This window comes from Martinezella miluonensis, assembly GCF_900094545.1.
Lineage (GTDB): Bacteria > Pseudomonadota > Alphaproteobacteria > Rhizobiales > Rhizobiaceae > Rhizobium > Rhizobium miluonense.
Genome location: NZ_FMAH01000009.1, coordinates 1 through 56,289 on the forward strand (window position 1 = coordinate 1; position 56,289 = coordinate 56,289).

Below are 56,289 nucleotides of genomic sequence, written 5' to 3' on the forward strand. Positions count from 1 at the left end.
GTGACAGTCGCATTGGCATTGAGCAGCAATTGCGCCATCGGCTTGCCGAACAGGTTGGAGCGGCCGATGACGGCGGCGTTGAGGCCCGACAGGTCGTCGCCATGAATGCGCCGCACCAGCAGCATGGCGCCGGCCGGCGTGCAGGAAATCAGCCCGGTTTCAAGATCGCCGGTCGCCAGCTTGCCGGCATTGACCACATGTAGGCCATCGACATCCTTGTCCGGCCGGATCGACTGGATGATCGCATCCGAATTGAGATGCTTCGGCAGCGGCAGCTGCACCAGAATGCCGTGGATGGACGGATCTTCGTTCAGTGACTGCACCAAACTAGCAAGCGCTTCCTGCGTCGTCTCGGCCGGCAGCGTGTGCTGCACCGACTTGAAGCCGCATTCCTTGGCCATCTTGCTCTTGGAGTTCACATAGGCGTGGCTGGCCGGATCGTCGCCGACGATGACGACCGCAAGTCCGGTCTTCACGCCGGTCTCCGTCTCAAGCCCTGCCGCCGCCACCTTCACAGCCTCGATCACCGAAGCCGCTGCAACCTTGCCATCGATCACTGTCGCGACAGCCATGGCTCAGCCCATCCGCTCGGATGCGTAGCTTCCGGGGCTTGCCGGGAAGACGACGGTGCGGTTGCCGTTGAGGAAGGTGCGGAAATGGATATGCGCATGGATGGCGCGGGCCAGCACCTGGCTCTCGACATCGCGCCCGATCGAGACGTAATCGTCGGCCGACTGCGCATGCGTGATGCGCGCCGTGTCCTGCTCGATGATCGGACCCTCGTCGAGATCGGCGGTGACATAATGCGCCGTCGCGCCAATCAGCTTCACCCCGCGCTCATAGGCCTGCTTGTAAGGGTTGGCACCCTTGAAGCTCGGCAGGAAGGAATGGTGGATGTTGATGATGCGGCCCGACATCTTCTGGCACATGGAGTCCGACAGGATCTGCATGTAGCGGGCGAGCACGATCAACTCGGTGCCGGTCTGCTCGACCACATCCATGATCCGTGCCTCCGCCTGCGGCTTGTTGGCCTTGGTCACCGGAATATGGTGGAAGGGGATATCGTGGTTGACCACAACTTTCTGGTAATCGAAATGGTTGGAGACGACGCCGACGATGTCGATCGGCAGCGCCCCGATCTTCCAGCGGTAGAGCAGGTCGTTGAGACAATGGCCGAAGCGCGAGACCATCAACAGCACCTTCATGCGCTTCTTGCCATCGTGGATCTCGGCCTCCATTTCGAACTTCGCGGCGATCGGCTTGAAGCCTTCGACCAGCGCCTCCGGACCCACTCCCTGCTCGGAGATGAAGGAGACGCGCATGAAGAACTTGCCGGTGTCGAGATCGTCGAACTGGCTGGAATCGACGATGTTGCAGCCCTGGTCGGCCAGATAATTGGCGATCGCCGCAACAATCCCGCGCGTCGACTGGCAGGAAACGGTTAGTACATAATTTTTCATGCTATGCTGTCCAATTGAAATTCACGAAACGCCATAAAGTGCCGCTCAGCGGCGCTATAGACCGCCCTCGGCAAGCTGCCGCAGAAAGGCCTGCAGTTCCCCTTCATCGATGGCGACGAGATGTCCCTTTGCAGGATACGCACCCGAGCGAACGTCCTCGGCAAACTCTTTGAATGCGGCGGTGCGCTCATTCTGCAGCCGATCATACTCGGCCGCAAAATCGCGGTAAACCCTGGCATGACGCGGCCGGTGCCCGCGATTGCTGCCGAGCACATCGTCGGCAAAGAGATATTGGGCATCACAGCCGCTTCCGGCCCCCATGGAGATCATGAGCATCGAGGTTTTCGCGCTGATCGCGCCGGCGACGTCGCCAGGCACGACTTCGATCTCCGCAGCGAAGGCCCCAGCCTCTTCTAGCGCCTTGGTCTGGCGCCAGATTTCGAAGGCACTCGCAGCGGTCTTGCCGACGGCGCGGAAACCGCCGGTCCAAGTTGCCTTGGACGGGATGAGGCCGACATGGCCACAGACCGGAATGCCTTCGTCCCGCATCCGCCGGATCGTTTGCAGTCCGGCGGCACAATAGACAGCATCACCGCCAGCCTTCAGCACCTTAAAGGCCTCCCGCATGTATTCTTCCGCCGAGACGTAGTCGCCATATTCGAGGCCAGGAATGGCAAAAGCGTTCGGGGCAACCTCACGGAATTCGGGCCCAAGCAACGCTGGCGGCACGGACAGCATATCAATACCGGCCTTTTCAGCGGCCTCGGCTTCCTCAAGCGAGGTGACACGCAGCATGGTGAGCTGCCGCTGACCTTTGAGTGCGAGGAGATCGGCGACAGTCGCGCGACTATGTTTCTTCATTGAAAACTCCTTGGTATGGGACCGTTACGCGGCAAGCAGGGATTTCAGCTTGACGCTGCTTGCCTCCAGAGCGTCTGGATCCGGATGCGCGCGGGCGGCGATCAACATCTCGGCAAGGCGGATGTCGCGGGCGACGGCGTTGCCGCGGCCGATGCCGCTGGCGGCGAGAAGTCTGCCGCTTGCGTCGAGATGAAAGAGGATGAACGCCCCGTCGCCGAGATCGCGCCGCACATAGCTGGTGGCTCCTTCGGCGAGGCCGGCGATCTGCAATGTCAGGTCATACTGGTCGGACCAGAACCATGGCACGGCCGAGATTTCCATCCCTTCGCCGAGCATGTTGGCGGCGGCCAGATTTGCCTGGTCCTGGGCATTGCGCCAGGATTCGAGGCGAACGCGCCGTCCGCCATAAAGCGCCAGCGGAAAAGAGCAGCAATCGCCGGCCGCGTAGATATCGGCTGCCGAGGTTTCCAGCCGCCCGTTGACGGCGATGCCGTTGTCGATCGCGAGGCCGGCTGTCTCGGCGAGCGCGATATTCGGCGACGCGCCAATGCCGATCAACACGAGGTCGGCCGAAATCACCTGGCCATCCGCCAGGTGAATGGTGGCCGTTTCCGCTTCCTCTCGCACGGTCTCGATGGCCTTGCCGCAACGAATGTCGACGCCTTCCAGCCGGTGACGTTCGGTGATCACTTCGGCAATCTCCTCCGGCACGCCTCGCTTCAGCACGCGCGGCAGGCCCTCGATGACGGTGGCGTTGGCGCCCAGCTTGCGCGCGGTGGCGGCCAGTTCCAGGCCGATGAAGCCGCCACCGATGATGGCGATGTGTTGGCCGGGATAAAGAGCCGCGCGCAGAGCCAGGGCATCGGCATGGGTGCGGAGCATGCGGATGTGTCCTCTCGCACCATCAACGCCTGGAAAGGCACGCGGCGAGGCTCCAGTCGCAAGCAGCAATTTGTCATAGCCGAGCGTTTCTCCGCTCGCGAGCCTGACCCTCTTCTCGGCGGGTTCGATGGCGGCCACCGTCGAGTCGAGCAGCAAATCGATCGATTGCTCCCGATATCGCTCCGGCGCAGCCACGAATTTCGGTTCGGTGGTCTCGATAAATGTCTGCTTCGACAGCGGCGGGCGTTCGTAGGGAGCGATTGATTCGGCGCCGATCAGGGTGATATCGCCAGCAAATCCCTTTTCCCTGAGGGAGAAGGCGGCGCGCGCACCACATTCTCCGGCGCCGACGATGACGAAATGTGGCATAGCCTCCTCCTCACAGCCCGATGAATACGGTGCCGTCTTCGACCTTGACCGGATAGGTCTGCAAGTTGACGCAGACAGGCGCGCCCTTGGCCTCGCCGGTCCTGTAGTCGAAACGGCCATTGTGCTTGGGACATTCGATGATGTTGTCCATGACGAGGCCGTCGGCGAGATGGACCTTTTCATGGGTGCACAGGCCGTCGGTGGCAAAATAATCGTCCTCGGGACTGCGATAGACGGCGAAGGTTCGTCCGTCATGGTCGAAGCGGATGACATCCTCCTCGTCGATCTTATCGGCGGCGCAGACTTCGATCCAGTTGTTGCTCATGTTTTCCTCCCATTGCATCTTTGGTGATTATTGCGCGGCCTCGGCAGGCATGGCGCCATGAAACTCCTCGCGATAGGGCCGCGCCGTCGGCGGCAGTTCGCGCTTCAGGAAATAGTCCTCGTTGCGCAACTGCCGCAGGAAAGCGGGTATCATCTCGCGATAACCCGACCACATGGACGGATTGGCCGCCGGCAAGTCATGCTTGATCATCGCATGCAGTCTCGGCAGGGCGTGATAGGGCACCATCGGGAACATGTGGTGCTCGACATGGTAATTCATGTTCCAATAGATGAAGCGGCTCACCGGGTTCATCATGACGGAGCGGCTGTTCAGGCGATGATCGATGACATTGTCGGCAAGGCCGCCATGCTGCAGCAGGCCGGTGAGCACATGATGCCAGGCACCGTAGAGCCGGGGCAGGCCGATGAGCACCAGCGGCAGGATCGAGCCCATGGCGATCGCCGTCGCAATGGTGACGACATAGATTGCCAGCCAGATGCGGGCGATGCGAATGGCCTTCGGCTGCTCCATTTCTGGAATGAAGGTCTTTTCCGCGGCGCTGACGACGCCGGCGGCATTGCGCAGCATGTCGATCACCGCATGCCAGGCGTCCAGTATGCCGAAGAAATTGAGGATGACGCGAAAGAGATCCGGCGGCCGCATGACGGCAATCTCCGGGTCGCGGCCGACGATGACCGTATCGGTGTGATGGCGGGCGTGGCTCCAGCGCCAGGTCACCGGATTGCGCATGATCATGAAGCAGGCGATCTGATAGACCGCATCGTTCATCCAGCGGGTCTTGAACGCCGTGCCGTGACCGCATTCGTGCCAGCGGCTATCCGAGGCAGAGCCGTAGAGCACGCCATAAGCGAGGAAAAACGGAATGCAGATCCACGACCCCCAAAAATAGACCCCCAGGCCGGCAAACAGCGCCATGCTGCCAAGCCAGATGATGGTGTCGCGAATGGCCGGCGCATCGGAGCGCTGCATCAGCGCCTTCATGTCCTTGCGCGCGACATCCGTATGATACCACTCGGCGGCGGCAAGCCCGGTTTCTACCGCCATTTTGCCGCTGGCGCCGAGCAGGCCGTAATCCCGTTTGTTTATCTCAGTCATCGCTATCTCCCGCGGCACGCAACAGCGCGCCGCCTTCATGCCGGAAACGATAGATCGACTTTTCTCTTGCCTCAATGCAGGAATGATGGAATCTATCAAATTACCTCACACCCATACTACACCAATGATGTATTACATCAGGAGCAGCCATGCGTCGCCCGACCATTTCAGATCTCGCCAAGGCGTCCGGCGTCAGTGTCGCCACGATCGACCGCGTGCTAAACGGACGTCACCGCGTTCGAGAGGAAACGGCAAGACGGGTCTATGAAGCAGCGCAGGAGATCGGCTATCACGCCATCGGCCTGCTGCGCCAGCGCGTCTTCGAGGACCTGCCGCAGTATCGCCTGGGTTTCGTCTTGCAGAAGCCAATGCAATCCTTCTATCAAGCCTTCGCCCGGGAGATTAGCGTGGCAGCGGCAGCTGCAACCACGGCTAAATTACAGGTTCAGATCGAATATCCACCGGTGTCGACGCCAAGCGCGATAGTCGAGAAAGTAAGAACACTGGTAATGCGAAACCAGGCAATTGCAATAGTGGCACCTGATTATCCGGCCGTGGAGGCAATCGTTGAGGAATTTAAGGAGAAAGGCATTCCAGTATTCTCCATACTCTCAGACTTTGCGGCTGGCGTTCGAGCAGGTTACTTTGGCCTCGACAACAGGAAGGTTGGACGCTCCGCCGCCTGGACGATTGCGCGAATGGCGCGCAAGCCTGGTAAGGTGGTCTGCTTTGTCGGTAGCCACCGCTTTCATGGTCATGAATTGCGCGAGATGGGCTTTCGCTCTTATTTCCGCGAAAATGCGCCCGAGTTCGAGGTGTTGGAGACTATGGTCAACCTCGATACGGTCGATGTTACCCATGAGACAATCTCGACGCTTCTGCAGAAGCATCCCGATCTCGTTGGCATTTACGTCGCTGGTGGTGGAATGGAAGGAGCAATCGCAGCGCTTCGAGAAGAGAAGCGCACAGGTGATATCACGCTCATTGTCAACGAGTTGGTCCCCGAGAGCAAGGCGGCGCTGATGGATGGAACCGTTACCATGGCCATTTGCACTCCACTCCCCGCCCTTTGCCGCGAACTTGTCGCTCAGATGATCAGTTCGATCGAGGGGAATACTCAGGCGACGGCACGCCAGACATTTTTCCCTTTTGAAATTTATATCTCTGAGAACATCTGAAGGGGAGCTACATGAATGCGCAATTGGCCGACCCTGATAAGAGTAGTCCACCAGGGTCGGTGATCTCTATAAGTCCTTAGTCCTCGTTGTTTGATCGATCACTTTGCCTTCAGAGCAGCTTCGATAAAATCAAGGGAGGATTTGATTGCCTCACGCGGTCTGTCGAGACTATGCACCAACGGAGAGAAGCATTCGTAGGAAACCGGTCCGACATATCCTGCTGCCTGCAGAGCTCTGATCTGCCCAATATTGTCCAACCGATCTCTGCTGTCCACGAGCACGCGGTGTTCGTCCTCCATCTGGTCGAGTCGCAAAGCCGGATCGATGACGGCCGATATGTGGACGATCCCGGTATGAGTAGGAAAGACTGATCCGCCATCCGCCAAGGCATGATGAAACGTGTCATGAACGAGCTTGTAGCGATGAGCGGCGCCAAGTGCGTTGATGGCATCCACGAGCTCTGCCTTATAACGCAAGGAAGATCGCTGGAAGCCAAGCGGTTCGACGAGTGCCACCAAATCAGCCTCCTCAAGGAGTGGCAGTATGGCAGTGAGCGACCGGTTGAGATTATCCTTTCGTTCCCGCTCTTCTGTTCCAATTCCCTCGTTTCGTGGGATCAGACTGATAGTTTCCGCCCCAGCATCTTTGGCGATCGCAATTAAATCCTGAACCTTGCTGTTGATATCCTCGGACCAGAAGTTGAATGGATAGACCTGGGACAGGCCAACAATGCGCAGACCGCGGTCGTGCGCCATTGTACCCGCCTCTGAAGGCGAAATGCCGTCAAATAATTGGCGCTGCAGGTCGTTGCGAACTTCAACCCCGCCACAGCCGAGCGCAGCCGAGAGATCCAAAAAGTCAGGGTAGCTGAGATTTGGAGCCGTTATTTGATTGAGTGCCCAGAACATATTTCCTCCCAAAATATTCCGTCCCCGTATCTCGGACGAACGTGTTACATCCCCTATCCAATGCCCAAACCCTCCGTCGTGCGCAATTCTCCAATGTCTGAATAGCGCATCCATGAGGTTGTCGGAATTTCTCCCCTGAGGTGTTTTACCTCATTTCTCAAACGGAAGGAGGCAGGAAGAGCTGCGGCTCGAGAAAGCGCTCTCCGGCTGTCTGGGAATGGTCTTTAATGGAAGCGCCTGCCATAAGATCAACAGCTTCACGGCAAAGCTCCGCCAACGGCGTGCCTATGACCATCATCGCATAGCCGTCCGAAAGGGCAGCACGGCTTACCGAGGTCAGCTCATTCACGACCAGTTTCACCTCTCCTGGCGCGCGTGCCTCACGCAATGCCGCAATGGCGCCCTCCATCCCCCCGCCAGCGACGTAAATTCCCCTGAGGTCTGGGTGCCGTTCAAGCAGGGCAAGTGACGTCTCATGCGTGAGCTTTCGAGTTTCAAGATTGATGATCGGCTCCAACAACTGCAGATCCACGTCTGCTTGGCGCAAATATGAACGAAAGCCAGTCTCCTTCAGTTCGTGCCCTTGCCAGCGATTGCTACCCAGGAAAATTGCCACTTTCCCCCTTTGGCGGGTAGCCGTCGAGATCATCCATGCCGCCAAACGTCCCGCTTTGAGATTGTCAAGACCGATGTAGGCTTCACGCGCGTCTCGCGCAAAGTCATTGAGCAAAGCAAAAACGGGTACCCCTTCCCGTCGCAAAGCTAATGCGGCTTCGTTCACAGCACTATGGTTGACGGCCGTACAGGCGATGACATCCGACTGCATGGCAAGTTCGTGCATAATCACCGCGAAGTCCGCCGGCGACTGAGATGGCGAATATCGAATAACCACCTTACCTCGAAAATCCTTCCGAGCGGCTACCGCTGCATGTAATTCTCGACTAAGTGATTGGTAGAACTCCTGTTTCTCCTTGATAAGGAGAAAGCCGAGCTTGAGCTCAGGAAGCTGTATCGCTAATTGTCGATCAATAAGACCGCTGGCATAGTAGGCTACTCGATGCGCTGCTTCTGCAACCTTTCGCGCGGTATCTTTGCGTACGACGCCTCGATTGTGAATCACGCGATCGACGGTCGCCTTGCTTACCCCCGCCTCTCTTGCGATATCTTCTATTCTGGTGCGCTTCATGCAAATCCTAACGAGCTCTTCCAGATCACTGATAGCACAACGACCGCTCGACAATTGGGCCGCATCAACGAACAGCAACGCCTCAGTCTACGCCAAAAGAACAGTTCCCCCAACAACAGTCCGATAATGCTAATCTCTTTCATGGACGCCTCCTTTAAATGGTGATCAACGTCTCCATTCTGGCGCATCGATGCCGTCGGGGGCGTCCCCCATCAGAGCAGCTGTCGCGAACACTGCGTCGCCCTGCGCGCCAAACTAAAGAAAAAGGCGAGGTAAAACCCCGCCTCAACATCACAGATGATAGTCCGGGCTTTTCAGCGTTTGGCCCGCTTCTTCTGGCGGTAGCCGTCGATGGCGACGGCGGCGACGATGATGACGCCCTTGGCGATTTCCTGGTAATAGGCGTCGACGTTCAGGAAGGTGAAGCCGGAAATCATCACGCCGAGGATGACCGTGCCGATCACCGTGCCGGCGATGCGCCCGACGCCGCCGGTGAGCGAGGTACCACCGATGACGGCAGCCGCGACCGCATCCAACTCATAGCTTACGCCCATGCCCGCCTGTGCCGTCTGGACGCGAGCAGCCGTAATGATGCCAGCAAGCCCGGCCAGAAGCCCCGCAATTGCATAGACCTTGACCAGATGCCCCTCGACATTGATGCCCGACACGCGCGCCGCCTGCACATTGGCGCCGATCGCATAGGTGAACTTGCCGTAGCGGGTGTAGCGGAGCACAACATGGAACGCGACGGCGATGATCAGGAAAACGATGACGGGCCAGATTCCGGAACCGATGAAATTGAACTGATCGGTGAGACCGGAGATCGGTTGCCCCTTGGTATAGAGCTTCGACAGACCGCGCGCCGCGACCATCATGCCGAGCGTCGCGATGAAAGGCGGAATTTTCATCCGGGTGATGAGCTGACCGTTGATATAGCCAGCAAGCAGGCCGATCAAAAGCCCGACGCCGATCGGAACGAAGAAGGGCATGTCGGTCAGCGCCGGATAGACGGCTCGCCCCCAGGTGGAGGACTGGGCAAAACTCGCAGCGATCATGGCGGTCAGGCCGACGACGGAGCCCGACGACAGGTCCATACCGCTGGTTATGATGACCTGCGTCACGCCGACGGAGATGATGCCGATGACGGAGACCTGCAGGATCATGATCTTCAGGCGCTGCACGTTCATCAGGAAGCTCTGCCCGACGAAGATCCAGCCGAGGATTTCGCAGACGAGCGCAATGCCGATCAGCACGAGGAAGATGCCGAGTTCGGGCGGAACGCGGCGACGTCTCGGACGCGTCAATGCCGGTGCTGCCGCCTCTGCAACTTTGCTAACCATGGTTCAATCCTCCCTTGCGATGATTGACGGCGTCACTGCGCCGCCAGCTCCATCACCTTCACTTGAGTTGCGTCCGCTCGATCCAGGAATCCGGTGACCCGTCCCTCATGCATCACCATGATGCGGTCGCTCATGCCGAGTACCTCGGGCATTTCCGACGAGATCATCACGACGGCGACGCCGTCGCGCGCCATTTCGGTGACCAGGCGATGGATTTCCGCCTTGGCGCCGACATCGATGCCGCGCGTTGGCTCGTCCAGGATCAAAATGCGGGGCTTGGTAAGCAGCCACCGGCCGATCAGCGCCTTCTGCTGATTGCCGCCGGAAAGATTTTCGATCCTCTCATCGAGGTTGGGCGTCTTGACGCGCAATTTTTTGGCCATTTCCTCGCAGGCCTGCTCGATCGGCCCTTCCTGCACGAAACCACCGCGCACGAACTTGTCGTGCAGCACCGCGACCTGCATGTTCTCAAGCACGCTGAGAATGAGAAGACAGCCCGTATCCTTGCGGTCTTCTGTCAGGAAGGCCATCCGGTGACGGATGGCGTCCGCCGGCGAAGAAATCGCGGCCGTCTTGCCGAAGAGCTGGATGGTCCCGGACGATGCCGGTGTCACGCCAAAAATGGTTTCGGCGACATTGGAGCGTCCGGAGCCGACCAGCCCGGCGACGCCGAGGATTTCACCGGCCCTGACATCGAAAGAAACATTCGAGAACACGCCGTCGAGGCTCAGATCCTTGACCGAAAGCACGGTGTCGCCGATCGGCACCTCCTCCTTCGGGAACATCTGGGTGATCTCGCGGCCGACCATCATGCGGATGATGTCGTCGCGGGTCACATCGGTGGAGGCATGCGTGCCGATATATTTGCCGTCACGGAACACCGAGAATTCATCGGCGATCTCGAACAGCTCGTTCATCTTGTGGGTGATGTAGACGATGCCGATGCCCTGTTCACGCAGACCTCGGATGATCTCGAACAGATGCGCCACCTCGCGCTCGGTCAGCGCCGAGGTCGGCTCGTCCATGATCAGCACGTCGGAATCATAGGAAACCGCCTTGGCGATCTCGACCATCTGCCGGCTGGCGACCGAAAGCTCGCGCACCTGGATTTCGGGATCGATCGAAATGTTGAGACGGCGGAAGAGCTCTTCGGTCTTGCGGCTCATTTCGGTGTGATCGACGAAGCCGAAGCGGTTCTTCGGCTCGCGCCGGATCCAGATATTCTCGGCAACGGTCATGAACGGCATCAGGTTGAGTTCCTGATGGATCATCGCAATACCGTTTTCCAGCGCATCCAGCGGCGATTTCAGCCGGATCTCGACGCCCTTGAGGCGCACTTCGCCCTGGTCGGGAATATAGATACCGGCAAGGATCTTCATCAGCGTCGATTTGCCGGCGCCGTTTTCGCCCATCAGCGCATGCACGGTGCCGCGCTTCAGACGGAAGGAAACATCGTCGAGGGCCAGCACGCCCGGAAATTCCTTGCGGATGCCTTCTGCGCTGAGCAGATAGGCGGCATTGGGGACAGCGCCGCTGGCGCGTACCGCAGCCATGGTGGATGGGCTGACAGCCATTTTTTCCTCCCGGATACGGCGCCCGGCCGCACCCCTCCTAAATACCGGAGCCCCCGGTTTCGACCGCAGGACCTACAATCAATTCGGCCGTCACTCCCATGGCGGCCACATTGAAAAACGGAACAAACAAACCGTAAAATTCTTTATGCGGAATATTCATTCCATTTTTCAACACAAAGGTCAACACTATTTCTGACTGCATCGCAGCAGGAGGTGTTCGATAGGTAGTGAAGGAATTTTCAGCTGTGGAAGGCTGTAAAAGACGGGGCTCGAACCCACACCAGGGCCACTCAACCCGATGGAGCAGATATTCCATCGACATCGAGTGACCTAAAATGCCGTCGATATCGGGCCGAAATCCCCCGCCGGTCGACAACGGAGAACCAACATGTTCTCGATGTATCGCTTTTCCGCTCCCGTCTTTCAACGCAGCCTTACAAACCTTTCGACCTATCTCGACAAGATCGAGGCGTATGCCGCGGAAAAGGGGCTCTGTTGCAGCCAGTTCCCGGATAAATGAACCATATTCATTTTCGAATTCCGTTCTATCAATTATTAAGCATGTACGAGGGCAGCTATGATCGGGTTCTCAAAATAAAGAGGGAACCTACAATGACTAAACAGATCCGTTTAAGCATCGTCGCCGCGTGTGTCCTTTTCGCCAGTTCGGCCGCTGCGGCAGACGTCAGCGTCGCCAAGGACGTCAAACAGAGCCGAGTTTTCGCCCCGGCGATGTCGCTGAGCTACGTCCCCTTCGGAATGATCGACCCCTCTGGCAAGCCAGCGGGCTTTGACGTCGAACTTGCCCATCAGGTCGCCGATCTCCTCGATGCGGAACTGAAGATTCAGACGGTGACCTTTCCCAACCAGATTCCGGGTCTCGTTTCCGGGCGGCTAAAGGTAGCGTGGAGCACCTTTTCCGTTACGGCGGAGCGCCTGAAGCAGGTCGATTTCGTTGGATATCTCCAGGCTGGCTCGGTTGCGGGGGTGCTACCTGCTAACACCGAAAAATGGAAGAAAAGCCTGTGCGGAGCTACCGTCGCGGTGGCCCAGGGCTCGTCGGGGGACTTCGTAGTCGACAAGCTCAACAAGGACTGCGCAGACGAAGGAAAGCCTGAGATCAAGAAGACAATCTATCCGGACCAACGGCAGGAAATTCAGGCGACGCTGACGGGCCGTGTCGACGCCTGGCTAGACGACTCCACGGTCGTTGGTAACTTTCAGCAACAGAGTAAAAGCCAGCTCGTCGTAACCGGACCCAACTATTACCCGCTGCCTCTCGCCATGGCTGTCGCAAAGGGAGACATGGAAACCGCCGAAATGCTCAGGTCTGCCCTGCAGGCACTTATCGAAAACGGCAAATACGGTGAACTCCTCAAGAACTACAATCTTCAGGATTCCGCCATCGAAAGAGCCGTCATCTACACAAGCGCGGACCAAGTGCCCCAGAAGTAACCGCTGAAGGTGCGACGACGCGCGGCGGGAGCCGTGCGTCCTTTTCGATAGGACAACGACATGCCTGATAACATCACCACCTACAACGTGTCGGACCTGAGGACGATACCGCTTCGTCACCCGTACCGCTGGGCCGCCGCCGCGGTTGTTGTCGTTCTGATGCTCCTCTTAGTACGCGGCGCAGCGAGCAATCCCAAGCTCCAATGGGACTTGGTCGCCCACTATCTTTTCGATCGGCAGATCATGAGCGGCCTGCTCCAGACCTGTCTTCTCACCGTAACGATCATGATCGTCGCGATCCTGGTAGGCGGGGTCGCCGCCCTCATGGTGCTTTCGCCAAGTTCATTACTGTCCATCCCGGCCAAGGGTTTCATCTGGTTTTTCCGGGGAGCGCCAGCCCTCGTGCAACTGATCGTCTGGTATAACCTGTCTTTGTTTGTCGAGCGCATCGAGCTAACCGTACCCGGCCTCGGCACGTTAATCTCGGTTAGCACGAACGATGTCATGACGCCGTACGTCGCCGCCGTGCTCGCTCTCGGCCTCCACGAAGCCGGGTACATGGCCGAGATCATCCGCAACGGCATTCAGTCCGTCGGAAGGGGGCAGACAGAGGCGGCCCTCTGCCTCGGCATGAAGCCCTCGCGGCTTATGTTTCGCATCATCATTCCCCAGGCGATGCGAGTCATTATTCCTCCAACCGGCAATGAGACGATCAATCTCCTCAAAACCACGTCCCTTGTGAGCACCATCGCCGTCGCGGATTTGCTCTACACGGCGCAGGCAATCTACAGCCGAACCTTTGAGACCATTCCGCTCCTGATCGTCGTTACGATCTGGTACCTCGTCGTCGTCACGTTGATGTCGATTGGTCAGTACTACCTCGAGCGGCGCTATTCCCGGGACGAAAACGCCAGGAATGCCAGCCTCTCAGATATCACCGCCGCCTTCTTGTTCCGGTTCCGTAGAGAGGTGCCAGCAAAATGAATATGTCACCGAAACACCATGAGCGGTTCGGAATTTCTTCCGACACGATCGTTCACGCCAGGGGGGTGAGCAAATCTTTCGGCGCTCTCCAAGTACTGAAGAGCGTCGACCTGGATGTACCGTCGGGCAAGGTCGCGTGCATCATCGGCCCCTCGGGGTCGGGCAAGAGTACCTTCCTGCGGTGCATCAACCATCTTGAGAAAATCGACTCCGGGCTTCTCCTCGTCGACGGGGACCTCGTCGGCTACCAGTTGAGGGATGATAAGCTCTACGAACTCCCGCCGTCGGCCATTTGCCGTAAGCGCGCGGAGATCGGGATGGTTTTCCAGCAGTTCAATCTCTTCCCGCACATGACGGTACTGGAGAACATCATCGAGGCTCCGGTCCATGTTCGAAGAGAGCCGGTGAAGGAAGCGACTGAGCGCGCGTTGCAGCTCCTGTCGAAAGTTGGCCTGGCTGAGAAGCGATCTGCCTATCCCCGTCATCTTTCAGGAGGTCAGCAACAACGCGTGGCTATTGCGCGGGCGCTGGCAATGAACCCGAAAGTCATCCTGTTCGACGAGCCGACCTCCGCTCTCGATCCAGAGCTTGTCGGCGACGTTCTCGAAGTGATGAAAACCCTGGCGCGTGACGGGATGACGATGGTTGTCGTCACGCATGAAATGGGTTTTGCGGCCGAGGTCGCAGATCAGGTGATCTTCATGGACGGCGGTGTCGTCGTCGAAGCTGGTAAGCCATCAGAAGTTCTGTCCAATCCGTCGTCGGCGCGAACCAGGGAATTCCTTTCGCGCGTTCTCTGACCTCGAACTTCGATAGAAAAGCGAAAAAGGCTCGCCAGCCATCTGGTTGGGCAAGGAGGATACATTGTCTAAATTACTTGTCGGGGCGGATGCCACGCCCGCTCCTTATGATTTCGATACCGTGCTTGACCGCGGGAATCTTAGCACGCTGAAATGGGAAATGGAGATCGCGCGCGCGAATGATCCCGGCCTGCTATCCTTCGGTACTGCGGACATGGATTTCCGGTCTCCGCCGTCCGTCCTTAAGGCTGTTCAAAGCGTCGCCAAGGAGGGACATTTCGGATATCCGCTGAAGCGACCCGGCTACTACGAGGCAATCGTGGGCTACCTTGATCGGCACTTTGGCTGGAAGGTCGAAAAGGATTGGCTGGAATCGGGAGTCGGGATCTACCAGTCCATGCACCCCGTTATTACCGAGCTGACCGAGCCAGGCGATGAGATTATCTACCAGCCTCCGGTTCATCACGTTTTCGCCGAGATCATCGAGGCAAATGACCGCGTGGCCGTGCCAAACCAGCTCCTCAATCGTCGAGGCGCCTACGAAATGGACTTTGCAGGGCTGGAGGCGGCGATTACCTGCCGGACGAAGCTGCTGCTCCTTTGTAGCCCACACAATCCGGTTGGGCGTGTCTGGACGTTGGGTGAGTTGCGTCTGCTCGCGGCGATATGTGAAAAGCGCAACATCATCGTCGTCTCTGACGAGGTGTATTCGGGCTTGCTCTATCCGGGTTCGACCTTCGTCGCGTTCGCGTCCCTCTCGCAGTGGACGTCTATGAACACCTACACGATGATTTCGCCGAGCAAACCATTCAACCTGACGGGGCTCAAGCACTCGATCGTAATTGCCGCCAATCCGGCGTTCCGCGCCGCTTACCGAAAGGGTATCGCGCGCACAAACCTGCACTATGGAACCAGCATCTTCGGGCTCGCCGGTGCCGAGGCAGGTTACCGTGATAGCGACGACTGGACCAACGCTCTTATGCAATACGTCGCTCGGAACTTCGAATACGTCCGCGCGCAGTTCGGCAAGCACCTTCCAGAGGTCACCCTGACGGTTCCGGAGGCGACGTATTTCTCATGGCTCGATCTCGCTCCGCTCGGTGCCGCGAAAGAACGCTACCAGGCGCTCATCGAGCGCGCGGCGCGACTTGTGGTGACCTATGGGGAGTCGATGGGGCGGGGTGGCGAACAGCATATCAGGCTCAACCTCGCGACCCCGCTTTCAAACCTCGCGGCTGGGGTTGATCGTCTCCTCGCCGTCTTGGTGCCGCTTACCGGCCGCGACTACTCGAAAGGATAATCACGATGCCTACAGTCGAAGAACGCGCCCGCATGCTCGGGATCACTTTTCCGGAGCCGCCGAAGGCGGTGGCAAACTACGTGCCGACCCATCGAGTCGGAAATCTCCTCTTTGTGTCCGGACAGCTCCCGATCGATCCGTCCGGAAACGTCCTTGCGACTGGCGCAGTAGGGAAGAGCGTGGGTATCGAGCTCGGCGTTCAGGCCGCCCGCCTTTGCGCCATCAATGTTCTGGCTCAGGTCCGGGCCGCAGTGGGCAACCTGGAAAGGATCGCCCATGTTGTTCGGCTTGGCGGTTTCATCACGAGCGCCTGCGATTTCACCGATCAGGCCGTCGTCATGAACGGTGCGTCGGACCTGATGGTCGAGCTCTTCGGTGACCGAGGGCGTCATACGCGCTCGACCATCGGGGTTTTCGCACTTCCCAAAGGCGCGAGCGTCGAGGTGGAGGCGACCTTCGAGATCACGACTTAGCGCGGTACCGCTGATGGATGTCGGTGAGCAGAGTGTTCATGCTAAAGTCGAGTTCATCGGACACGCTGACCACGAGATCGCGAAGCCACTTGTGACCTGGATCCGCCTCAGACTGGCGATTGTAGATCATGGAAATAGCGACTCGTGGGAGGGGAATTGGCGGTTCGAGCATGAGCGTTTCGCTGGCTGGATCGAGCGTGAGGAGAACGCGACTTCCAACAATAGACATAAGGTTTGTACCCCGGATTACCCAAGGGGCTGTCTGATAGTGAGGAATCGTCGCCTGCACCTTGCGGCTCCGTCCCATGGCAGCCAGCGCCTTGTCAGCCACTCCCTCGCTCAAGCCGTCGATCGAAACCTGCAGATGAGGTGCCGCGACATAGGTGTCCAAAGTGAGGCCTTTCGATAGGAGGTCGTTTCCCGACCATGCCGCGCAGAGATTCACGTCTTCCGACAGGACCAGCGACCGGAGTTCGAAATGGTCTAGCGTGAAGTTTCCGAGAACTGCACAATCGAGTTCTCTGCTGAGGATCATCGCCTTGGCGCTGGCATTGTGGGTATGAAGAAAGTTGAGCTTCGCCCCCGGCGCCACCTCGACGAAGCGCCGGGTGAACAAAGGCAGGAAGCCAATTGCCGTGTAGTCGCTGATGCCAATTCGGAACGCGCGCGTACTTCTGCCTGGATCAAAGTTGATCTGCTGGTTGAGGGTTGCGAAAATCGCTGTTAGCGAGGGCGTTACTATCGCAGCCAGCTCGCTGGCGACCGCCGTCGGTTCCATCCGGCCTTCGGTCCGCACGAAGAGGTCGTCACCCACCATGGATCGCAGCTTCCCGAGTGCATGGCTGACAGCAGACTGTGTGCGTCCGATTCTTATCGCCGCTCGATTGACATTGCGCTCGGCCATCAGAGCGTCGAAGACACGCAGGAGATTTAGGTCGAGTTGATTGACCAATACCTCGCGTTTATTTCTTCGTGGTCCGTCTGCCATCCGATAGAATCCGTTGCCCTTGGAAGATACTGAAGATCGGCCTACATCCGGTCAGCGACGAGATATTCAGAGCGACACCCTACGGCCGCCAAGCCCATCGTCTTTCGATGAAATGTTGATTATTAGCAAGCAAACCGGCACTTTCATAGCGGCTCCTGACAGGGTCTTTGACGAGGTTCCGAAGCCCGGCACACTTCAATGTCGAGGAGTGTCTTGGGTGGCGTGTGTCTCTGAACGCAATTCGCCGCATTGCTGTCGATCCTATTGAGCGAGTCAACCGAGGTGCGATCTTCCGCAATCGGCGGCCATTTCAGTTGTGGTTCGGTCCCTTTGCTCTTTGTTCAGCTTGTCGCAGGCTGGAACACCTGCTCGAACCAAGAGGCCGGCCCGGGTTCCAGCGGTCGCCCTCTCAGACGTCCAGTATTGCCCAAAAAGGTCGCTCATCCCGTACAGTGACGACCTCGTCGTCCACAAATCGCCCTCCAAAAACTGCGCTCCACCAAGGCCGAATGACCAATCTTCATCCGTGTTTTCTACAAAGGAAATCATGAGGTCAGACGGTGGGACGGCGCATTCGTTGGCGAGTTCGTGGCAGAGATTCTCATAAAAGGCGGCCTTGTCTGATTTTGTTCGAGGCCCAGAGACCACTTCAAGGAGAACAGCATTTTCCATACGCTCAAAACCCAGGCCCGTGTCAAGTGCCCGGAACCGAGTGGAGTGAACCCTTCGGGCTGGACCAGCGATGCGCTTCAAACTAAGCCGCCTGCTGGGCGAGTTGGGTTTCAAATTCTGCTGGTGACCTGTAGCTGAGGGCTGAGTGCACCCGCCTGGCATTGTAGATCATCCTCGAAGAACCTGGGCAAGCAGTCAGCCACGTCCGCGAAGGTCTCGTAGCCAGCGGGGTAGATATCTTCCACTTTCAAAGTCTTCATAAAGCTTTCTGCCTGCGCATTATGATAAGGGTTGCCGACGGCGCTCATGAAACCGTGTAGACCAGCGGCATCAAGCGCCCGTCGATAGGTCTCACTTGCGTATTGGCATCCGCGATCCGTGTGGTAAATGCAGCCAGGAGGAGGCCTTCTGTTCTCGATGGGGGCAGAACAAGATTAGTGCGAAATCGTACGCTAATCAAATTCGTCCATATTTTCCGTAGTTTGTCGCCTGTACTGAATACGAAGTCTTAGGGTGAAATGCTTTTAGGGCCCAGTTTTGGGAACGAATATCGATCTCGAGCATCACTTCCTCAGCTAAACGTACGATTTCGCACTAATCTTGTTCTGACCCCTCGATGGCCGAATACAACACCGCGAGCGCTAGCGGCGTGTCCAGACGTTTTGACAGGCCATAACCGACGACTTTCCGACTGCAGGCATCGAGAATGACAGCCAGATAGCAGAAGCCAGTGGTAATGCGGATGTATGTAAAATCAGCCACCCAGACCATGTCGGGTCGCGCCGGGATCACATTGCGGTAGAGGTTCGGGTAGATCGGGTGACAAGGAAATCCGCCTGACTATGCCAAGGCGGAGAGCCTACTGGAGGCAGCAAATCGGGATGAAGCTAGTTGTACGTAATTTTGTCAGCTGTTCGCGGCCGATTGAAAAAGTAGCGGTCGAAGCTGTAGCCGCTCGTGCCGGTAAAGCTGCCAAGCAGATTTGATAGCGGCGTTGTAAACTTGTACTGCACTCGGGTCAGGACGACCTGCACGCCATCTTCCTGTATCTTCGCAGGCACATCAATCGGGCTTGCTGCGCCCGCAGCAAGCGAAGAGGTGTTAAATGCGGCCGACCAGTTTACTGTCGCAGCCCCGTTTGTCGGCACATCCTCGACCGCGACCGTAATGGTCAGTCCCGTCGTATCATAGGGCTGCAGGATGAAGCTCATTCCCGAGAGCAGTCCGGCAACATTGGATTTTGTCCATGTGCCTTGCTGCGAAATCACATCTCCGGTGGTGGAGGCAATTTCGTCAATCTTGCGGCTGACGGTCAAGGCATGGCCAAGATCAACGGTCGCCGCCAGAAGGAGGACCAGGATCGGCAAAACGAGCGCAAACTCCACGCCTGATGTGCCGGCACGATCCTTTGCCAAGCGCCGAAGACAGAGGGCGGGAAACCGGCGCTTTGGCTGATTGTGTTTGATTGTCATGTCACGACGGCTCGTTACGAAGCAGAACGGTTGCACCAAGGAGATAACGACCATCCGCCAGCTTTGCGCTGGAATAGGTGAAGTAGTTGACGACGGAAGCCCAAGGCAGAAACGCCTGCACCAGCATGTAATCGCTGGCCTTGCCGGTGGCAAAAGTCTCGGTGACGGCAAGATTGCCTGTGCTGTCAATTGGCGTGGCGCTGGTGATAGACGACAGGTTGGAGATAACATCGACCTTGATCAGGAGATTGTCCGAACAGCTGAAGGTAAGAGCCATATCCGCACAGATTTTTGCCTTGAAGTCGGTCAGCGTCATACTGGCCGATGCGGCCTCGCCGGTGCGGATCATACGGGACATCTTCTGCACTGACGCATCAAGGCTTGAGGCTGCGAAGAACATCACGGAGACCTCGATGATGGCGAAGATCATCAGGGACAGCGGAAATATCAGCAGCGCGAATTCGACCGCAGCCGCTCCCTTGCGATCGGCAAGCAGGCGATGCAGAGGTTTCGATAGTCCGAACCGCATCATTGGGTTAGCCGCACGGATGCAAGATATTGCGTGAAGAGCGCCGAGAGGCCGGCGACGATATCCGTTGACGACGAGGCCGAAATGAATAGGCTCTTGGATGAAGCGCAATCAGCAAGCGCGTAGGGAATGTAGTCGCGCCGCGTGATGCTGGCGGATACACCGCTATCCATGATGCCGCCCCAGGTGCTGCGCCAATTGGCGCTCGACATCGTCGAGCCGACCGTGTTGTTGTAGCCCCAGTCGGTGGTGATGGGCAGATATTCTGTGTAAAGAACCGCCATGGTGTTCGACTGGTTCTTCAAATATGCGCACCAGTCAGGATTGATGGGGGCGACCTTATTCCAGGATGGTCCGGCGGTCTTGATTTTTGAACCGGACCACGTCACGCCATCTGTCACCCACTCGCGCTTCGACTGAACGCCGTCCGTCAACAGCAGGACCAATTTGAGTGGCTTGGCGAGGGAACTGCCATCTCCGCCGGTACCGACCTTCTGCTGCAGAGCCGGCAGGGCGACGTCGAAGAAAGTGTAGGTGGTGGATGTCGCGCTGGTCAGCCCATAGCTGTCATCCGAGAGGCGCTTGCGCGCGGTGGGCGTGTCCAGCGTAGGAGCGAGAACTTCCGTGGAGGTATCCCCGAGGCTATAAAGCCCAACCTTGATGCGCTCGTGATTGCTGTCGGCATCATCGATCAGATCGATGACCTCGTTGACGGCATCCACTGCAACATCCGCTCGCAGCTTTATGCCCTTGGCACGCGCGTAAGCATAGTTGTCGACATAGCTCACGCCTCCAGTCTTGTGTGCATCTCCGGTATGGCAGGCGAACTGACAGCCAATCCCATTATACATCGTCTGCTGACCGGCGCTCGTCGCAGCCAGCAGCATGGAAGGGGATTTGTCGATAACGATATAGACGTTCAGATAGGATGTCGCCGGGCCTTTGACCGAGCTCACGACTCTAACCGGGACATTATCGATATCGGCAATCTTCATGAGCGTCGTCGAAACGACGCCGCTCGCAGTCGCTGTTATCTTCTGGTTGCTCGTGTCTATCTCAATGTCGCCGATGGAGTAGCTGCTTTCCGCCTGAGCGCTGAACCAATCCTCGACTTTCTGTTTGAGAGCATCAGTGTCAGCGGTATTGATCTGCTTCACCGCCGCGATCAACGCCGCGTCGAGGTCGCTCTGCATGCGCTGCCTGACATTGTAAGCCCGGATATAGTCGAGGCTTGCACCGACTGCGAGGATCATCGGAACCAAGGACAGGGCCATAACGATCGCGACATTGCCGCTTCGGCTTTTAAACAATGTCCGTAAGACACCAATGAGATGATCGCGGAAGATAGAGTGTCTTGGCTTCAAAGTCGGCACCAACATTTATCATACTAATGCACAACTCAGGCCGATTTGCGGTTAATCAGTTCTTTACATAGCCGCACGACCCGCTGAATTCCCGGCGACCGGCTCAGATTTCTGCGCAATTCGGCTAAGATGCGCGTTTTGGATGTCGCGTGAGGATAGCTCGGGCGATTCGACATCCTGTCTCGACAGACTGTTCAAAGCCCCGCGAGATTTCAGAAAGGCTCAACACGCCGTGACGACAGCTTTGCGACACGCCCGCTTCGCTACTACGCTTTGAATCCAACGATCACGCTGCGAAATATTGAGTAAAGTTTGAGAGGCAACAATGGCAAAGGACTTCCTGTCGCTCCTTGAAGAGCATATGCTGGCGGATCAGATTACCCCTTCGTCACTCCTCCCGCGGACGTGGGCAACTGTCATGCGCCGTCAGCAACTGGCACGATCGAGATCGCCGATATCGAGGAGATCGTGCGTGTGGCAAAGCTGGCTAAACAGCATCACGGAGCGGCGCAACTCCATCCATTCTCCACCGGGCGAAACTGCAGCCTGCATCGCCTAAAAACCCGAGACCCTCGGGGCCTTCTCAGGCAGAGGCACTTACCGTGACAACACGGACGATCGACTTCTTCATCTGTGCGGCCCTTCAGCAGATGAAATTTCAAGGGCGGCAAGATCGGTCTCCTTGTTTCGACGGGAAATCTCAAGATCGCCCGGGCGGCAACTTGAATGGCGGGGACATCATTTCCGAGTCGAGGATAAGCCGCCCGTCCAGTTGCCCATTCAAACGCTCGACGAAGCCGGACGCTTCGTCCATGTGCGCGCGCATGAGGTGACGGACTCTTTCAGCGTCCCTCTGTCGGGCCGCCTCGAGTAGGTTCGTGTGGCATTTGGCGTTGGCGCATCCGAATTCGGCATGCTCTTCGGGTGGCGTGTGGGTGCTGAAGACAACCAGGCGTCGGAGCATTTCATTGATCATCTGACAGAGGAAGCGCAGAAACGGATCCGGATTAGCGGAAGCAAGGATGTCGTGGAAGTCGAGATCTGCCTGCCTTTGATATACGAGCCGCGTTTCGTCACGAGAGGTAGGCTGGCAATTCTCAATGTTTTCTTCCAAAGCACGGAAATGCTTTTCGGTGAGATAAGGGACAGCGCCTGCGGCGAGTTCAGGCTCCAGCAAACGCCTGGCGGCGTAAATGTCTTTCATCGTCACATCTTGGAAGAACAAGTAGTTCTGCAAAAAAAGCAGTGTGCGCTCCAAGGGGACCTCGATGATGGTGGCGCCGCCGGTCGGACCGGTGCTGATTGTTATCAATCCTTGCACCTCGAGTGACTTTAGCGCCTCGCGAATGGTGCTCTTGCTCACTCCGAACAGTTTTTGCAGTTCCTTCTCCATCGGAAGTTTGTCGCCTGGCCTCAGCTCGTGCTGAGTGACAAGCCGCTTGATGTCCTCAGCGACGAAGTCGCCTCGCTTTAGGCCGATTTGTTTACGAGGTTGACGTTGCAACCGCGGACAAACAGACCATCGGCCGACATATGGCCCGCGCAGCCTGACGATCTTGCGACAGGATCCGATGGGAGCACAGATACAGTGCCGATCAAAGCGGCCGCTAGCTGACCGCGCCAGTGACAGCCCTCCCCTTGCAGACGCCACTCGATCTCCCATCTCCTCCCTTTTGAAAAGATTAAGCCGCCGAGCACCTCGGTTGCGTTCGGCATTATTCAAAATTCCGACCTTTGATTTTCACGGTATTGATATGGAGATCCTGTACTTATCTGAGGAGGAAACTATGCCGATCAAGATTCCTAAGCCTCGGGATTTGCATAGGACCCACTGAATTGCTCAATATTAGTCGATCGCTAGATGGGGATCGACATATGTCCAGGAGACTCCGGTCGCTCTTGGCCCCTGCCTTTATCCATGTTGCTTATAAGGAGGATATGGCTATGAGGGCAAACTTCGATTGCTCGCCCCTATTCCGGTCGAACATCGGCTTCGACTGGATGTTGAACGCGCTCGAGGCTGCAAGTAGTGCCGAGGCGAGCGACAACTGGCCGCCTTACGATATCGTCAAAGCCGGCGAGAATGATTACCGCATTGTCATGACAGTGGCGGGCTTCTCACAGGACGAACTGGCGATCACCGAAGAGCAGAACATGCTCATCGTCTCGGGGCAGAAGGCGAACGGCGATGACGTCCAACATCTGCATCGCTGGCCGTTCGTTCCAGCGTCGCTTCGAACTGGCCGACCACGTCAAGGTCGTGGGTCCGGGTCTCGTCAACGGTCTGCTGGCCATCAATCTCAAACGCGAAATCTCTGAAGAAAAGAAGCCGCGCCGAATCGAGATCCGAACCGGTCAGGGAATACCGAAGGCCGAGACCAAGCAGATCGAGGCCAAGAAGCAGGCGGCTTAAGCTTCCCCCGGCAGTGGGCAAACATGGCGCCGGGCATGGTCCGGCGCCGGCAGGAAAGTTTTGCCAACCGAGCCAACTGAAAGCAGAAGAGACATGAGTGTTCGCGAACTGATTCCCCGGGACTGTAACTATGGCAACCAGGTTCCAAGTCTTTTGCGCGATGACGACCGTGATCCCTTCCCAGTCGCACCAACCGCCTGATGCCTTCGCTGATTTGACATTAGAGCGCCTTAGCCTTCCCGCGCTTCAGCAAAACTGCAGGTCTGGGCACTTGATGGGAACGCGAACCAGAATGATGCCTCCGGCTCGGCGATTTGGTCATTTCCGATAGGCGTCGCCCGCGATCAAACGCTGTTCCTCGAAGCGAAGCGTTTGATCCTGATGGCTGCCTTGAACTGAATCGAAGTTTCGCCCCATTAACTCGATCCGGAACTCGATAAAACTAATCTAAAAGGTCCAATGACATGCTGACTGGACGGTGAGTGTATTCGGCACAGTGTCAAATGTTGCCGTCGTGCCGGGGGAGGCGCTGCTGACAAGAGCGATTTAATTTAATCTGAACCACCTCCAGCCGGCAGGCATTGATGCGTCAACCAATCCGCAAAGGCACGCGCCAGCCGCCTCTGGCTACCGGATTTGGGATAGCTCGATCTTACCCATGGCCTCGACTGCACTTCGGACCGCGCGACCGGAATGCTCGGCATTTTCCGCGACCCTCCGCATAGCCGCGTGCAATCTCTCGACGGCTTGGTTGAAGTCGACGCGGAGTTGATCGAGGGAGGGAATAAAGGGCTTGGTGATCTGACGGGTAAGGTCTCCGCCCGCCGAGCCCTGCAGGCCGTTGGCCAATTGGCTGACGGCCGCATTGGTTTGCTCAGCCAAAGCCTCGCGCTGCGCCGCCTCAGTTTCAAGTCTGTTGCGCTCCTGAATAGCTCGCTTTGCCTCGGCATCCGCGTCACGTTCCGCCTTTGCCGAGATGGCATCACGAAGCGCTGCAACTGCGCGGGCAAGCATACCGATTTCGTCACCGCGCTGTTCCAACTTGTGATCGCCCTCCATGTTGCCATCTGCCATCGACTTTAGGGAGGCCTGTAGTTTGGCCAAGGGGCCGACAATCGACCGGGCCGTAAAGGCGGCCACCAAAACGGCAAGCGCGATGGCAATCGCCAGTGAGGTCAGCGCCAGTGAGTTGAAGCCTCCGGCCGTATTGCGAACCTCTGTCCCGATCGATTTGTTCAATGCTTCCTGATAGTCGATGAACTTGTTGATTGCTTTCAGCCAAGCGACGAAATTCGGTCGGGCTTGTTCGAGGAGAATCTTTCGTGCCGCATCGGCATCACCTTTCTCCTACAGAGCAATAATCTCGGTCACAAGCGGATTGGTCTTTGCTTGCACCGCGGCGATTTCGTCGAGAACAGCCCTCTCTTCCGCAGTAGCGCCGTCTGGCGAAGCGACCATTGCTGCCATCTTCTTGTCGTTGTCGGAACAGATCGACGCCAGCGTCTCGATCAACTTCACTATCGTCTGGCGCTCGTCTGCCGATGACACGAGCGTGACGTCGCGGATGGGAATCGCTCTGTCATTAAAGGATCCGCGATAATTGATCGCATAACGCTGCTTTACGCTGTTGACGTCGTTGATTGTGCCAAGATTTCTGTCGATCGTCTCGACTTGGCTGATCGAGTAAAATGTCAAGCCGATCATCAAAATGAGCAAGAAGCTAAAGCCCACCGTCATACGAGCGGTGACGCCGAAAGTTCTGAAATATGCCATAGTATCTCCCAATCAAAATTTTGAACCATCGTGCGGCCTTCGGCAAGGCGGCCGCGCTCCTCACGCCGTATGATCGTTGATCGGCAGGCAGTCGACGGCGACTTTTATGGACGACCCACCGTGAATTTGTGTGCTGATTCTCGTCCGAAGTGCCTCGAGGAAGTTGGCTGCTTTGATCATCTTTTCCAGCTCACGCTCCAGGATCAACTGGATCTCGGCATCTCTGGCCACCGTTGACGGTGCACTCAGCCGATTTTGCGCTGATTGAAGCTGCTCGCGAGATAAGAATTTGACGATATTGGGCATTTTGTACGTCTTTGGCTGATTTTGTCATATGGTGATCGATTTCTCTAAGAAACCGATGATCGAAGCTTGGCCTGGTCGCTAGGCGGCGCTCTGTACCTGTTCGAGAGTGCCGAACATATGGTCGAGATTGAGGAAGCAGACCATGCCCTGTTCAAGTGGAATAATTCCGTAGGAGAAGGCGGGATCGAAGGAGGTACCCAGATCTGGCACGGATTGGACGCGGTCGCTGCTGATCGACAGGATGTCAGAGACACGGTCAACGACAAGGCCAATGATGCCATTGCCGATCTCGGCGACGACGATCGCACTCCGCTCCGTGCTGACGGCGCCCAGCACACCGAGTTTAGCCGCAAGATCGATCACTGGAATAACCGACCCGCGCAGGTTCATGACGCCGAGCACATGTGGCGGCGCATGGGGCAGCGGTGTTGCCGCTGCCCATCCTCTGATCTCTCGGATCGATATCGTCCTGATGCAGAATTGCTGGTCGCCGAGATGAAAGGCGATGATCTCCAGCATCGTGGTTGTGCTCGGGTCCGGACCGCTCATCAGAACTCCTCCCAAGAAGATGCCGCAGCGGTGGTTGCGGTGCGTCCACCGAAAACGCCGGCAAGCTTGCGCCCAAGGGCTCGTGCCGGAGAGGCAACGGGCTTGCTGTCGTGATTGGCTGCGCGCGGCGTCGAAACACTGTCGTCGAGTTTGAAGCGGGCGATCAGCCGTGCCAGATTGGCAGCCTCGTCGGCAAGCCGATTGGTGGCTGCGGTCGATTCTTCCACCATCGCCGCATTCTGTTGCGTCACTTGGTCCATCTGGTTCACGGCCGTGCTAACCTCGTGGAGGCCGGTCGACTGTTCCTTCGCCGCCGTCGCGATCGAATGTACATGTTCGTTGATCTTAACAACGTGGCCATTGATCAAGCCCAGCGCCTCCCCCGTTGCCGTCACCAGTTTTACGCCGGAGTGTACTTCTTCACCGGAACGGGAAATTAGCCCTTTGATGTCCTTGGCGGCGGTCGCCGAGCGCTGGGCGAGTTCACGAACCTCCTGGGCGACGACGGCAAAGCCTTTGCCTGCCTCCCCGGCCCGGGCTGCTTCCACACCGGCATTGAGGGCCAGAAGATTGGTCTGGAACGCGATCTCATCGATGACATTGATGATCTGACTGATTTCACCGGAGGCCTGTTCGATCCGGCCCATGGCGGAGACTGCATCCTTGACGACCGTGCTCGACTGTTCCGTGCTGCGTCGCGCTTCATCGACCATATGGCTGGCTTCCATCGCCCGCTCGGTCGAGTTCTTCACTGCAACGGTGATTTCCTCGAGAGCCGAAGACGTCTCCTCGAGCGAGGCAGCTTGCTGTTCCGTGCGGCTCGACAGGTCGCTTGAGGCCTTTCGCATCTCGCCCGCTCCGCCGTTGATCGTGTCAATTGCCGCTCGGACCTCGTCGAGGACCGCGCGCAGATTGGCCATGGTCGCGTTGACATTCTTTTGCAGCTCACCAAAGGCACCCTGGAAGTCGCCACGCATGCTTTCCGTCAGGTCGCCTTCGGCCAAAGCCGATACAACCCGGCGGGTTTCCGCGATGCCGCGATCGACAGATGCTACCAACTCATTGACGCCAGCCGCGAAGCGATTGAGGTCGGCATTGTCGTAGTCCTTAGTGATGCGCTGGGTAAAGTCACCGGCCACAGCCGAAGAAACGACCATCGCGATGCTCGATTGCAGGTCCGCGCTCTTGGCCTGCAAAGCCGCCTCCTCCGCATTCAGGTCGCGCACCTTGAGGCCGTTTTGCTTGAACACCTCGACCGCACGCGCCATCAAACCGATCTCATTCGGCAGATCCGTAAACGGGATATCGGTCTCGAACTTATCTTTCGCCAGTTCAGCCATCGTGTCCGTCAAGCGTCTGACCGGCCGTACAATCTGTACGGTGCTTGCTGCGGCACCGAATATAATGGATATGAGCGTTCCCGCGGCCAGCGCGGTGAAGCTCGTCAAAATCGTATTGTCGGTTACAACACTTGCGGCATCGTTCCGGCTTTTCATGTCCGTCTTCGCCCACGCATAAAGGGCGTTAGCGTCGTCAGCGAATGCGTTTGCGGCCGGTCGAAATTGGCTTGTGGCGAGATCCATGGAAAGACTATTGTTATTCACGAGTGACGCTTGAATAGTGGGTTGCGAGGCAACCAGCATGGCATCAAAATCAGCCTTCATCGTTCGGAAATCATTCGACCGCTCGGGATATAGTTTTTCTGCCTCCCCAATCAAGGTGGCAGTATCCTGCGTAGCCTTCTGAAGTTCCTGCTGCGACTTGCGCATCGACGGCTCGTCCTGCTCTACAACCAGTCGAAATACCAATTTTGATATGGTCTCAGAATTGCGAATGATTTCTCCCAGCTCGAGCGTACCCGTGGCATTTCGATCGAGGACCGCACTGTAGGTATCGTCGATAGATCGAAGCTTTGTCGCCTGGTAGATCCCAACGGTCGCGCCGATCGCTGCTGTTACGATTATAAGAATAAGAAGTTTGCTACGGATGGTGAGGGAATCGAAGTATCGCATTCATATATCCTGGTGGCGGGTTTGGACGCAGCAACCAAGAGTTGTCCGCGTCATCATAGACCATGAGACGTCAAAAGTGATCGATAGCCCAAATCATCTGGGCGGAAGCGAGCTCTGCAAGTCACTGTTATTGCAAACTAACATCAGGCTCGAGATTATGCGCCGAGTTAGATGCTCGTGTAAGGAGAACCGTGCAAGCCGCGTGCTTAACAAGTTACTAATCGCGAACGCAGCACGATACTTCGCTGCGCAACTTGGATGAAATAGCGTATTTTGATTAGTGCGTAGCGAAACGGGTCCCCTGACGTGGATCGATGTGAAACCTCAACGTCGCTTACATGACGACAGCAGACCGCACGGAGATCGAGGGTGCATGGAGGCGGGCTAGTGGTCGTTCCGAATTTTTGGATTTCCTACGCACGCCCCGATCCATCGAGCTCCGCTACAGCCGCGACGGAGATGGTACCAGACGCCTTGCATATAACAGGGGTTTTGCAATTTCTCATTGCGATATCATCGACAGCATTAGCAGAAATCGTGAGTTGACATGTATAGATGTGAAACGCAATCTCACAGCCGATTATACGCAAAACGTTTATCCGTAAGGTAATTTGCTATATTAGTATAATATACTAATATGTTTTCGATTACTTACATCGCAAGGTACTTACTGGCGGAGAATTCCGTAATATTTTGCTAAAGTTCTCCGAGAGACTTGATAGACCAAGGAATATTCATGCAGGCTGCGACCCGAAGCACGTTCACCGGAACTGATCCGGATCAACTCTCTGAGATTTTGTCGACCGCAAAATCACCGATCAGCGTCACCGCTCTCGACAACAAGCCTGTTTCATTCCGCTGCAACTTTCTCTCTGCCGGAGCTATCGGTGTTGCCGAGTGCTCATATGAAGGGACAATCGCTGCCAAGCGAGAAACCCAAGGCGAAAAGCTGACTATCTTTCTGCCAACGCAGGGAAATGCGATTTTCAGCTATCCGAAGAAGTCGATAGAATCCGTTCCAGGATTCGCAACCCTGCTTGAGGGCGATCCTACCACCCGTACCCTCTTGGTCGGACCGCGCAACCATCTGGCTTTGTTCATTGACAAGGCCAAGATAGTCGGCAGCCTCACCCATATGCTCGAAAGGACGATTAGGGGCAAGATCGATGTTCATCCCTATGTCGATCTGACTTCGAGTGCCGGCCTTACTTTGCTGCATCTGGCAAAGCAGCTTTATCGGGGCCTTGGCGATGATGGTGCGCTAAGGCAATCGCCTCTTGCTCTGGCCTCGCTTTGTGACGCCGTGACCTTTCTCATTCTCGAGAACTGCGAACATCGCTATTCGGACCAACTGGCGCGAACTGCGTTGGCACCGGCTCCACGTCACGTAAAGCGCGCCATCGACTTCATGCACGAACATGTTTCCTCCACTATATCGCTCAGGGATATCGCGACCGCGGCGAATGTCAGCATTCGAACTTTGCAGCAGGGCTTTAGACAGTTCCGCAATACCACTCCCATGGCCCACCTGCATGAATTGCGCCTGGTCGCCGCCCATAACGAACTGTGTGATCCCTATTCGACAAGCACCGTGTCGCAGGTTGCTGCAAAGTGGGGATTTAGCCATCTTGGGCGCTTCGCAGCCGAATACAGAAAACGCTTCGGCCACCTGCCATCCCAGGCGTCAAAGGCCTGAGCTCGTTTATCGCCAGGCTGCACCGGCCATATGTCGGCCAATGATCTGTGTGTCCGCGGTTGTGACGTCAACCTCGTAAGCAAATCCTCCGCACCGTGTGGTCATCTCGAGTTCCGCTGCCTTTGTGCGAGACTCCTGAACAAAGTTCAGCGCTTGCTCCACTATTGCCTGCTATTGATGAAGTGGCCCACGGCAACCGGCGGTCTGTCGAGGTTTCGAAGTGCCATTCTCCAGAAGCGACAAGCGTGGACGGATGTTCTCCTGCCAAGCAGATGAGAGCGGGTCGCATCGTTGTGATGAGCCGCCACAAGACCAGGCATCATCTGGCGCTAGAGTTCGGAGCAAGGCACATCGCCTCCGAGCGCGGCGACGCGGGTACGATTGAATCCATTCCGGCCACGGCCGATTGAGCACCCCGCAGCATAATAAGCATATATTCTATAATTTTTATAGAAATTTAGAACACAATTTCCAGCGCGGAGCATTTGCCGCACAAGCCATCTTTGATCATTCGAGCGCGGCTTGAAAGATTACAAGCGCGCCGCCGAAGAACTCTCCAAACGGCGCTGGTGTCAACGCAATCGAAAAAAGGAAGACGAGAATTGGCTATGAGATCGCCTCCGCCAAGCCGTGTCCATTGTGGATACTTCTTTGCTCCAGCAGCATTTGATCTCAGCGCTCTAGCCCAAGCGCCCGCGCCTACGTGTCGTCTTTAATCGCGCTGCCACGGATACCCCTTTCTCAGCTGGCTGTCGCAACCGACGGGTGGGGCGGTCGGTCAGCTCAAGTCAATTGATTACGCAAAATGCATATGGAAATGAAACAATGATGATGACCAAGATGAACCGCGGTTTTCGCGCACTTTCCACCGGTGCGGCTCTCTCGCTCCTGCTGATAGCGGCGCCGAACGCCTATGCCGCGACGCCGAAGGATACGCTGGTCGAGGGTTTTTCCTTCGACGACATTCTGAGCGTGGATCCGGCCGAAGCCTATGAGTTGTCGGCCGGCGAAGTCCTAGGCAATACCTACAGCCCACTCGTTCGCCTCGACATCAGTGACACCTCCAAGATCAAGGGCGATCTTGCCGAGAGCTGGTCCGTCTCCGACGATCACCTGACCTATACGTTCAAGCTGAAGCCCGGCCTGAAATTTGCCTCTGGCAACCCGATCACCGCCGAAGACGTCGCCTGGTCCTTCGAGCGCGTCGTCAAGCTGAACAAAAGCCCGGCCTTCATTTTCACCCAGTTCGGCCTGACCGGCGACAACGTGACGGAAAAGGCGAAAGCCACCGATGCGAATACCTTCGTCTTCACCGTCGACAAGCCTTATGCACCGAGCTTTGTGCTGAACTGCCTGTCATCGAACGTTGGAGGCATTGTCGACAAGAGACTGGTGCTGCAGCATGTGAAGCCGGTGACGCCATCGGCCGACAGCAAATACGACAACGATTTCGGCAATGGCTGGCTCAAGACCGGTTTTGCCGGCTCCGGCCCGTTCAAGCTGCGCGAGTGGCGCGCCAACGAAGCCGTCGTCCTCGAGCGCTACGACAATTACTACGGCGAGAAGCCGAAGCTCGCCCGCGTCATCTACCGCTTTATGAAGGAAAGCTCGGCGCAGCGTCTGGCGCTCGAGAACGGCGATATCGACGTTGCCCGCAACCTGTCGCCGACCGATCTCCAGGCTGTCGAGAAGAACCCGCAGCTCGCTTCGACCAGCGCGTCCAAAAGTACGATCTACTATATGGGGCTTAACCAGAAGAATGCGAACCTTGCCAAGCCGGAAGTGCAGCAGGCGTTCAAGTACCTGGTCGACTACGATGCCATCGGCAAGACGCTGATCAAGGGCATCGGCGAGGTACATCAGACCTTCGAGCCGAAGGGCCTGCTCGGCGCGCTGGATGAAAATCCGTTCAAGCTCGATGTCGCCAAGGCGAAGGAACTGCTTGCCAAGGCCGGCTTGCCCGACGGCTTCTCCGTGACCATGGACGTGCGCAGCATCGAGCCGGATACCGGTGTCGCCACATCGATCCAGCAGACGCTCGGCCAGGCCGGCATCAAGGTGGAGATCATCCCCGGCGACGGCAAGCAGAAGCTGACCAAATATCGTGCCCGTAATCACGACATCTATCTCGGCAGCTGGGGGATCGACTACTGGGATCCCCATTCCAACGCCGATACTTTCACGACCAACGACGACAATTCCGATACCAGCACCAACAAGACGCTCACCTGGCGCAACACCTGGACGTCTCCCGAGCTGGAGAAGGAAACCAAGGCAGCGCTATTCGAAAGCGATGCCGCCAAGCGTGGCGCCATGTATCAGGACATCCAGAAGAAGTTCCTGGAGGCAAGCCCCTTCGTCATCCTCTATCAGCAGACGGAATCTGCCGGCTATCGCAAGGACGTGAAGGACTTCAAGCTTGGTCCCAGCGCTGCGACCAACTTCGTCTGGTCGATTTCGAAATGACAAGGCGGCGACACCAATTCCTTGCACGCGCGGCTGAGGCACTGGGCTTGCTTATGCACATGGATAGAATGAAGAGAGGGATCAAATGAATTTATTTCGCGCAGTGGCAATGGGTGTTGCCGTGGCCTTCGGGCTGGGGTTGTCATCAGCTGGAGCGGCCGATATTTCCGAAATTCGGATCGACTGGGCGACCTACAATCCCGTCAGCCTTCTCCTGAAGAAGGAAGGCTTGCTGGAAAAGGAGTTCGCCAAGGACAAGATTAGCATCCGCTGGGTTCAGTCCGCCGGCTCGAACAAGGCGTTGGAATTTCTGAATGCCGGCTCGATCGATTTCGGCTCGACGGCGGGTGCCGCGGCGCTGATCGCACGCGTCAATGGCAATCCCGTTAAATCAATCTACGTCTATTCGCGCCCGGAATGGACGGCTCTCGTCACGCGCGCGGACAGCCCCATTTCCACCGTCCAGGATCTGAAAGGCAAAACCATCGCGGTCACACGCGGCACAGATCCGCATATTTTTCTCGTGCGCGCCCTGGCGGATGCCGGGCTGAAGCAATCGGATGTGAAACTGGTTCTGCTGCAGCATGCCGACGGCAAGTTGGCGCTTCTGCGCGGCGATGTCGATGCCTGGGCCGGGCTCGACCCACTGATGGCTTCGGCCGAAGTGGAAGACAAGGCGAAGCTCTTTTATCGAAAGCCTGAAAACAACACATGGGGTGTCCTCAATACCACCGAGACGTTCGCCGCCGAACATCCCGACATCGTCAAGCGCGTTCTTGGCGCCTACGAACAAGCGCGCGCCGACGCGATTGCCAATCCCGCGGCTTTGAAGGCGGCCCTGGTGGAAGCGGCCAAGCTGCCGGATAATGTCATCGCCAAACAGCTCGAGCGCACGGATATCTCCCAATCCACCATCGGCGATCAGCAGCGCGAGACGATCTCGAAGGCGGGCCTTGCGCTGCAGAGCGCCAGCGTGCTGCCTGCAGATGTCGATATTCGTAAGGTTACGAACGAGCTGATCGACGACCGCTTCGCCGCCGGAAAAACGCAGTAAAGAGAGTACCAGTCATCGCCATGACGGACTTGGCTCCGATTAGCATCAAGACGAAAACCGAAACGCCGCGCTCGGTCGCGGCGTCAACCATTTTGGGGGTGAGCGTCAAGGCAGCCGTGGCAATCGCGCTCCCGGTGGTGGGATTGCTGTTCTGGGAAATCGCTGTTGCGGCTGGCGGGTTTTCCGGCCGGCTCATGCCGCCGCCCTCCAGGGTCGCCATGACCTTGTGGAGGCTTTGGAAATCCGGAGATCTCCTTAATCACATCAGCATCACCACATTCAGGGTCTTGCTTGGATTTATCATCGGTGCTGCCCCTGCCACGATTACAGGCGCCATCACCGGCTATTTCGGGCTTGCCCGCCGCCTGGTCGATCCTTCGCTGCAGGCGCTGCGCTCCATTCCATCAATCGCCTGGGTGCCTTTGTTCATTCTCTGGTTCGGTATTTTCGAGGCCTCGAAGGTGGCGCTGATCGCCGTCGGCGTGTTCTTTCCGGTCTATCTCGGTGTGTCCGGTGCCATTTTGTCCGTCGATCGGAAGATCGTCGAGGTAGGGCGTATCTTTCGCCTGTCCGGTTTTGCTCTTGTGTCGCGGGTGATGCTGCCAGCGGTTTTCCCGGCCTATGTAACCGCCCTGCGGTCCGGGCTTGGCCTTGGCTGGATGTTCGTCGTGGCGGCTGAATTCATGGGAGCTTCGGAAGGGCTCGGCTATCTTCTGGTCGATGGCCAGCAGCTTGGAAAGCCGGATCAGATCATGGCGGCCATCATCACCTTCGCCGTCGTCGGCAAGGTGACGGACAGCGTGCTGCTTGGCGCGACAGCACCTTTCCTGACCTGGCAGGACAGTTACGGGCGTGAGGGATGAGCCGATGCTGACGCTGCGAAAGCTGGGAAAAACCTATGCGAACGGCACGCGTGCGCTGGAGGGCTTCTCGCTCGACCTCTCTCCGGGCGAGATCGTGGCCATCATCGGTGGGTCGGGCTGCGGCAAGAGCACGCTGCTGCGACTGATCAGCGGCCTGGAAAGCCCGACGCATGGAACGGTCGAACTCAACGGCGATCCGGTCAGCAAGCCGCATCCGCTGATTAATCTGATCTTTCAGGAGCCACGACTGCTTCCCTGGCTGAGCGTTGCAAATAATGTCGGCTTCGGCCTTGCCGAACTCGGGGGTGATGATCGCCGGCAGCGGGTAGAGGCCGCCTTGCAAAAGGTCGGTCTTGGAAAATTCGGCGGACGTTGGCCGAAGGAGCTGTCGGGAGGCCAAGCGCAGCGGGTAGCGATTGCCCGCGCGCTGGTCACCCGGCCGGAAATACTGCTTCTGGACGAACCGTTTTCGGCTCTCGATGCCTTCACGCGCGCCGATCTGCAGGATCACCTGCTCGACATCTGGTCGGAAACGCGCCCGACGCTGGTGCTGGTGACGCATGATATTGACGAGGCGCTCGTGCTCGCGGACCGGATCATCGTCATGCGGCCATGGCCTGGCCGTATCCTCGACGAGATCAGGATCGACCTGCCGAGGAAGCGCGGTCGGGCATCCGCATCCTTCGAGGCCGCCAAGCGGCAGCTGCTATCGTCGCTCAATAGATCATTGCAGCCGTCGTGACGGCGAGAGTGTCGGTCAACGTATGCCATCGCGCCCCCGGATAACATCGCCAATCGCAGCTGCGAAAATTGCGACCTTGCTGGTGCTCGAACGAGCGCTAACATCTTTTGCAGTCCGACTTGAGACTGGTAACTTCTCCGAGGTCGAGCACAGTTTGTTAGGCCGGAGTGGTCCATGACCATCGCTTTACTCAGGGAGGCGACGTTGGCGGTGGGATGGACGATCACGATCGAGGGGAAGAAGGCCAAGCTCAAGCAATCGCAACGAGAAGGCGAATTCTCGATCGCACGGCTTCACATCTTCGGTGCTCAACTCCTGACCTACATCCGTTCGAACCGCGGTGCGATCGTCAACTAGGAAGGCGCTACCATACCGGACTTCGAGTCGCCTCGACTCTCGTCGAGTCGACGGTGAATTCACTCGTCGGCAAGCGGATGGTCAAGAAGCAACAGATGCGCTGGTCCCTCCATGGGTGCTCACATCCTCATGCCGGTCAGGACGGCCGCATTGAACGGCGAACTCCTCGATCGATTGGATCGCTGATGCCAATCAATCCGGGCTCGCCGCCTTGTCCCGCTTTGCTCGTGTCTTGCGCCGAGACATCGACGTTTTCCGCAACGCCGTTGACCTTTCCTGGAGCAATGGTCAGGCTGAAGGTCAGATCAACCGCCTGAAAACGATCAAACGCGCGATGTACGGCAGAGCAGGCCTTGAACTTCTTAGGGCACGGATGATGCCGATCAAAATGGCCGATCTCCACACAAAGTGAGGAAGACCCTTATTTGGCTCCCTCGGCGATCTGCATGTAAAGTGCCAATGCCAGAGCCGCATTCAGCATATGCTCGCGCATGATCAAAGCCGCTTCCGTTGCATCGCCGCGCATCATTGCCCGCAAGATCGCCTCGTGCTCAAGAAATGAAGCTGCCAATCGCTTCGCTTGACGCAGCTGAGTTCTGCGGAACGGTAGAAGCCTTGCACGAAGCCGCATCAATTCATCAAACAGAAACTCATTATGCGCGCTGCGGTACAATGTTTCGTGGAAGGACAAGTTGAGCTTGTCATACTGTTCGAAGTCGTCTGCTGCCGCAGCAAGTTTGGAAGCCTCGTGGATTTCACTAAGTGCCGCACGTTCCATGCCTGTTATTCGATGTGTTGCCAGACGGACGCACATGCATTCCATCTCTGCTGTCACTTCGAACATCTCCATCAGTCGTGGCATGGTCAGCGGCAGGACCGCTGCACCACGTCGCGGGCGAATCTCTACCAGGCCGATCGCCTCTAGCTGGCGTAGAGCCTCCCGCACCGGCGTACGAGAGGCGCCAAAGCGGCTGCTCAGCGTTGCTTCGTCCAAACTTGTGCCAGGCTTTATGGCACCAGAGGAAATCTCATCCATCAGCACCAATTTAATACGCTGACCGATCGATCCAGCTTCGTCAAATTCCGTCATTTCAAACCTTGCTTCCGATTTGGCGGGGCAACCATTCAGTTTTACACCATCCAATTCGGCAGATAGCAATCACCATGCAACATCAAGCCGCATCCGCCTTGTTCTGTCTGTTGGCGATCAGATCATCGACCACGGCCGGATCGGCCAGTGTCGATGTATCCCCAAGTGCGCCGAAATCATCTTCGGCGATCTTGCGCAGGATGCGGCGCATGATCTTGCCGGAGCGGGTTTTCGGCAGGCCGGGGGTGAACTGGATCTTGTCCGGCGAGGCGATCGGGCCGATTTCGGCTCGGACATGCTTCACCAGCTCCTGCCGCAGCGCATCCGAGCCTTCCTGGCCGACCATCAGCGTCACATAGCAATAGATGCCCTGACCCTTGATCGCATGCGGATAGCCGACGACGGCGGCTTCCGAGACATGCTTGTGGGATACGAGTGCCGATTCCACTTCGGCGGTACCGAGGCGGTGGCCGGAGACGTTGAGTACGTCGTCGACGCGGCCTGTGATCCAGTAATAGCCGTCCTCGTCGCGGCGGCAACCGTCGCCGGTGAAATATTTGCCCTTGTAGGTGGAGAAGTAGGTCTGGATGAAACGCTCATGGTCGCCATAAACAGTGCGCATCTGGCCGGGCCAGCTGTCGGCGATGACGAGATTGCCGTCTGCCGCACCTTCCAGCACATTGCCTTCGTTATCGACCAGCTCCGGCTGGACGCCGAAGAAGGGCAGGGTGGCCGAACCGGGCTTCAGATCGGTCGCACCGGGAAGCGGCGTGATCATGTGGCCGCCGGTTTCCGTCTGCCACCAGGTATCGACGATCGGGCTGCGGCTGTCGCCGACCACCTTGTAGTACCATTCCCAAGCTTCCGGATTGATGGGTTCACCGACCGTGCCGAGCAGGCGCAGGCTGGAGCGCGACGAACGCTTAACGAAGTGATCGCCGGCGCCCATCAGCGAACGGATCGCCGTCGGCGCCGTGTAGAAGATATTGACCTTGTGCTTGTCGATGATGTCCCAGAAGCGGCCCTGGTCGGGATAGTTCGGCACGCCTTCGAACATCAGCGAGGTCGCCGCATTCGCGAGCGGCCCATAGACGATATAGGAGTGGCCGGTCACCCAGCCCACATCGGCCGTGCACCAGTAGATATCGCCGGGGTGATAATCGAACGTATATTCATGCGTCATCGCCGCATAGACGAGATAGCCGCCTGTCGTATGCAGCACGCCCTTCGGCTTGCCCGTCGAGCCTGAGGTGTAGAGAATGAACAGCGGGTCTTCCGCCTTCATTTTCGCTGGCGGACAATCCGCTTTCACCTTCGCGGTTGCCTCGTGGTACCAGATATCGCGGCCGGCTTCCCAGGCGACCTTTCCGCCGGTGCGGCGCACCACCAGCACAGTCTTGACCTCGACCTTCTGCTTGGCGGCGATCTGGACGGCCTTGTCGGTGTTTTCCTTCAGCGGAATGGTCTTGCCGCCGCGAACGCCTTCATCGCAGGTGATGACGAAGGTCGATTCGCAGTCAACGATGCGGCCACCCAGCGCTTCAGGCGAAAAGCCGCCGAAGACGACGGAATGCACCGCGCCGATGCGGGCGCAGGCCAGCATCGCGTAAGCCGCTTCCGGGATCATCGGCATATAGATGGTGACGCGGTCGCCCTTCTTGACGCCCTGCTTCTTCAAGACGTTCGCCAGCCGGCAGACCTGCTCGTAAAGCTCGTTATAGGTGACCTTCTTGTCGATATAGGAATTGTCGCCTTCCCAGATGAACGCGACACGGTCGCCATGTTTCTTCAGGTGCCGGTCGATGCAATTGTAGGAGACGTTGGTGACGCCGTCCTCGAACCATTTGATCGAGACCTTGCCGGTAAACGACGTGTTCTTCACCTTGGTATAGGGCTTGAACCAGTCGATGCGTTTGCCGTGCTTGCCCCAGAATTTGTCGGGATCCTCGACGCTCTGCTGATACCATTTCTGATATTTCGCCTGGTCGATCAAAGCGCGCGCCTTGACCGGCTTCGTCACCGGATGAATCTTTTCCGACATTGTTTCCTCCTCGAATTCCCCATTGCGTGATTCTGATGCACGCATATCGCCTCGATCATCGTTGAAGCCCGCTTATTGAACGAGATACCGGCCGGCCAGTGGCCGCCGGCATATTCATGTTGTTTCAGCCCCCTACGATCGCTCGCACGGCAAGATAAAGGATCGAAGGTGCAACAAGGCAGCCCAGCCCCGTATGAAACGTCGCCGTCAGCGCGCCATAAGGAACGAGACGACGATCGGTCGCCGCCAAGCCGCCCGACACGCCGCTGACGGTTCCCATCAACCCACCGAACACCATGGCGCTGCGAGGATTGTCGAGACCGATCGCCTTGGCGACGATCGGGGTTCCGACCATGACAAGGACTGCCTTGAAAACACCGGTCGCAATGGACAACGCGATCACGGCCGAGCTCGCACCCAAAGCTGCCCCCGTCACCGGACCTACGATGTAGGTTATCGCACCGGCACCGATCGTTGTGATGGAAACGGCATCCGTATAGCCGAAGGCGATGGCTAACAAGGAGCCGACGATGAACGGGAGCAGCGTGCCAAGGCCCAGGGCCAGTGCCCCGACGGCACCAGCCTTTCGCGCCTGGGCGACGTCCACTTCAAAGGCCGTGGCGACGATGGCGAAATCACGCAGCATCGCTCCGCCCAGCAGACCGATGCCACTGAGGATTGGAATATCCACCACCCCTTTCTCGCCTCCGGTCCACAGACCAGCAGCAAAGGCTGCAGCGAGCCCCAGAACGATTGCGATAGCCGAGCCGTGGACGCGGCCGAACAGGATATGTTTCGAAATGGCATTCGACAGCCACATGACCAATCCGACGATCGCAAACGCGGTGAGCAGGCTGTTGGCGGTCAGGCCGTGTTTCAAGATCTCCATGGCAGCCTCCCTCAGACCGGGTTGCCGGAGGCAGCGAGTTCACCCCTAGCTTTCGCTTCGATTTCATCCATCGTTTCGCCTCTCCGACCGATACGACTCATCAGCGCGACGGTTGCGAAGCAAAGCAAAACGGTCACGATCCCGGCAATCAGCACCAGCGGACCGCTGCGTGCAGCCACGAGCACGTTTTGCTGCGCCGCCATGGCAACGACGATCGGAATGTAAAGAGCTCCCCAGAACTCGACGCCGAGTTTGAGCGGTGGCGTCAACAATCCCCGTCTGTTCAGCCATAGCCGCGTGGCGATGAGCAGGATCATGGCAATGCCGACACCGCCGACATTCGCCTTCACGCCAAGCGCCATCCCCAGGAGATCACCAAGGATGCTCCCAAAGAGGGTACAAAGGGCAAGCATTGCGACACCGGAGATCACCATGGATGACCCTCCCCGCATGCGCGCCCGAAGAAATACAAGATCGACATTTGTTCTCCTCCCATGAATACAAAAGTGCCGTATATCGAAATTAAAATACACATTATTGCGCTTTTTGCAATTGTATATATAGTGAACGCACAAAAACGCTCTCTTGCGCATACAAAGGGCAATCGAATGCGAGATTGGAACACAAAGGGTCGCGACAGGCTGGCACGCCTCGAAGCCGGACAGCGTTTCTCTGCCGGTAAGCTTGTCGACCCCCAGCACCTTGTTGCTTTCCTGGAAGCGATCCTCAAGCCCGGGGATCGAGTTTGCCTTGAGGGCGACAACCAAAAACAAGCCGACCTGCTGGCGAGAGGGCTGTCTAAAGTCGATGTCGCCAAGATACATGACCTGCACATGGTGCAATCGGGTGTGGTCTTGCCGGAGCACCTCGACATTTTCGAAAGCGGCATCGCGCGACGGCTTGATTTTTCTTATTCCGGCCCGCAATCGGCCCGCATCGCGCGCATGATGTTCGGCGGCCAGATCGAACTGGGTGCCGTTCACACCTATCTGGAACTCTTTGCCCGTTACTTTATCGATCTGACGCCACAGGTGGCGCTGATTGCCGCGGTCAGCGCGGACAAGGCGGGAAACCTTTATACCGGGCCAAATACGGAGGACACGCCAACGGTCGTGGAGGCGACAAGCTTCGGCAAGGGGCTGGTCGTTGCCCAGGTGGGCGAGATCGTCGATCGCGTGCCGCGCGTCGACATTCCTGCCGACCAGGTTCATTTCGTGGTTGACGCCAAACGCCCCTTCTATGTGGAGCCGCTGTTCACGCGCGACCCTGCGGCCATTACCGAAACGCAAATCCTGACGGCAATGCTGGCTATCAAGGGACTATATGCGCCCTATGGCGTGCGCCGTCTGAACCATGGCATCGGCTTCAACACCGCAGCCATTGAGCTGCTGCTACCGACATATGGCGAACGACTGGGATTGAAGGGCAAGGTCTGCACGCACTGGGCGCTGAATCCTCACCCCACCCTGATCCCCGCCATCGAGGCCGGATGGGTGGAGCAGATCCATTGCTTCGGGTCGGAAGTGGGCATGGAAAACTATATGCAGGCCCGCCCCGACATTTTTTTCACCGGGCCTGACGGCTCGCTGCGCTCCAACCGAGCCTTCTGCCAGACCGCCGGGCTTTATGCTTGCGATATGTTCATCGGCTCGACTTTGCAGATCGATCTTTCCGGCCACAGTTCGACCGTGACTGGCAGCCGCATCGCAGGTTTCGGCGGCGCTCCCAACATGGGATCAGATGCGCGAGGGCGCCGTCATCCGAGCGAACCTTGGTTGCGCGCCGGCAGGGAAGCCGACCCTACCGCAGCCACCCCTGCCCTGCGCCGCGGGCGCAAGCTGGTCGTCCAGATTGGTGAAACCTTCGGTGATGGCATGGTGCCGATGTTCGTCGAGCGTCTGGCCGCCCTGGATCTGGCCGACAAGCTGCAGCTCGATCTGGCTCCTGTGATGGTTTACGGTGACGACGTCAGCCACATCGTGACGGAAGAAGGGATCGCCAATCTGCTGCTGTGCCGTAACAAGGACGAGCGGGAACAGGCGATCCGTGGCGTGGCCGGTTACACTGAGGTCGGCCGCGCCCGGGACCGCAAGATGGTGGAGCATTTACGCCAGCGCAAAGTCATCCAGCGTCCGGAAGATCTTGGAATAGACCCATTGGATGCCGATCGCAGCCTGCTGGCTGCCCATTCCATCAAGGATCTGATGCTTGCCTCCGGCGGCCTGTACAGGCCGCCTACCCGATTCCGCAATTGGTAAGGCCGATACCATGGAAAATCTGCTCTATGAATTGAAAACAACCCAGGCCGGCGGAACTCGCATCGTCGCCGTGGTGGGCGTCGTCGCTTCGGGTAACCTCGAAGTATTACTTGAACGGCGGGAGGCGCCCGACCGTTGCGTCATCGAGATAGCGACACCCGCGCATGGTTTCACCGAGCTTTGGGCAGCGGTTACCGAAGATTTCGCGGCGCGCTCGGCCGCCGGCGGTCTACGCATCACGATCAATGATGGCGGCGCACGGCCTGACATGGTGGCGCTGCGCCTTGCCCAGGGCGTACGGCTGATGGAGAAGCCAGAATGAACAATCCTCACACGCTGCGCCGAAGCTGGTATGAAGAATCTGCTCGTGGCCGGTTGTCGCATCTGCTCGATGCCGACAGCTTCACCGAATTCTTAGGCCCGGAACGGCGGGAGACGAGCCCTCACCTTGCGCTCTTCGATTTGCCACGGCAGTTCGATGACGGCATCATCGTCGGCACCGGCCGCATCGACAGCCGCCCCGTTCTGGTGGCTGCCCAGGAAGGGCGCTTCATGGGCGGTGCGATTGGCGAAGTGCACGGCGCCAAGCTGACAGGCCTGCTGCGTGCTGCGAGCAAGATGCGGCGGGATATCGTCATTCTCTTCGACACGGGTGGCGTGCGCCTGCAGGAGGCCAATGCCGGTGAACTGGCGATTTCCGAGATCATCCGAGCCGTGCTGGATGCGAGATCCGATGGCGTGCGCGTCATCGGGCTGCTTGGTGGCAGGGCGGGCTGCTACGGCGGCGGCAGTCTGATTGCCGGCTGCTGTTCGGCGCTCGTCATCTCCGAGCAGGGGCGCCTGTCCGTTTCCGGGCCGGAGGTTATCGAGACGAACAAAGGCGTGGAAGAATTCGACTCCCGCGATCGGGCCTTGGTCTGGCGAACCATGGGGGGCAAGCATCGCTACCTGATTGGCGGGGTTGATGCCTTCGTCGAAGACGACATCGCCGCCTTCCGGGCTGGTGCGATTGCCGCGCTACAACGGCCAGCCACCTTGGACCACGCGGTGCTCGAAGCGGAGCAGACGCGGCTCGAAGATCGATTGCGCCATTTTGGCCATGCCCATGACGCTACGGAGATATGGGCGCGGCTACATATTGAGCACCCCGGCGAGATACCGGAACAGGACATCGAGACCTTCCTCACCACAGCCAATATCCATCGGGAGAGTGCCGATGCAGCTCGCTGATATCCTTTCCTCACTCTTTCCGGTCGGCCACGAGGTGGCGCAGGCGGGCGGACTTGTTACCGGTTGGGGCCGGTTGGACCATCAAACCCGGATCGATCTGATCGGCATTATCGACAAGACCTATCCGGGCGTCGATGAGGCGATAGCGCTGGCCGCGCATGTCCTTTCGGTCGCCCGGCGGCCGGACAGATCTCCGCTGTTATTCCTGGTCGACTCCGGTAGCCAACGGATGAGCCGGCGCGATGAACTCCTGGGTCTCAGCGAGGCACTGGCGCACTTGGCGAAGGCCCTGTGGCAGGCCGAGCGTGTGGGACATCGCACGGTGGGCCTTCTCTACGGTGGCAGCGCTGCCGGCGCCTTCATCGCCACCGCGCTCGCCTGCGGGTCGCTAGTAGCCCTGCCCACCGCCTGGCCCGAAGTCATGGACTTGCCATCCATGGCCCGGGTGACCAAGCTGCCGCTCGCCACACTGAAAGAAAAGGCCGAGACAACGCCCGTCTTCGCGCCCGGCCTCGACAATCTTCTTGCAACCGGCGCCATAGCGAAAGTTTGGGATCCGGCCGCCTCTTTGAATACCCAACTCGCGGCACTTCTTGCCAAGCCCGTTTCGAATGACCTGCGGGCGCAATTGGGCGCCGATCGCGGTGGCCGGCCGAAGGCCGCCATGATTGCGGCCGAAGTAGAACGGCTGGCTTTGCTCCATGGTTGATGTCGCCGCCCTCCGCCGCCATGATCTTGCCTATGTGCGCTCCGAAGCATGGCCCGGCCTGCTGCACGGCCAAGTCGAGGGGGAAATGGAGCCCGATCTGCTTGCATGGGCGGCATCAGGGCGGCCAGCGATTTTCCGTCGCCGAATCTGCACCGACGCGATGGACATCGTACCCTTGGGACTGCCTCTTCCTCCGGACATGGGGCGCAAACGTCTTGCTCTCGCGTGCCCTCCAACTGCCGTGATACGGACCACCCCTCCCCCTCTCCTGCACGATGTCTTGCCTGCAGCGCCGGTCCGGTGGCGCCCGACACTTGAGGCGCTCTTGGAGCTAGGCGCCTTTTGTCGCTGCTTCGGCAGTTTGGCGTGGCAACACCTGACCGGCCTTTCCTATCTGACCACAATGTCAGATCTTGACCTGTTGATCACCTGTCGCTCCAGCATCGATGCCGCGCAAGCAACGGATTTGCTGAACCGTGTTGCCGAACGTGCGCCGATGCGGATCGACGCAGAATTGGTGACCCCGTGCGGCACAGCCGTGCAGTGGCGGGAGTGGCTGTCGGGAAACCCGGAGCTCTTGGTTAAATCCCATACCGGATCGGCCCTGATCGCGCGGGAGGCGCTGTTTGTATGACCTTGCCCCTATTGGCTGAAAGACGTCCCGCCGCGGCCAGGCATTGCGACCCCGTGTGGATCGGGTGGTATGCCACACAGGCGCTCATCCTGGAGCTGGAAACCTGGCCCAAGCCTGGCCTGGTCAGTCATATCGACAACGGCGCTCACGCCGATATGGACGCCGAGCTGCTGCGTCTCAGCGCTCGGACGCTGGAGCCGTACTTCATCGCTCTTGCAGAGGCAGGCGCCATGGACGCGGACATGGATCGCTTGCGCCAAATCGGTGTAGAGGCAGAAAAAGCAATGCGGGATGCGACTGGAGGGGTGAATACCCATCGCGGCGCCATCTTCGGCCTCGGTCTTCTGGCGGCGGCTGCCGGCTTGAGAGCAACTTGCGATTGGCAGGCACCGCTCGGCGCTCTTATCGCGGTGCGTTGGGGACAGGACATCATCACCAAGGCGCCGGAACACGACAGTCACGGCAGCGTTGTGGCGCGTCGCTATCATCTCGGGGGTGCTCGGGCAGAGGCAGCCGCCGGCATGCCATCCGTATATGATATCGCCCGTCCTGCCCTTGTCGAAGGGCGCCGCCTGGCGGCGGGTGACGAGGAAGCCGCAAGGGTCCATGCGTGCATGGCACTGATCGTGGCCGTCGGAGACAGCAACCTGCTTTATCGCGGCGGCCTCGAAGGACTGAATTTCGCTCGTGACAAGGCCCGTGCCTTCCTGGCGGATGGCGGGGTCGGACGGGCGAACTGGCGATGGGATGCCAAAGCCATTCACGAGGCATTCGTCATGCGCCATCTCAGCCCGGGCGGTTGCGCCGATCTTCTTGCCATGGCGCTGTTTACTGAGGTGTTGGAATTGTGACCCTCGCGCTGCTCTGTTCGGGCCAAGGTCTTCAGAATCGGGAGATGTTCCGGCTGCTGGCAACGGAACCCGATGCACAGCCCGTTTTCGAGGCCGCAACCGCAGTGCTCGGAACCCACCCAACCGACTTCTGCCGGACTGCACCCGACGCTGCCTTGCATGCCAACCGCGAGGGCCAAATCCTGTGCGTGACGCGTGCGCTTGCCACTGCTCGCGCTCTTTTTCCGAACGGCGCGTCAAACGAAACGATGGTGGCCGGCTACAGCGTCGGCGAAATGGCGGCATGGGGAGTGGCCGGCATCTGGTCTCCCATGGATACTTTCAAGCTTGTCGATCAGCGGGCGCGTGCAATGGATGCTGCGGGTGGGCCGGATGACGGGCTTGGCTATGTGCGCGGCTTGCCACAGATGGCCGTGGAGCAGCTCGCCACCCGGTTCGGCTGCGCGATTGCCATTGTGAATCCGGATCTTCTGTTCATCGTTGGCGGTGACAGACGATCGATCGATGCGCTCTGCGCAGCGGCGCTGGAGGAAGGTGCCGCGCGTGCCGCCCCGATGATGGTACATGTCGCCTCCCATACACCGCGGCTCGCCGGTGCGGTGGCACCATTTGACAAAGCCCTTACTTCAGTGGCCATGAGCCGTCCGGCCCTCCGACTCATGACCGCCAGTGGCGCCACTCTCGTTGCCGATCCGCATCGCGCTCACAAGGGTCTGGCGCGGCAACTGGCTGAGAGGATCGATTGGGCAGGCATGATTGAAGCCTTGGCTGAACGTGGCGTCACCGCGATCCTGGAACTCGGGCCTGGCCGTGCTCTGGCGGAAATGGCAGCCGCCGCGCTGCCTGCAGTCAGCGTACGCGCAGTCGATGACTTCTACAGCCTCACGGGCGTTAAGGCCTGGCTGGCCGCCCGCTAAAAGCAAAGCCTCGTCAAACGTGATAACATGACACTTACTGGCTTCCGACAACTGTGTTCAGTGTTTTGCGCCCAGGCCAGCCAATAAGGTCCCGCGCCCGGAACCGATTTCTTCAGCACCGCTACCAGGCGTCCTTACGCGATTTCAATGTCAGCAAGATAGTCCGGAAGAACGGCCGCACTAAGCCCGGAAATAGAGGATTATGTCATCGTACCGAACTGATCGAAAAGCATCCCCGTCACATCTGACGATTTCGCGCCTTGCGCTGCAAACCAGATTCCCGGCGAGCGGAATGGTGTTGCCGGACAAAATCCAGTTCCACCAGTGTCACGGCACTAAGCCGAACCACTTGCAGGCGGTTGGCATTGACGCGTCAGCCAGTCGGCAAAAATGCGGGCGAGTCGCCGCTGGCTGCCGGATTTGGGATAGGCGAGATAGTGGCCGATGTAGCGGTTGTCGCGACAGATCCGATGGAGAGGGCGGACCAGCTTACCGCTTTCCAGTTCGCGCCTGGCCAGCACGTCGGATTCGAGCGCGACGCCGAGCCCGTTAACGGCAGCATCGAGAGCGAGGAAGCTGCGATCAAAGCTCATCGACGGCGGAGGTGGTGGTCCGAGATCATTGGCTTCGAACCAATCGACCCACTGTATGCGTTTAAGATCGCTCCGGATTAGCGGTTGGTGGAGCAGGTCACGCGGGGATTTGATCTGATGCGCAAGTTCGGGCGCGCAAAGCGGCGAGACGATCTCCTCGGAAAGCGGAATGACGATCAGGTCCTCGCGATTGAACGGTTCGCCGTAGACGACATCGGCATCGAAGAGCCCGTCAACGAAGCGGGCGTAGTTCGTACTGGCGGCCACCCGGACCTCGATTCCCGGATTCTCCCTGAGGAACTGCGGCAGGCGCGGCGATAGGACCTGAGCGGCGAAGCTCGGAGCGCAGTGAAGCCGCAACAATTGAGACTTGTTGGATGAAATCATATCAACACCCCGGCGCAGTTCTTCAAACGCGCTGGACGCGTGGTTGAGCAGGGTCTGCCCCGAAAGAGTGAGTACGACGTTGCGGGTGGTTCGCTCAAACAAAGCGGTGCCAAGATCGCGTTCCAACTTGCTAATGGCGTGACTGACGGCACTTGGAGATAAACGGAGTTCCTCAGCCGCCGCCCGGAAGGAGCCAAGGCGCGCAGCCGATTCAAAGATCCGCATCGCGGAGAGTGAAGCGAGATGCAACATCAGATTAGTGAACCAGATTCACCTATCGATGTAAACTTCGCGTTTGTCGCGGCCGCCCTATTCGGTCAGAAATCTCGTTATGGAGTGATCCATTCGACGGTGTTGCCAGATGCCAGGGAGGCATCGGGAGGAGAGCGAGATGCTGTTAAAGGGAAAGTCCGCGGTCATTTCTGGCGCGGCAAGCAAACGTGGTATCGGCCGGGCTACAGCGGAGCTTTTCGCATCGCACGGTGCTCGTGTCGCCATTCTCGACATCGATGCCGATCAGGCGAAAGCCGCCGCGGGCGATCTGCCGCCAGTCGGGCATGGTGGGCATATTGGGCTGCGCTGCGACGTGGCCGATCGAAGCTCTTGCGCGTCAGCCGCCAGCGACGTTCTTGCTGCCTTCGGCACGGCGAACATCCTCATCAATAATGCCGGCATCACCCAACCGGTGAAAACACTGGATATCTCGGATGCGGACTGGCAGCGCATCGTCGCCGTCAACATGACAGGCGTACTCAACCTCAGCCAGGTCTTCATTCCCAACATGCGCGATAACGGCGGCGGGTCGATTGCCTGCATGTCGTCAGTTTCGGCGCAGCGCGGCGGCGGCATTTTCGGCGGCCCCCACTATTCCGCCGCCAAGGCCGGCGTCCTCGGCCTCGCAAAGGCCATGGCGCGGGAGTTTGGTCCAAACGGCATTCGCGTCAATTGCGTGACGCCCGGCCTCATCCAGACAGATATCACCGGCGACAAGCTTTCGGCCGACATGCGCGCCGACATCATCAAGGGCATCCCGCTCAACCGATTGGGCGACGCCGGTGACGTGGCTAACATCTATCTCTTCCTCGCATCCGATCTTTCGGCCTACGTCACCGGTGCGGTCATCGACGTCAATGGCGGCATGCTGATCCACTAATCGGCCCGCGAACAGTCTGACAAGGATAGGAAAAGCATGGTCCAGATTGGTCATAATATCAGTCTTCCCGAACGGGCGCGGCGCATTCGCCGGCACGCCCTGCGCATGGGCGAGGTTCAGGGCCAGGGCTACATCGCGCAGGCGCTTGGCATCGCCGACGTTCTGGCGGTCGCTTATTTCCATGCCACGACCTACAAACCGGAAGATCCGGAATGGGAAGGCCGCGACCGTTTCCTGCTGTCGATCGGCCACTATGCCATTGCGCTCTACGCGGCGCTGATCGAGGCGAAGATCGTTCCGGAGGATGAACTTGAGACCTACGGCATGGATGACAGCCGCCTGCCCATGTCGGGCATGGCCGCCTACACGCCGGGCATGGAAATCACCGGCGGATCGCTCGGCCACGGCCTCGGCATAGCGGTCGGCATGTCGCTCGCGCTCAAGCGCAGGCGCTCGCGTTCCTTCGTCTACAACCTGTTTTCCGACGGCGAACTCGACGAGGGTTCGACCTGGGAAGCGGCGATGTCTGCCGGGTCCTACAAGCTCGACAACCTGATCGGCATCGTCGACGTCAACCAGATGCAGGCCGACGGTCCGTCACTCGGCGTCCTCAACTTCGAGCCGCTCGGGCCGAAGTTCGAGGCCTTCGGCTGGTTCGTCCAGCGCGTCGACGGCAACGACATCGATGCACTCGTCGAAGCCTTCGACAAGGCGCGCCATCATTCTGGGCCGCAGCCCAGGATCATCATCTGCGATACGAAAATGGCCAAAGGCGTGCCTTTGCTTGAAGTACGCGAGCGCAACCACTTCCTGCGCGTAGAACCGCATGAATGGACAGAGGCGCTTCGGATCATCGACGCGGGAATAACGGCATGAGACGCTCGAAATACGAACGCCCGGCGCATCTAATCGGCAACCCAGACAGACCACGGTTGACCACGTCGGCGATGATCGCCTCCATTGCCGGAGCCAACCAGCCCACCCGGCCCGCACCCTTCGGCCACGCGCTCTCGGCGCTGGCGGAAAAGGAAGATCGCATTGTCGGCCTTTCGGCCGATCTCGCAAAATACACCGACTTGCATGTCTTCCGCGCCGCCCATCCCGACCGCTTCTATCAGATGGGGATGGCTGAGCAGTTGCTCATGATGTCGGCTGCCGGCATGGCGCGCGAAGGCCTGCAGCCCTGGGTAACGACATATGCGGTCTTCGCCTCGCGCCGGGCCTATGACTTCATCTGCCTGGCGATCGCCGAGGAAATGCTGGACGTCAAGATCGTCTGCGCGCTGCCCGGGCTCACCACCGGCTACGGCCCCAGCCACCAGGCGACAGAGGACATTGCAATGTTCCGCGGCATGCCGAACCTGACCATCGTCGATCCCTGCGACGCAAGCGAGATCGAGCAGGCGGTGCCCGCCATCGCTGCCCATCGGGGGCCGGTCTACATGCGGCTTCTCCGCGGCAACGTGCCACTCGTACTCGAGGAATACGGCTATCGGTTCGAACTGGGCAAGGCGAAGCTGTTGCGCGACGGCAGGGATACGTTGATCATTTCGTCGGGTCTGATGACGATGCGGGCGCTCGAAGCGGCCGAAGAACTCCGCAAGGACGGCGTCGACGCCGCCGTGCTGCACGTTCCTACCATCAAGCCGCTCGACGAAGCAACGATCCTTGCCGAATGCGCCAAGCAGGGACGGCTCGTCGTCGTCGCTGAGAACCACACTGTCATCGGCGGTCTCGGAGAGGCGGTCGCCGCCACCTTGATGCGCTCGAACGTACGTCCCGCCGCATTCCGGCAGATCGGGCTACCGGACGCCTTCCTTGAAGCGGGCGCCCTGCCGACCTTGCATGACATGTACGGCATATCGACCGCGAAGGTCGCGGCGCAAATCAGGGGGTGGCTGGACGGCTAGGTCGCGCAGTAGCCGCGTTGAGGAGCGCGGCGGGCCACAGCAGTTTCCAGGTGGAGGAGGGAAGATGAAGTTCGAGATCAACAGACCCCAGTTTCTGGCAGCATCGTCAACCGTGCTGGCCGCGCCTGCGACGACGCGGCAGCTTTGGCCCTTCTTCGCCATGGCAATGGCACTGCTGCTTGCAGCGAGCTTCATACCGGCGCTCACGCTCTATTGAGGACCATGAACCATGACCGAAGATCAGAACATCGTCTCAGTCCGTTCCCTCACCAAAGCCTATGGCGCGACCTCAGTGCTGAAAGGGATTGATTTCTCGGTGGCTCGCGGCGAAATCCATGCGCTCCTCGGCGGCAATGGCGCGGGCAAGTCGACACTCATCCGCATCATCACCGGAACGGCGACGAAGGACGGTGGCGAACTCGTCTTCCGCGACGTCTCGGGCAACATCCTCAGCCAGACTGACGGTCGCCACAAGGTCGCCGTGGTCCATCAGGAACTGGCGCTTCTCCCGCATTTGACCGTCGCGGAGAACATCGCGCTGCCACACTTCCGCAAGGGTTCTCGCCTCTACGATCGACGCCTGGCAACAAGACGAGCTCGAGATGCCTTGTCGATGATCGACCGGGACTTCGCCGCGGTCGCACTGAATCGCTTCGTCGGCGATCTCAGCCTGCACCAGGGGCAGATGGTGGAGATCGCGCGGGCCTTGTCTTCGGGCGCCGAACTCATCCTGCTTGACGAGCCCACCGCCAATCTCACCGCAATCGAAACGGAGCGGCTGTTCGGCGTCCTGCGGCGGCTGACGCGGGACAATGGCCTCTCGATCGTCTTTGTCTCGCACCGTATGAAGGAAATCCGCCAGATCGCCAATGTCTGCTCGATCATCCGGGACGGCAGGACGGTGGTGAGGAGCGTGCCGACGGCCGACCTGACTGACCTCGCGATCGTCGAGCATATGGGCCAAGCCCACGCTATGGCCGCTCCGCAGGTCACCAGGGTCGCGGCGCAACAGTCTATGGCAGGAGAACCGCTGGCCATCGCCGAAGACGGCTTCTCCGTCGTGCTGCAGCCCGGGACTATCCTCGGCGTTGCCGGTGCCCCGGCGGGGCCCGAGACGCTGATCGCCGCCCTCGTCGGTGCGGCCCACGCGAAGCGCTGGACGGTGACGCGCGCAGGATGGCCTGGCCGTTTCCGCTCCCCCCGCGAGGCGGCGCGTCTCGGCGCGGGTTTCGTGACAGGCGACCGGGCTAATCGCGGTATCCTTCATTCCCTACCGATCATCGATAACGTGCTCGCATCGCGTCGCGTTACACGGGGTTCGCTCTTCGCTAACAAGCATGAAGGGGCCGAGTGCCTCGACCTCATGCAGGCGCTGAAGGTAAAGGCGGGCTCGCTCTGGCACCTGCCGAACACGCTGAGCGGCGGCACGCAGCAGAAGCTGCTTCTCGCCCGCTGGCTGAACATACCCTCTCGCCTTCTAGTCCTCGAAGAACCCACACGTGGCGTCGATATCGGCACCAAGCGGGAGATCTATCAACTGATCCGCGCCATGGCGGCAACCGGAACCGTGATCGTCTGGTGGTCGACGGAAAATGCGGAACTACTTGAAGTTTGCGACCGCGTGCTGGCCTTCGACACCGACGGGCGCTCATCAGGCGTGATCGAACGCGACCAACTCAGCGAGGACAGGCTCGCGACACTGACAGGAATGGCGGCATGACGAAAACCATTATGGACCAAGCCGGCGCAGGTATCGAAACGCAACCGGTAATCCGGACCCGGGAAAGTCTCCTTTCGGCTTATCGGACGGAACTGGCGATCGCCGGGGCCATCGTCCTTCTTGTGTTGGCGGTTGGAACCCAGGTGCCGCAGGCACTGAGCTGGGGAAACTTCGCTAACATCACCCAGGCGGGCGCACCGCTGATCATCATGTCGCTCGGCGTGCTTCTCGTGGTGATCACCGGCGGTATCGACCTTTCCGTCGGATCCGTCTTTTCGCTGACAGGCATGGTCACGGCGCAGGCCATGGCAGCGGGCTTCGGCGGCGTGAGCTCTGGCCTCATCGGGCTCAGTGTCGGCCTGATGTTCGGCTCGATCAACGGCTTCCTCGTCACCGTGGCGGGGCTTGCGCCCTTTGTGGTGACGCTGATCACTTTTGCTGTCGCCGGCTCGCTTGCCTTCATCGTCACCAACGGACGATCGATGCCTATCGGCGATCCGGATTTCTGGTTGCTAAATAGCGGCAGCATAATACCCGGTATTCCGAACTATATCCTGTTCAGCATCGTGCTGCTCGTCGCAATCGAGATATTTCTCAAGAAGATGGTCGCGGGACGCTGGTTCTACGCCGTTGGCAGCAGCGCGGCAGCCGCGCATCTTCTTGGAATTCCCGTCAAGCGGACGCAGTTCTTCGCCTATGTCGCCTCATCCCTTCTCGCGTCCTTCTCCGGATTGCTGACCATCTCTTACATTCTCAACGCGGAATCGACGGCTGGCTCCAGCCTGATGCTGCAGGCAATCGCAGCGGTGGTTATCGGCGGCGCCAGCCTGCTCGGCGGCACGGGAACGGCGGTGGGCGCTGTCCTTGGAGCCCTGATGATCACCGTCATTCAGAACGGCGTCAATCTCATCGGCATCAACAGCTTCTGGCAGGGTTCGGTTACCGGCCTCGCCATCCTGATCGCGGTCCTGATCGATCGCTTCAGCAAATCGCGGCGCGGTGCCGTGTAATCCGTCCTGGGGGAGACCTGGACATCAAGAGGAGGAAGAAGGCATGAAGAAGAAACTGAACGGGTGGCTGGCGATGGTAGCGAGCGTCGCACTCGCGGCATTGTCGAGCGTTGCGCATGCGGAGGAAAAGAAGACGGTGGCCTATCTCGCGCCTTCGCTGGATATTTCCTATTGGCAATGGGTCGGCTTTGGCGTGAAGCAGAAGGCGCAAGAACTCGGCATGAATTATGTCGAATTCACGTCGGAGAATTCGCCGGCCAAGCAGATGGACAATGCGCGCACGGCCGTGACCAAAGGCGTCGATGCGATCGTCATCGGACCTGTGAGCTCAACCAGCACGCCGCCGCTGCTCGCCTATCTGAAATCGCAGAATATCCCGATCGCGTTCGCCGGCATCGGCCCGCAGCCCGGCCAGACGGACTACACGTCCTCCGTCACCGCGAATAACTACGAAACCGGTAAGGCAGAGGGCCGCTTCGTCTGCGCGCTCGCGAAAGAGCGCGGCGGCAACGAGGTTGGCATGCTGTCTCTGCCCCAGGACCGCGAGAACGCCCAGAAATATCTCAAGGGTGCGCAGGCAGCCTTTGCGGCCGACGGTTGCGAACTCGTTCAGATGCTCGAGACGCGCGGTCTGACCGTCAACGAAGCCGTGACGCAAGCCAATGACATGCTGACGGCCCATCCCGACATCAAGGCGATCTACGGAATGTATGACGAGGCCGGCACGGGCGCGGCGAAGGTTCTTGAGACCCGTGGCTTGACTGGAAAGATCGGCATCGCGGTCGCCGACGGCAGCCCGACGACCATTGCGCTTCTCAAGGCCAAGGCCATTCAAGGCATTTTCTTCCAGGAAGCGGTCGGCCAGGGTATTGATGGCACGCAGCAGGTGTTCAACGCGCTGACAAATGCATCGGTCAAGAAGGATCTGGCTCTTGTCATGCCGCTCGTGACGGCCGACAAGATCGACACGCCAGAGGCGAAGGCCGTCATCGCGCGCGTCTTCCCGCCGAGCAACTGACCAGCAAAGGGCGGGCACGGCCGTGGTTGTCGTTCCCGCGCCACCCCGAGGAGGAACCATGTCCGACATCGCCATTATCGACCCCCATTTCCACCTCTGGGATCTGGAGACAAACTACTATCCCTGGCTTTCTGATGGCGTCAAGCCGTCCGCCTTCGGCGACTATACCGCCATCAACAAGACCTACCTGATCGGGGATTTTCTCGCCGACGCGAAGAACCAGAACCTCGTCAAGGCGGTCCACCTCGATGTCGGGTTCGATCCGAAGAACCCGGCCGGTGAAACCAAGTGGCTGCAGGGCGTTGCCGACAAGCACGGGTTTCCGCATGGCATCGTCGGTTATGCTGACCTGCGCAAGCCCGATGTCGGCGATTTGCTCGACGAACATATGCAATACGCCAATTTCCGAGGCATCCGCCAATCGATGAACTATCACACCGATGCCGCCAAGACCTACCAGACCGAGCCGGAGGTAAGCCGAACGCCGGAATGGCGCCGGGGTTTCAAAGAACTAGCGCGTCGGGGCCTTAGCTTCGACCTCCAGCTCTACTACTGGCAGATGGAGGAGTTTCTCGAACTCGCACGGGAGTTTCCCGACGTCCAAATCATTCTCAACCATACCGGCATGCAGGTCGATGGTCCCGCGCATTTCGACGGCTGGCGCAAGGCCATGCATATGCTGGCGCAGGCGCCGAACGTCGCCTGCAAGATCTCTGGCCTCGGCATGGGGGACTGGACCTGGACCGCCGAAAGCATCCGCCCCTATGTCGAGGAGGCGATCGGCGCCTTCGGCGTTGAGCGGGCGATGTTCGCCTCGAATTTCCCGGTAGATAAGCTGTTCTCAAGCTACGACGCTATATGGAGCGCCTTCAAGGAGATCACCGCCGGCTACTCGGCCTCGGAACGCTCGGCACTGTTCCACGACAACGCCGAGCGGTACTACCGCTTGTAGAGCAGGCTGAAGCCGGAATCGACATAGGAGGTGAAGGTTTCCGGGAAACGATCGCTAATGCCGGTATTGTGCATGGCTTCACCGTGGCATCGGCGCAGATGCCGGCGCGGTCGGGCGACGGGCTTCCGAAGGCTTCAAAAACCGCCGGCGGCTTTCCAACCAGGCCTTCAGGCAGTCCTTGTCTCTTAGCGCCCGGGCGCCGAGATCACAGCAGCGGCGCAGTTCCTTTCGTGTCCCATCGGTTCAGGCTCGCCGCCCGGATCAAGCGACCGGAAGACGAGGGTTTCTTCCGGTCCCTGTCGCTGTTGCTGCAAAGTGGAGATTTAGCCATCTTGGGCGCTTTGCAGCCGAATACAAAAAACGCTTCGGCCACCTGCTATCCCAGACGTCAAAGGCCTGAGCGCGCTTCATATGCGTGGCTGGCCTCAGCCGCCTAGTGCCGTTGATTGTGAGCCTCACCGCTGCATCAAGATGTCATAAAGGCGTTTCTGCGCTTCTTGTGGAGACATATTCTTATTATTGAAGAAGTCGCCCACCACGCCGATCCATCCTTCTGACATCTGGCTCGGCATTGCTTGGGATTGAGCACTTACATCGCCTTTCTTGACCTTGATCATCTTTAATCCAAGCTGCCCGCAGCGATCGAGACCCGCCGGGTCGACATCCGTGCGGACAGGAAGTGACCCCTTGATGCGGCTAAACGCGACCTGATTATCGCGGTCCAAGACCATCCGCGCGAATGCTTTTTGAGCATCCGCTGTGCCATCACGGTTCGTCAGCGGAAAGGCAAATGCATCTATGACCATAAAGTAAGCAATCGAGGTACCAGGCACAAGCGCGCAATCAAAGTCACTATCGACGTGATAGCCCTTAGCCATGAGCTCGCCCTTGGCCCAGTCACCCATGAACTGCATGCCAGCTTGGCCTGCGCCGACCTCTGCTGTTGCGTCCGCCCAGGTCTTGTTCTTCCGCATCGCAAAAGGTTCTGTGTAGTCCGACAAACGTGAGAGCGTTTCCAAAGCCTCTATCATGCGTGGATCCTGGACTAATGCCGCGTTTCCACTCATGAGACGCGCATATCCTTCCGGCCCGAATTTTTCATATATGATGTCATTGAAAATGAGAGATACTTCCCAGCGCGCGCCGCCAAGCGCTATCGGTACATGTCCGGCGGCTTTGATCTTTTCGGCGACGCTGAAAAGATTATCCCAGGAAGTTGGAACGCTCACACCGGCATCCGCGAACATCTTTGTGCTCGTCCAGAGCCAGTTTTCCGCGTGGATATTCGTCGGTGCGAAATACACTTTTCCCCGGTACGATATTCGCTCAAGCACTGATGCGGGAATGACATCCTGCCAGTGGTCCACCTGTGCAACGTCCTCTATATCCTGGACGATTCCCATCTCCGGTAGTTCCCGCGATCCGTCATTGGCATTCCACTGCATCACTGCTGGCGGATA

At 58.5% G+C, this 56,289-nt stretch carries 56 protein-coding genes and 3 pseudogenes (1 of these 59 only partly in view); 30 read left to right on the forward strand and 29 right to left on the reverse strand.

The window, feature by feature from the left end; translation table 11 throughout:
* The 6 genes from GA0061102_RS10460 to GA0061102_RS10485 form a co-directional block, all read right to left on the reverse strand.
* Window positions 1–572, reverse strand: a 572-nt coding sequence (locus tag GA0061102_RS10460) for a tetrahydrofolate dehydrogenase/cyclohydrolase catalytic domain-containing protein (protein WP_280949816.1), incomplete at its 3' end; no start/stop codon positions are given.
* 3 nt (window positions 573–575) lie between these two features.
* Window positions 576–1,460, reverse strand: a complete 885-nt coding sequence (gene purU / locus GA0061102_RS10465) for a formyltetrahydrofolate deformylase (RefSeq protein ID WP_092846601.1) — start codon at window positions 1,458–1,460, stop codon at window positions 576–578.
* Between the two features lie 54 nt (window positions 1,461–1,514).
* Window positions 1,515–2,321 (reverse strand): 3-methyl-2-oxobutanoate hydroxymethyltransferase, encoded by an 807-nt coding sequence (locus GA0061102_RS10470; RefSeq protein WP_092846603.1) that lies wholly within the window; start codon window positions 2,319–2,321, stop codon window positions 1,515–1,517.
* A 24-nt stretch (window positions 2,322–2,345) separates the two neighbouring features.
* Window positions 2,346–3,572 carry an NAD(P)/FAD-dependent oxidoreductase gene (locus GA0061102_RS10475; protein WP_092846605.1) on the reverse strand — a complete coding sequence of 409 codons (1,227 nt, stop codon included), beginning with the start codon at window positions 3,570–3,572 and terminating at the stop codon, window positions 2,346–2,348.
* Between the two features lie 10 nt (window positions 3,573–3,582).
* A complete protein-coding gene (locus GA0061102_RS10480; RefSeq protein WP_092846607.1) occupies window positions 3,583–3,897 on the reverse strand; it encodes a MocE family 2Fe-2S type ferredoxin in 315 nt (104 codons plus the stop codon).
* A 27-nt stretch (window positions 3,898–3,924) separates the two neighbouring features.
* Window positions 3,925–5,013, reverse strand: coding sequence for a fatty acid desaturase family protein (locus tag GA0061102_RS10485; protein WP_092846609.1), 1,089 nt, complete (start codon window positions 5,011–5,013; stop codon window positions 3,925–3,927).
* 149 nt (window positions 5,014–5,162) lie between these two features.
* Here GA0061102_RS10485 and GA0061102_RS10490 point away from each other — a divergent pair, with 149 nt between their 5' ends.
* Window positions 5,163–6,191, forward strand: coding sequence for a LacI family DNA-binding transcriptional regulator (locus GA0061102_RS10490; protein WP_092846611.1), 1,029 nt, complete (start codon window positions 5,163–5,165; stop codon window positions 6,189–6,191).
* Between the two features lie 98 nt (window positions 6,192–6,289).
* Here GA0061102_RS10490 and GA0061102_RS10495 read toward each other — a convergent pair whose 3' ends face one another.
* The 5 genes from GA0061102_RS10495 to GA0061102_RS32555 all read right to left on the reverse strand — a co-directional run bounded on the left by GA0061102_RS10495 (window position 6,290) and on the right by GA0061102_RS32555 (window position 11,515).
* Complete coding sequence (locus GA0061102_RS10495; protein WP_092846613.1) at window positions 6,290–7,099, reverse strand: TIM barrel protein; 810 nt, start codon at window positions 7,097–7,099, stop codon at window positions 6,290–6,292.
* Between the two features lie 157 nt (window positions 7,100–7,256).
* Window positions 7,257–8,285, reverse strand: coding sequence for a LacI family DNA-binding transcriptional regulator (locus tag GA0061102_RS10500; protein ID WP_092846615.1), 1,029 nt, complete (start codon window positions 8,283–8,285; stop codon window positions 7,257–7,259).
* A 314-nt stretch (window positions 8,286–8,599) separates the two neighbouring features.
* A complete protein-coding gene (locus tag GA0061102_RS10505) occupies window positions 8,600–9,625 on the reverse strand; it encodes an ABC transporter permease (protein WP_092846617.1) in 1,026 nt (341 codons plus the stop codon).
* A 32-nt stretch (window positions 9,626–9,657) separates the two neighbouring features.
* Window positions 9,658–11,199, reverse strand: coding sequence for a sugar ABC transporter ATP-binding protein (locus GA0061102_RS10510; protein ID WP_092846619.1), 1,542 nt, complete (start codon window positions 11,197–11,199; stop codon window positions 9,658–9,660).
* A gap of 37 nt (window positions 11,200–11,236) precedes the next feature.
* Entirely contained in the window at window positions 11,237–11,515 is a 279-nt protein-coding gene (locus GA0061102_RS32555) for a hypothetical protein (protein ID WP_139115043.1), read from the reverse strand.
* Window positions 11,516–11,587: 72 nt separating this feature from the next.
* Between GA0061102_RS32555 and GA0061102_RS10515 the strand changes: the two genes are divergently transcribed.
* From GA0061102_RS10515 to GA0061102_RS10540, 6 genes are all read left to right on the forward strand, one after another.
* Complete coding sequence (locus GA0061102_RS10515; protein WP_139115044.1) at window positions 11,588–11,719, forward strand: DUF1993 family protein; 132 nt, start codon at window positions 11,588–11,590, stop codon at window positions 11,717–11,719.
* Window positions 11,716–12,654 carry an ABC transporter substrate-binding protein gene (locus GA0061102_RS10520; RefSeq protein WP_092846621.1) on the forward strand — a complete coding sequence of 313 codons (939 nt, stop codon included), beginning with the start codon at window positions 11,716–11,718 and terminating at the stop codon, window positions 12,652–12,654. The genes GA0061102_RS10515 and GA0061102_RS10520 overlap by 4 nt, the downstream gene beginning before the upstream one ends.
* A gap of 60 nt (window positions 12,655–12,714) precedes the next feature.
* Complete coding sequence (locus GA0061102_RS10525) at window positions 12,715–13,638, forward strand: amino acid ABC transporter permease (protein ID WP_092846623.1); 924 nt, start codon at window positions 12,715–12,717, stop codon at window positions 13,636–13,638.
* A complete protein-coding gene (locus GA0061102_RS10530) occupies window positions 13,635–14,438 on the forward strand; it encodes an amino acid ABC transporter ATP-binding protein (protein ID WP_425348525.1) in 804 nt (267 codons plus the stop codon). Before GA0061102_RS10525 ends, GA0061102_RS10530 begins: the two co-directional genes overlap by 4 nt.
* A 64-nt stretch (window positions 14,439–14,502) precedes the next feature.
* Entirely contained in the window at window positions 14,503–15,738 is a 1,236-nt protein-coding gene (locus tag GA0061102_RS10535) for a MalY/PatB family protein (protein ID WP_245297972.1), read from the forward strand.
* A gap of 5 nt (window positions 15,739–15,743) precedes the next feature.
* Entirely contained in the window at window positions 15,744–16,211 is a 468-nt protein-coding gene (locus tag GA0061102_RS10540) for a RidA family protein (protein WP_092846629.1), read from the forward strand.
* Here GA0061102_RS10540 and GA0061102_RS10545 read toward each other — a convergent pair.
* The 7 genes from GA0061102_RS10545 to GA0061102_RS10580 form a co-directional block, all read right to left on the reverse strand.
* Window positions 16,201–17,199, reverse strand: coding sequence for a LysR family transcriptional regulator (locus GA0061102_RS10545; RefSeq protein ID WP_092846631.1), 999 nt, complete (start codon window positions 17,197–17,199; stop codon window positions 16,201–16,203). The two genes, GA0061102_RS10540 and GA0061102_RS10545, sit on opposite strands and share 11 nt — an antisense overlap.
* Before the next feature lie 273 nt (window positions 17,200–17,472).
* Window positions 17,473–18,033: a tautomerase family protein gene (locus GA0061102_RS34035; protein WP_092846633.1), complete on the reverse strand. Its 561-nt coding sequence runs from the start codon at window positions 18,031–18,033 to the stop codon at window positions 17,473–17,475.
* A gap of 432 nt (window positions 18,034–18,465) precedes the next feature.
* Window positions 18,466–18,642 carry a DDE-type integrase/transposase/recombinase gene (locus tag GA0061102_RS33875; protein WP_092846637.1) on the reverse strand — a complete coding sequence of 59 codons (177 nt, stop codon included), beginning with the start codon at window positions 18,640–18,642 and terminating at the stop codon, window positions 18,466–18,468.
* A 116-nt stretch (window positions 18,643–18,758) separates the two neighbouring features.
* Window positions 18,759–19,343 (reverse strand): TadE/TadG family type IV pilus assembly protein, encoded by a 585-nt coding sequence (locus GA0061102_RS10565; RefSeq protein WP_092846639.1) that lies wholly within the window; start codon window positions 19,341–19,343, stop codon window positions 18,759–18,761.
* A gap of 1 nt (window position 19,344) precedes the next feature.
* Entirely contained in the window at window positions 19,345–19,875 is a 531-nt protein-coding gene (locus GA0061102_RS10570; protein ID WP_092846641.1) for a TadE/TadG family type IV pilus assembly protein, read from the reverse strand.
* Window positions 19,872–21,251: a TadE/TadG family type IV pilus assembly protein gene (locus GA0061102_RS10575; RefSeq protein WP_092846643.1), complete on the reverse strand. Its 1,380-nt coding sequence runs from the start codon at window positions 21,249–21,251 to the stop codon at window positions 19,872–19,874. Before GA0061102_RS10575 ends, GA0061102_RS10570 begins: the two co-directional genes overlap by 4 nt.
* A gap of 685 nt (window positions 21,252–21,936) precedes the next feature.
* The gene (locus tag GA0061102_RS10580; protein WP_092846645.1) at window positions 21,937–22,899 is read right to left on the reverse strand and encodes a FadR/GntR family transcriptional regulator; all 963 of its coding nucleotides are present in this window, start codon (window positions 22,897–22,899) and stop codon (window positions 21,937–21,939) included.
* A gap of 281 nt (window positions 22,900–23,180) precedes the next feature.
* Between GA0061102_RS10580 and GA0061102_RS10585 the strand changes: the two are divergent.
* A pseudogene (locus GA0061102_RS10585) lies at window positions 23,181–23,649 on the forward strand (Hsp20 family protein).
* 651 nt (window positions 23,650–24,300) lie between these two features.
* On the opposite strand, the pseudogene GA0061102_RS10590 reads toward GA0061102_RS10585, so the two are convergent.
* The 4 genes and pseudogenes from GA0061102_RS10590 to GA0061102_RS10605 form a co-directional block, all read right to left on the reverse strand.
* Window positions 24,301–25,422, reverse strand: a pseudogene (locus GA0061102_RS10590) (MCP four helix bundle domain-containing protein); the annotation flags it as partial.
* 60 nt (window positions 25,423–25,482) lie between these two features.
* Window positions 25,483–25,728 carry a hypothetical protein gene (locus GA0061102_RS10595; RefSeq protein ID WP_092846647.1) on the reverse strand — a complete coding sequence of 82 codons (246 nt, stop codon included), beginning with the start codon at window positions 25,726–25,728 and terminating at the stop codon, window positions 25,483–25,485.
* A 78-nt stretch (window positions 25,729–25,806) separates the two neighbouring features.
* On the reverse strand, window positions 25,807–26,277 hold the full coding sequence (locus GA0061102_RS10600; protein ID WP_092846649.1) for a chemotaxis protein CheW: 471 nt from the start codon (window positions 26,275–26,277) through the stop codon (window positions 25,807–25,809).
* Window positions 26,277–28,289 carry a HAMP domain-containing methyl-accepting chemotaxis protein gene (locus GA0061102_RS10605; RefSeq protein WP_092846651.1) on the reverse strand — a complete coding sequence of 671 codons (2,013 nt, stop codon included), beginning with the start codon at window positions 28,287–28,289 and terminating at the stop codon, window positions 26,277–26,279. The genes GA0061102_RS10600 and GA0061102_RS10605 overlap by 1 nt, the downstream gene beginning before the upstream one ends.
* A 736-nt stretch (window positions 28,290–29,025) precedes the next feature.
* On the opposite strand from GA0061102_RS10605, the gene GA0061102_RS10610 reads away from it, so the two are divergent.
* From GA0061102_RS10610 to GA0061102_RS10640, 7 genes and pseudogenes are all read left to right on the forward strand, one after another.
* On the forward strand, window positions 29,026–29,985 hold the full coding sequence (locus GA0061102_RS10610) for an AraC family transcriptional regulator (protein ID WP_092846653.1): 960 nt from the start codon (window positions 29,026–29,028) through the stop codon (window positions 29,983–29,985).
* 825 nt (window positions 29,986–30,810) lie between these two features.
* A complete protein-coding gene (locus tag GA0061102_RS10615) occupies window positions 30,811–32,451 on the forward strand; it encodes an ABC transporter substrate-binding protein (protein ID WP_092846655.1) in 1,641 nt (546 codons plus the stop codon).
* A gap of 85 nt (window positions 32,452–32,536) precedes the next feature.
* Window positions 32,537–33,505 carry an aliphatic sulfonate ABC transporter substrate-binding protein gene (locus tag GA0061102_RS10620; protein ID WP_092846657.1) on the forward strand — a complete coding sequence of 323 codons (969 nt, stop codon included), beginning with the start codon at window positions 32,537–32,539 and terminating at the stop codon, window positions 33,503–33,505.
* 20 nt (window positions 33,506–33,525) lie between these two features.
* Window positions 33,526–34,368 (forward strand): ABC transporter permease, encoded by an 843-nt coding sequence (locus GA0061102_RS10625; protein ID WP_092846659.1) that lies wholly within the window; start codon window positions 33,526–33,528, stop codon window positions 34,366–34,368.
* Window positions 34,369–34,372: 4 nt separating this feature from the next.
* The gene (locus tag GA0061102_RS10630; protein WP_092846661.1) at window positions 34,373–35,110 is read left to right on the forward strand and encodes an ABC transporter ATP-binding protein; all 738 of its coding nucleotides are present in this window, start codon (window positions 34,373–34,375) and stop codon (window positions 35,108–35,110) included.
* A gap of 174 nt (window positions 35,111–35,284) precedes the next feature.
* Window positions 35,285–35,467, forward strand: coding sequence for a hypothetical protein (locus tag GA0061102_RS10635; RefSeq protein WP_092846663.1), 183 nt, complete (start codon window positions 35,285–35,287; stop codon window positions 35,465–35,467).
* 211 nt (window positions 35,468–35,678) lie between these two features.
* Window positions 35,679–35,879 (forward strand): annotated as a pseudogene (locus GA0061102_RS10640) (transposase); the annotation flags it as partial.
* A 9-nt stretch (window positions 35,880–35,888) separates the two neighbouring features.
* Here GA0061102_RS10640 and GA0061102_RS10645 read toward each other — a convergent pair.
* The 4 genes from GA0061102_RS10645 to madL all read right to left on the reverse strand — a co-directional run bounded on the left by GA0061102_RS10645 (window position 35,889) and on the right by madL (window position 39,921).
* Window positions 35,889–36,557, reverse strand: coding sequence for a GntR family transcriptional regulator (locus tag GA0061102_RS10645; protein WP_092846665.1), 669 nt, complete (start codon window positions 36,555–36,557; stop codon window positions 35,889–35,891).
* Window positions 36,558–36,639: 82 nt separating this feature from the next.
* Window positions 36,640–38,598 (reverse strand): acetate--CoA ligase, encoded by a 1,959-nt coding sequence (acs, locus tag GA0061102_RS10650; RefSeq protein ID WP_092846667.1) that lies wholly within the window; start codon window positions 38,596–38,598, stop codon window positions 36,640–36,642.
* A 124-nt stretch (window positions 38,599–38,722) separates the two neighbouring features.
* Entirely contained in the window at window positions 38,723–39,487 is a 765-nt protein-coding gene (gene madM / locus GA0061102_RS10655) for a malonate transporter subunit MadM (RefSeq protein WP_092846669.1), read from the reverse strand.
* Between the two features lie 11 nt (window positions 39,488–39,498).
* Complete coding sequence (gene madL, locus GA0061102_RS10660) at window positions 39,499–39,921, reverse strand: malonate transporter subunit MadL (protein ID WP_092846671.1); 423 nt, start codon at window positions 39,919–39,921, stop codon at window positions 39,499–39,501.
* 174 nt (window positions 39,922–40,095) lie between these two features.
* Between madL and mdcA the strand changes: the two genes are divergently transcribed.
* Genes mdcA through GA0061102_RS10695 form a run of 7 tightly spaced genes read left to right on the forward strand, consistent with a single transcriptional unit; the run spans window position 40,096 to window position 46,086 of the window.
* Entirely contained in the window at window positions 40,096–41,745 is a 1,650-nt protein-coding gene (gene mdcA, locus GA0061102_RS10665; RefSeq protein ID WP_092846673.1) for a malonate decarboxylase subunit alpha, read from the forward strand.
* A gap of 10 nt (window positions 41,746–41,755) precedes the next feature.
* The gene (gene mdcC, locus GA0061102_RS10670) at window positions 41,756–42,067 is read left to right on the forward strand and encodes a malonate decarboxylase acyl carrier protein (protein WP_092846675.1); all 312 of its coding nucleotides are present in this window, start codon (window positions 41,756–41,758) and stop codon (window positions 42,065–42,067) included.
* Entirely contained in the window at window positions 42,064–42,975 is a 912-nt protein-coding gene (locus GA0061102_RS10675) for a biotin-independent malonate decarboxylase subunit beta (RefSeq protein WP_092846677.1), read from the forward strand. The genes mdcC and GA0061102_RS10675 overlap by 4 nt, the downstream gene beginning before the upstream one ends.
* Entirely contained in the window at window positions 42,962–43,684 is a 723-nt protein-coding gene (locus tag GA0061102_RS10680) for a biotin-independent malonate decarboxylase subunit gamma (RefSeq protein WP_092846679.1), read from the forward strand. The genes GA0061102_RS10675 and GA0061102_RS10680 overlap by 14 nt, the downstream gene beginning before the upstream one ends.
* Complete coding sequence (gene mdcG, locus GA0061102_RS10685; RefSeq protein WP_092846681.1) at window positions 43,677–44,318, forward strand: malonate decarboxylase holo-[acyl-carrier-protein] synthase; 642 nt, start codon at window positions 43,677–43,679, stop codon at window positions 44,316–44,318. Before GA0061102_RS10680 ends, mdcG begins: the two co-directional genes overlap by 8 nt.
* The gene (mdcB, locus tag GA0061102_RS10690; RefSeq protein WP_092846683.1) at window positions 44,315–45,169 is read left to right on the forward strand and encodes a triphosphoribosyl-dephospho-CoA synthase MdcB; all 855 of its coding nucleotides are present in this window, start codon (window positions 44,315–44,317) and stop codon (window positions 45,167–45,169) included. The genes mdcG and mdcB overlap by 4 nt, the downstream gene beginning before the upstream one ends.
* Window positions 45,166–46,086, forward strand: coding sequence for an ACP S-malonyltransferase (locus tag GA0061102_RS10695; protein ID WP_092846685.1), 921 nt, complete (start codon window positions 45,166–45,168; stop codon window positions 46,084–46,086). Before mdcB ends, GA0061102_RS10695 begins: the two co-directional genes overlap by 4 nt.
* Before the next feature lie 335 nt (window positions 46,087–46,421).
* Here the strand turns inward: GA0061102_RS10695 and GA0061102_RS10705 are convergent, their stop codons facing one another.
* The gene (locus tag GA0061102_RS10705) at window positions 46,422–47,318 is read right to left on the reverse strand and encodes a LysR substrate-binding domain-containing protein (RefSeq protein ID WP_092846687.1); all 897 of its coding nucleotides are present in this window, start codon (window positions 47,316–47,318) and stop codon (window positions 46,422–46,424) included.
* Window positions 47,319–47,457: 139 nt separating this feature from the next.
* Between GA0061102_RS10705 and GA0061102_RS10710 the strand changes: the two genes are divergently transcribed.
* The 8 genes from GA0061102_RS10710 (at window position 47,458) to GA0061102_RS10745 (ending at window position 54,829) form a co-directional block, all read left to right on the forward strand.
* Window positions 47,458–48,219, forward strand: a complete 762-nt coding sequence (locus GA0061102_RS10710) for an SDR family NAD(P)-dependent oxidoreductase (RefSeq protein ID WP_092846689.1) — start codon at window positions 47,458–47,460, stop codon at window positions 48,217–48,219.
* A 36-nt stretch (window positions 48,220–48,255) separates the two neighbouring features.
* Entirely contained in the window at window positions 48,256–49,095 is an 840-nt protein-coding gene (locus GA0061102_RS10715; RefSeq protein WP_092846691.1) for a transketolase, read from the forward strand.
* The gene (locus tag GA0061102_RS10720; RefSeq protein ID WP_092846693.1) at window positions 49,092–50,129 is read left to right on the forward strand and encodes a transketolase family protein; all 1,038 of its coding nucleotides are present in this window, start codon (window positions 49,092–49,094) and stop codon (window positions 50,127–50,129) included. Before GA0061102_RS10715 ends, GA0061102_RS10720 begins: the two co-directional genes overlap by 4 nt.
* Window positions 50,130–50,193: 64 nt before the next feature.
* On the forward strand, window positions 50,194–50,346 hold the full coding sequence (locus GA0061102_RS33125; RefSeq protein ID WP_167667956.1) for a hypothetical protein: 153 nt from the start codon (window positions 50,194–50,196) through the stop codon (window positions 50,344–50,346).
* Between the two features lie 12 nt (window positions 50,347–50,358).
* A complete protein-coding gene (locus GA0061102_RS10730; protein ID WP_092846697.1) occupies window positions 50,359–51,849 on the forward strand; it encodes a sugar ABC transporter ATP-binding protein in 1,491 nt (496 codons plus the stop codon).
* A complete protein-coding gene (locus GA0061102_RS10735) occupies window positions 51,846–52,859 on the forward strand; it encodes an ABC transporter permease (RefSeq protein WP_092846699.1) in 1,014 nt (337 codons plus the stop codon). Before GA0061102_RS10730 ends, GA0061102_RS10735 begins: the two co-directional genes overlap by 4 nt.
* 43 nt (window positions 52,860–52,902) lie before the next feature.
* Window positions 52,903–53,877, forward strand: coding sequence for a substrate-binding domain-containing protein (locus tag GA0061102_RS10740; RefSeq protein WP_092846701.1), 975 nt, complete (start codon window positions 52,903–52,905; stop codon window positions 53,875–53,877).
* Window positions 53,878–53,935: 58 nt separating this feature from the next.
* A complete protein-coding gene (locus tag GA0061102_RS10745; protein ID WP_092846703.1) occupies window positions 53,936–54,829 on the forward strand; it encodes an amidohydrolase family protein in 894 nt (297 codons plus the stop codon).
* A 78-nt stretch (window positions 54,830–54,907) separates the two neighbouring features.
* On the opposite strand, the gene GA0061102_RS32570 is transcribed toward GA0061102_RS10745, so the two are convergent.
* Together GA0061102_RS32570 and GA0061102_RS10755 are read right to left on the reverse strand one after the other, a co-directional pair.
* Entirely contained in the window at window positions 54,908–55,051 is a 144-nt protein-coding gene (locus GA0061102_RS32570) for a hypothetical protein (RefSeq protein WP_139115048.1), read from the reverse strand.
* A 233-nt stretch (window positions 55,052–55,284) separates the two neighbouring features.
* Window positions 55,285–56,289: the 3' portion of an ABC transporter substrate-binding protein gene (locus GA0061102_RS10755; RefSeq protein ID WP_092846705.1), read on the reverse strand. The gene runs 243 nt beyond the window's last position; the window shows 1,005 of its 1,248 coding nt (coding positions 244–1,248); its start codon lies beyond the right edge, outside the window; its stop codon occupies window positions 55,285–55,287.

Coding starts and splice junctions, on each gene's coding strand:
- purU (WP_092846601.1), bottom strand. CDS start 1,460: ATGAAAAATTATGTACTAACCGTTTCCTGCCAGTCGACGCGCGGGATT.
- GA0061102_RS10470 (WP_092846603.1), bottom strand. CDS start 2,321: ATGAAGAAACATAGTCGCGCGACTGTCGCCGATCTCCTCGCACTCAAA.
- GA0061102_RS10475 (WP_092846605.1), bottom strand. CDS start 3,572: ATGCCACATTTCGTCATCGTCGGCGCCGGAGAATGTGGTGCGCGCGCC.
- GA0061102_RS10480 (WP_092846607.1), bottom strand. CDS start 3,897: ATGAGCAACAACTGGATCGAAGTCTGCGCCGCCGATAAGATCGACGAG.
- GA0061102_RS10485 (WP_092846609.1), bottom strand. CDS start 5,013: ATGACTGAGATAAACAAACGGGATTACGGCCTGCTCGGCGCCAGCGGC.
- GA0061102_RS10490 (WP_092846611.1), top strand. CDS start 5,163: ATGCGTCGCCCGACCATTTCAGATCTCGCCAAGGCGTCCGGCGTCAGT.
- GA0061102_RS10495 (WP_092846613.1), bottom strand. CDS start 7,099: ATGTTCTGGGCACTCAATCAAATAACGGCTCCAAATCTCAGCTACCCT.
- GA0061102_RS10500 (WP_092846615.1), bottom strand. CDS start 8,285: ATGAAGCGCACCAGAATAGAAGATATCGCAAGAGAGGCGGGGGTAAGC.
- GA0061102_RS10505 (WP_092846617.1), bottom strand. CDS start 9,625: ATGGTTAGCAAAGTTGCAGAGGCGGCAGCACCGGCATTGACGCGTCCG.
- GA0061102_RS10510 (WP_092846619.1), bottom strand. CDS start 11,199: ATGGCTGTCAGCCCATCCACCATGGCTGCGGTACGCGCCAGCGGCGCT.
- GA0061102_RS32555 (WP_139115043.1), bottom strand. CDS start 11,515: ATGGAATATCTGCTCCATCGGGTTGAGTGGCCCTGGTGTGGGTTCGAG.
- GA0061102_RS10515 (WP_139115044.1), top strand. CDS start 11,588: ATGTTCTCGATGTATCGCTTTTCCGCTCCCGTCTTTCAACGCAGCCTT.
- GA0061102_RS10520 (WP_092846621.1), top strand. CDS start 11,716: ATGAACCATATTCATTTTCGAATTCCGTTCTATCAATTATTAAGCATG.
- GA0061102_RS10525 (WP_092846623.1), top strand. CDS start 12,715: ATGCCTGATAACATCACCACCTACAACGTGTCGGACCTGAGGACGATA.
- GA0061102_RS10530 (WP_425348525.1), top strand. CDS start 13,635: ATGAATATGTCACCGAAACACCATGAGCGGTTCGGAATTTCTTCCGAC.
- GA0061102_RS10540 (WP_092846629.1), top strand. CDS start 15,744: ATGCCTACAGTCGAAGAACGCGCCCGCATGCTCGGGATCACTTTTCCG.
- GA0061102_RS10545 (WP_092846631.1), bottom strand. CDS start 17,199: ATGGCAGACGGACCACGAAGAAATAAACGCGAGGTATTGGTCAATCAA.
- GA0061102_RS34035 (WP_092846633.1), bottom strand. CDS start 18,033: ATGCCAGGCGGGTGCACTCAGCCCTCAGCTACAGGTCACCAGCAGAAT.
- GA0061102_RS33875 (WP_092846637.1), bottom strand. CDS start 18,642: ATGGTCTGGGTGGCTGATTTTACATACATCCGCATTACCACTGGCTTC.
- GA0061102_RS10565 (WP_092846639.1), bottom strand. CDS start 19,343: ATGACAATCAAACACAATCAGCCAAAGCGCCGGTTTCCCGCCCTCTGT.
- GA0061102_RS10570 (WP_092846641.1), bottom strand. CDS start 19,875: ATGATGCGGTTCGGACTATCGAAACCTCTGCATCGCCTGCTTGCCGAT.
- GA0061102_RS10575 (WP_092846643.1), bottom strand. CDS start 21,251: ATGTTGGTGCCGACTTTGAAGCCAAGACACTCTATCTTCCGCGATCAT.
- GA0061102_RS10580 (WP_092846645.1), bottom strand. CDS start 22,899: ATGGGAGATCGAGTGGCGTCTGCAAGGGGAGGGCTGTCACTGGCGCGG.
- GA0061102_RS10595 (WP_092846647.1), bottom strand. CDS start 25,728: ATGCCCAATATCGTCAAATTCTTATCTCGCGAGCAGCTTCAATCAGCG.
- GA0061102_RS10600 (WP_092846649.1), bottom strand. CDS start 26,277: ATGAGCGGTCCGGACCCGAGCACAACCACGATGCTGGAGATCATCGCC.
- GA0061102_RS10605 (WP_092846651.1), bottom strand. CDS start 28,289: ATGCGATACTTCGATTCCCTCACCATCCGTAGCAAACTTCTTATTCTT.
- GA0061102_RS10610 (WP_092846653.1), top strand. CDS start 29,026: ATGCAGGCTGCGACCCGAAGCACGTTCACCGGAACTGATCCGGATCAA.
- GA0061102_RS10615 (WP_092846655.1), top strand. CDS start 30,811: ATGATGATGACCAAGATGAACCGCGGTTTTCGCGCACTTTCCACCGGT.
- GA0061102_RS10620 (WP_092846657.1), top strand. CDS start 32,537: ATGAATTTATTTCGCGCAGTGGCAATGGGTGTTGCCGTGGCCTTCGGG.
- GA0061102_RS10625 (WP_092846659.1), top strand. CDS start 33,526: ATGACGGACTTGGCTCCGATTAGCATCAAGACGAAAACCGAAACGCCG.
- GA0061102_RS10630 (WP_092846661.1), top strand. CDS start 34,373: ATGCTGACGCTGCGAAAGCTGGGAAAAACCTATGCGAACGGCACGCGT.
- GA0061102_RS10635 (WP_092846663.1), top strand. CDS start 35,285: ATGACCATCGCTTTACTCAGGGAGGCGACGTTGGCGGTGGGATGGACG.
- GA0061102_RS10645 (WP_092846665.1), bottom strand. CDS start 36,557: ATGACGGAATTTGACGAAGCTGGATCGATCGGTCAGCGTATTAAATTG.
- acs (WP_092846667.1), bottom strand. CDS start 38,598: ATGTCGGAAAAGATTCATCCGGTGACGAAGCCGGTCAAGGCGCGCGCT.
- madM (WP_092846669.1), bottom strand. CDS start 39,487: ATGGAGATCTTGAAACACGGCCTGACCGCCAACAGCCTGCTCACCGCG.
- madL (WP_092846671.1), bottom strand. CDS start 39,921: ATGGTGATCTCCGGTGTCGCAATGCTTGCCCTTTGTACCCTCTTTGGG.
- mdcA (WP_092846673.1), top strand. CDS start 40,096: ATGCGAGATTGGAACACAAAGGGTCGCGACAGGCTGGCACGCCTCGAA.
- mdcC (WP_092846675.1), top strand. CDS start 41,756: ATGGAAAATCTGCTCTATGAATTGAAAACAACCCAGGCCGGCGGAACT.
- GA0061102_RS10675 (WP_092846677.1), top strand. CDS start 42,064: ATGAACAATCCTCACACGCTGCGCCGAAGCTGGTATGAAGAATCTGCT.
- GA0061102_RS10680 (WP_092846679.1), top strand. CDS start 42,962: ATGCAGCTCGCTGATATCCTTTCCTCACTCTTTCCGGTCGGCCACGAG.
- mdcG (WP_092846681.1), top strand. CDS start 43,677: ATGGTTGATGTCGCCGCCCTCCGCCGCCATGATCTTGCCTATGTGCGC.
- mdcB (WP_092846683.1), top strand. CDS start 44,315: ATGACCTTGCCCCTATTGGCTGAAAGACGTCCCGCCGCGGCCAGGCAT.
- GA0061102_RS10705 (WP_092846687.1), bottom strand. CDS start 47,318: ATGTTGCATCTCGCTTCACTCTCCGCGATGCGGATCTTTGAATCGGCT.
- GA0061102_RS10710 (WP_092846689.1), top strand. CDS start 47,458: ATGCTGTTAAAGGGAAAGTCCGCGGTCATTTCTGGCGCGGCAAGCAAA.
- GA0061102_RS10715 (WP_092846691.1), top strand. CDS start 48,256: ATGGTCCAGATTGGTCATAATATCAGTCTTCCCGAACGGGCGCGGCGC.
- GA0061102_RS10720 (WP_092846693.1), top strand. CDS start 49,092: ATGAGACGCTCGAAATACGAACGCCCGGCGCATCTAATCGGCAACCCA.
- GA0061102_RS33125 (WP_167667956.1), top strand. CDS start 50,194: ATGAAGTTCGAGATCAACAGACCCCAGTTTCTGGCAGCATCGTCAACC.
- GA0061102_RS10730 (WP_092846697.1), top strand. CDS start 50,359: ATGACCGAAGATCAGAACATCGTCTCAGTCCGTTCCCTCACCAAAGCC.
- GA0061102_RS10735 (WP_092846699.1), top strand. CDS start 51,846: ATGACGAAAACCATTATGGACCAAGCCGGCGCAGGTATCGAAACGCAA.
- GA0061102_RS10740 (WP_092846701.1), top strand. CDS start 52,903: ATGAAGAAGAAACTGAACGGGTGGCTGGCGATGGTAGCGAGCGTCGCA.
- GA0061102_RS10745 (WP_092846703.1), top strand. CDS start 53,936: ATGTCCGACATCGCCATTATCGACCCCCATTTCCACCTCTGGGATCTG.